Below are 57,422 nucleotides of genomic sequence, written 5' to 3' on the forward strand. Positions count from 1 at the left end.
AACTTCCGCATTCCTCCCGACACTGACCCTACGGGTACAGTGCGGGGCTCCTGCGATTTCTAGCTGACGACGCGAACGGGATCCCCAGCGCCCGCAGCTGCTCAACCAGTCGCTCCAGCAGCCTCATGGTTCAGCACTTCAGCCCACCGGGGTAGGTACTGGGAAAAATCCTGTTTTTTGACAAACCGAAAAGGCCCGGATAGGGATCCCCAGATCACTTGATCGGTCTCCGGATCCCGACCTTGATCCAAGCTGTGAAAGTAGTCGGCTCCGATCTCAAACTCGCTGTACAAATAGGTGGTTCTGCCTTTGCGTTCAACAATACAGCCTTTGCCGGGCAGGCTGCGGCCCCGATAGCAGGATCCCGTCCATTCCACCTGGGTGACACAGCCGGGCAAGAGTTCCAACTCCGCTGCTGTCAGACCGGCCAATTTCCCCTTCGCGTAAGCGTTGCTTAGCAACAACTCCCGACCGGCGCACCTGTAGGAGTCAGGAGCTGTCAGAGCATAGTTTTGAATCCGGATCCCATCTGGAGTATCGAAGAGGTGGATCACCCGCTGTCGGTAAGGCTGCTCAGGATAAATGTCGTACAGTTGCTCCACGTAAAACCCCACCCCCTGCAACACCGACCAAGGCAAGGGGCATTGGTACACATGAATGTTGGCAAACCAGACGGGCTCTGCAATCGCCTGTTGTAGGTTGTTGAAGTGCCCTGCCATCCAGGTGGCCAGTTGAGCCAGTTGTGGGGAAACAGACATAGGTTCAGATGGATTCAATGGATTGAAATCGAGAAGATTCAGATCGAGCGCTCCTGATCCTGCAGACTTTGTCCAACTGTCAGGGACTCCGTCCCGATGGCGCACTCCATAACACACTCTACAAAACTACACCAGGGAATAGCTTGGTAGCCCTGTACTTGAGTGCGGGGTGGAAAAGCCCTTGGGCAACTTGATTTAAGGGAATTTAAGGGATTTAAGAGAGCATTGTTGCTTACCGTCACCCGCCCTGTCTCTGGCGGAGTTGTTGCCATGGGCAGGGGAACCGCAACCCTGTGGCGACGAGGCCGTTCGCGCCACTCGGACGGAGTTCTTGAAGGGGATTGGGTTGCAGGGACAGGCTAGAGTAGAGGAGCCGGACTCCTGTGCCTCTTGAGATCTCGTCTAAGATGGTATTGATGTCGGCCCTACCCATTCCGCTGCTGGGGCAATCCTTGTCTGCTCTGAAAGACTGGGCGGTTGCCCAAGGACAGCCGGCCTATCGCGGGCAACAACTGCATGCTTGGATCTACCAAAAAGGGATCCGCTCCCTGGAACAGGTGACGGTGTTTCCTAGGGCTTGGCGAGAGGCGGTGCAAAGCTACCCAGTGGGACGCTCGCGCATTGTGCAGCGGACAGAGGCCCGCGATGGTACTGTGAAGTTTCTGCTGGGGTTGGCGGATGGGCAGTTGATCGAAACGGTAGGGATCCCAACGGCCAAGCGTCTGACGGTCTGCGTCTCTTCTCAGGTGGGCTGCCCGATGGCCTGCGATTTCTGTGCCACCGGCAAGATGGGCTACCGGCGCAACCTAGAGCTGCACGAGATTCTGGATCAGGTGTTGACGGTGCAGGAAGATTTTGGCCGTCGCGTCAGCCATGTGGTCTTTATGGGCATGGGGGAACCCCTGCTCAACCGCGATACGGTGGTACAAGCCATCCGCAGCCTGAATCAAGATATCGGCATCGGCCAACGGCATATCACCCTCTCGACGGTGGGGGTACCCCGGCAAATTGCCTGGCTGGCGCAGCAGGATCTGCAAGTTACCCTGGCCGTCAGCTTGCATGCCCCCAATCAAGACCTGCGGCAACGGTTGATCCCTTCGGCAGCCCACTACCCTCTGGACACTCTGATCCAGGATTGCCGCGACTACATGCTGCGCACCGGGCGGCGAGTCAGTTTTGAATATACCCTGCTATCGGGGGTCAACGACCTGCCCATTCATGCCCGCCAACTGGCGCAATTGCTGCAGCAGGCCAGCCGGTCAGGGGTACAACTGCACGTGAACCTGATCCCTTACAACCCCATCTCTGAAGCTGACTATCAACGCCCCCACCCGACACGGGTCAGAGAGTTCGTCCGCCAGCTCGAACAGCACCAAGTGCGGGCCACTGTGCGCCAAACCCGTGGCTTGGATGGCAATGCCGCATGTGGTCAACTGCGGGGATCCTTCCTGCGTTCTTTGCCAGGGGATTTGTAATCGCCGCGCAACGCTTGCGCGAGTACATCAGCTCAGTCCGCAGGCGCGTCGTAACCAGGCGGCATCCTGTTCTGGCAAGGTGGCGTGGTGCATGACGTAAACCTGCCGGTGATACTCGTCCAGCCAGGCTCGCTGCGCCTCGTTTAACAGTTCCCAATCGATCAAGCGTCCATCGAAAGGGATCCAAGTCAGGGAGCGAAAGCCCATCCAGCCCTCCGGCTCGGGAATGGCAATCACCTCGTAGAGGTTCTCCAGGCGGATCCCACCCCATCCCGGCTGGTAGTAGCCCGGCTCGATGCTGTTGATCATGCCCACTTTGAGAGGGGTGTTGGCGCGGCGGTGGATCCCGTTGGGCCCCTCGTGGACATTCAAAAAGGCGCCGACACCGTGGCCGGTGCCATGGCCATAGTCCAGCCCGGCCTGCCAAAGGGTAGAGCGGGCGATCCCATCCAACGAGACTCCATAGGTGTCGGGGGGGAAGATCTGGCGGGCGCATTGAATGTGGGCCTTGAGCACCTCGGTATAGCGCCGCTTGCACAAGGGATCCGCGGGTTGCGGGCCAATCCAAACGGTGCGGGTATCGTCGGTGGTGCCCCCCAAGTAGTGGGATCCGGAGTCCAACAAAAACAGTTCGCCCGGCTGCAGCAGCTTTTGGGGATCCGGAGTGCTGTAGTGGATGATGGAGCTGTTGGCGCCGGCGCCGGCAATGGTGTTAAAGCTCAGACCCACCCACTCCCCTTCCTCCCGGTAGTGGGCCTCCATGATCGCGGCCACGTCGGCTTCGCTGATGGGGATCCCCTGTTGGATTTGCCGGTCGATCCAGGCCAGGGTACGGATCTTGGCCCGGCTGGCTTTGCGGTTGGCCAGGCGCATCTGTTCCAGCTCGGTGGGGTTTTTCACGGCCTTGAGGGCTTCTACTGGGTGCTCCAGCTCGCGGCAGCTCGCATCCTGCAGCAGCTCTTGAGTGCCCTGGGTGGTCTGCTTGGGATCCAAGCCCACCGGCGCGTAGCTCTTGGCCCATTGGGGCAGTTGTTGGCTGTAGGTCTCGTAGGGCCAGAGTTCCACCCCGGCTTCTGCCAGAAATTGCCGAGATCGGGGACTGAGCCGCTCCAGATCTGTGAATAGAGCCGCTCTATCTAGGCTGACCAAAGCATAGGCCCAAAACACTGGGTTGTAGGGGATGTCGGATCCCCGCAGGTTAAACAGCCAGGCCACCTGATCCAATTTGGTCAGGGGCAACAGTCCCACCCGCTTGCGGCGCATCTCCTGCCGGACTTGGGCCAGCTTTTCTGCAGGGGTGGCCCCGCTCAGGTGGGTGGGTACCGAGTCAATGGGCCGGTCAAAGGGAGCGGTAAGTCCCTGGGCCAACTTATCTACCAAGTTTTCCACGACCGGGATCAAAAGCACCCCTCCCGCTTGGGCATGGGCCTGCAACTGGCGATAGGTGGCCACTGCCACCGTAAAGGGATCCACCCCCAGGCGAAAGCCGGATCCCAGCTCTTCCACAATCTCCATCAGGCTGGGCTGATTCGGCAGACCTCCTTTGATCACTGTCAATAGATTGGGATCCACCTCCCGCTCCGCCTGTTCGTGATAGCGGGGATCCACCCACAGCCAAGCCCTGTCCCGGGTGATCAAGGCATCCCCCACCGAGCCGGTAAAGCCTGTGATCCACTGGCGCCGCTTGCGATGTTCCGGCAAATACTCATTGAGATGCTCATCAGCAGAGGGAACCCAAAAGCCATCCAGATCTTGTTCTCGCAGAAGCTGGCGCAACTGCTGCAAACGGGCAGCAACATCCAGGCGGGGTAAGGTTTGGAGCATGGCAGGAGTAGGGCAAAGCTGTTGTCATTCTAGACAAGGTTAGAAGTTTTCCCTTGCCCCTAGCCCTTGTCCCAAGGGGAGAGGGAAGCTTCCAATGCTGCAATCAGAACAAGAGCGCCCCTGGGTTTAGCGCTCCTCAGGAAAACCCGCTTCCCGCCAAGCCCGCATGCCCCCATCCATCGAGATCACCCGACGATAGCCCATTTTCTGTAGGTTATCGGCTGCCAACGCCGAACGAAACCCGCCGCCGCAGTACAGGACGATCTCCGCTTCTTTGTCGGGGATCACCCTCTCGATGTCCCGCTCAATGATCCCTTTGCTCAAATGGATGGCTCCGGCAGCGTGGCCGGCTTGCCACTCCGACTCTTCCCGCACATCCACAAAATAGAAGGGATCCCCTTGCAGTTGTTTTTGCCTGACCTGCTCGACTGTCAGTTCTTGGATGCGGCTTTTGGCCTCGTTGACCAGGGCCAAGAAAGCTGGAGAGTGCTGGGGAGCCATGGAGAACAGGCGCTATGAGCCAAAGCTTATTTCAATCGATCTTATCTGGTCTGGACTTTGGGATCCCAACTGCCCTAAGGCTAGACTGGGATCCAGATTTGCCGGCTGGAGGCCCATGGCTTGAAATCCCGATCTAACTTTCCGCAACTGCTTTGGCCCCTTGCTCTGGCCGTGAGCTGGAGCATCCCCCTTGGATTGACAGCCGGTCACGTCAGCCGGACGGAGTCCTCGGCTTGGGCCCAAGCTGCCCCGATGCCCCTAGAAAGTGGGATCCAGCGGCAAGTTTTCAGCCCACCGCCAGCCGCCCTGGTGGAGTGGCTAAGCCAGCAGGTGGCCGCCGCCAACCGGCGGGATTTGCCAGGGGTGATGGCCGGCTACAGCCCCGACTTCCGCCACCGAGATGGGCTGGACCGGGAAGAGGTGGAAGGTGCCATCCGCAAGCTGTGGAGCTCTCATCCCAAGCTCACCTATTCGGCCCAGATCCTCTCCTGGCGGCAGGTGGGCCCTGAGATTGTTGCGGATATTCTCAGCCAAGTAGAGGGATCCCAATCCTCGGTGCGGGGGGACTTTCAGGTAGAAGCCTCTGCCCTGGTGCGCAATCGCTATCGCCCGGATCCAGCCAATCCCGGACAACTGCTGTTGATTGACCAAGAAGTGCTGCGGGAGGCCAGCACCCTCACCTCTGGATCTGCCCCTCCCACCGTCACCTTGAACCTGCCGGAGGTGGTCAAACCGGGATCCACCTATTCGCTGCAGGCAATTGTGGCAGAGCCTCTCACCCACTCTTTGTTGTTGGGCGCCGTTGCCGAACAACCTGTTGCCGGGGCGGGCTACCCAGAGGTGACTTCGTTTGCTCTCGAACCCCTACAGGCCGGAGGGATCTTCCTACAGGCGGATGCTCCCCAAGAACCCGGTGCTGAGTGGATCTCGGTGATGTTGGTTAACCAAACGGGCATCACACTGGAGAGCCGGCGTCTCACCGTCAGCGATCGCTTGGCTCTGGAGGGATCCCTGGCCATCCCCACCGTCCCTTAGGAAATCTTCAGGATGATGAGGAATGGCTCTGGGGTAATCTGGACAGGCAGTTGAGCTTGTTAAGATGGGAAACTATGCGCCCCTCAGCTTGTTTGCTTTCTGGTGCTGGCCCTATTTTTGAGCGGTTGCGATAGCGGCGACTCCCTTGGTGCTCCGGTGGTGGATCGCCCCACTCCTGCCAGCAATTGACCGAACAATCCCGAGGGGTCTCGAAAGGTTGGGTCGAGGTGTCTTGAAAGGACCCAACCTCAAGAAACATTGGCATCTTCAGACGCCCGTCCATTCCAAGCCCCGCTACAGCTATCTGCAAAACTATCCGCTCTCTCCCACCCCCAAGGCAACAACAGGCGGTCAGGGAAAGAGCGGTCTAGCGGGCCTTCAACTGGAACCTGACTGCCGGGAGGAACTCCAAGCGAGCCAGAACGCGAAGACTCTTCAGCAGACTGAAGGATCTAAGTTCAGACCGTTAGAGAACAGCCCCGGCGCACAGCCGGCTGAACCCAACTTGACGACCCTTACAACTACTACTATCTGGCATCCGCAGGAACCTCCCTTACTAAACGACACCCTGAGACTAGCACAAATCTTTTCTTGTTTTCTCGATCAGGGAGTTCATGCGGTGGTTTGTTGGAGCCGTTTGAGAGCTCCAGGCGCTCTGGGTGACCGTGGGCTTCGGATCCCCTGTCCCACAAGAGGGGTGAGGGATGGACTGCTGAGGATAAGGCAACAGCGTAGGATAGAAGGACGCCCTCTAGTTGGCTCGAGTTGCCGTGGACTACAAAAGTACCCTCAACCTGCCCCAAACTCAGTTTCCCATGCGGGCAGAGGCCGCCAAGAGAGAACCCGCCATTCAAGCCTTTTGGCAGGAAGAGCAAATCTACCAGCGCCTTGCCGACCACAATCCTGGGGATCCCTTTGTCCTGCACGATGGACCGCCCTACGCCAATGGCGATATTCACATGGGCACCACCCTCAACAAGATCCTCAAGGACATTGTGAACAAGTACCACATCCTGCAGGGGCGCAAGGTGCGCTACGTGCCCGGCTGGGATTGCCACGGCCTGCCCATCGAACTGAAAGTGTTGCAAAGCCTCACTCCGCAGGAGCGGGAAAACCTCACCCCTCTGCAGCTGCGACAAAAAGCCAAGGAGTACGCCCTGCACTACGTTGATGTGCAGCGGGCCAGTTTTCAGCGCCTGGGGGTATGGGGATCCTGGGATCGGCCCTACCTGACGCTGTCGCCGGAGTACGAAGCCGCCCAGATCGAGGTGTTTGGACAAATGGCCCTCAAGGGCTACATCTACCGCGGCCTCAAACCCGTCCACTGGAGCCCCAGCTCCCAGACGGCTCTGGCGGAAGCGGAGCTGGAGTACCCCGACAACCACATCTCCCCCAGCATCTACGTGGCCTTTCCGCTACAGAGCCTGAGTCCGGCGGCGCAGCCGGTTTTGGAGCCTTTCATGCCGGGCCTGCGGGCGGCCATCTGGACCACCACCCCTTGGACGATCCCGGCCAACCTGGCCCTCTGCTTTAACCCCAAGCTCACCTATGCAGTGGTGGAGTCTCCCCGCTTCGGCCTGCTGTTGATCGCCGCCGATCTGCGGGAGCGGCTGGAGAAGGTTCTGGAGACGCCTCTGGAGATCAAGGCCACCCTGCCGGGATCTGCCCTGGAATACAGTCAAGGACGGCACCCCCTCTTTGACCGCGCCAGCCTCTGCGTGCTGGGGGACTATGTCACCACCGAGTCCGGCACCGGCATTGTGCACACAGCTCCGGGGCATGGGGAAGATGACTTCAAAACCGGCCAAAAGTATGGTCTGCCCATTCTCAGCCCTGTGGACGATCAGGGGAGATTTACCGCCGAGGCCGGATCCCAGTTCGTCGGGTTGGATGTGCTCTCCAAGAAGCCGGAGACCAGCGGCAATGCTGCTGTCATCCAGGCTCTACAGGCTGCGGGGGCTTTGCTCAAGGAAGAACCCTACAACCACAAATATCCCTACGACTGGCGCACGAAAGAGCCAACGATTTTCCGGGCCACCGAGCAGTGGTTTGCGTCTGTAGCTGGCTTCCGGGAGCTGGCCCTGCAGGCCATTAAAACCGTGAAATGGATCCCGGCCATCGGGGAGAACCGCATCACTGCTATGGTGTCGGAGCGCTCGGATTGGTGTATTTCCCGCCAGCGGGCTTGGGGTGTGCCCATCCCCGTCTTTTACGACGAAGAAACCGGCGAGGTTCTGCTCACCGCCGAGACCCTCGACCACATCAAGGCCATTTTTGCCCAGGAGGGATCCGACGCCTGGTGGCAGCGCCCGGTGGAGGAGTTGCTGCCGGAGCAGTACCGCCACAATGGCCGCACCTACCGCAAAGGGATGGACACCATGGACGTGTGGTTTGACTCCGGCTCTTCCTGGGCGGCAGTGGCCAAGGCCCAAGGGCTGGGCTACCCGGTGGATCTGTATTTGGAGGGCTCCGACCAACACCGGGGCTGGTTCCAATCCAGTTTGCTCACCTCCGTGGCCGTCAACGGCCATGCCCCCTACAAAGCGGTGCTCACCCATGGGTTTGTGCTGGACGAGAAAGGCCAGAAAATGAGCAAGTCCCTGGGGAATGTCATCGATCCGCTGGTGTTAATTAACGGCGGCAAAGATCCCCAGACGGATCCCGCCTACGGGGCGGATGTGCTGCGCCTGTGGGTCTCCAGTGTGGACTACTCCGGGGATGTGCCGCTGGGTAAGACCATTCTTGGGCAAATGGCGGATGTATATCGCAAAATCCGCAACACAGCTCGCTTTTTGCTGAGCAACCTCTACGACTTCAATCCAACTCAGGATGCCGTTCCTTTTGAAGCCTTGACGGAGCTAGACCGCTACATTTTGCACCGCCTGCACGAGGTGGGATCCGAGATCGGCGAATCTTTTGCCAGCTATCAGTTCTACCGCTTTTTCCAGGCGATTCAGAACTTCTGTGTGGTGGATCTCTCCAACTTTTACCTGGATATTGGTAAGGATCGCCTCTACATTAGCCATGCCCAAAGTCTACGGCGGCGCCAATGTCAAACGGTGCTCTCCCTGTTGCTGGAGAACTTGGCCAAGGCCATCGCCCCCGTTCTCTCCCACCTGGCCGAAGAGATTTGGAGCCATCTGCCCTATCCCAAGCCCACCCGTTCGGTGTTTGAGGGGGGGTGGATGAAGCTGCCGGAGCACTGGCGGGATCCCCAGTTGGCGGCCATTTGGGAGCAGCTGCGAGAGGTGCGCCAAGAGGTGAACAAGGCTCTGGAGCAAGCCCGTACCGGTCGCGTTAGCGGGACGGAGTCCTTTAAGCCCATCGGCGCTTCCACCGAGGCCAAGGTAATCCTGAAGGTAGCGGATCCCAGCCTATACGCTCTTTTGCAGGAGCGGGCTGCCGAGTTGCGCTACTTGTTCATCACCTCACAGGTGGAACTGGAGAAAACCTCAGGTCAAGGCTTGGAGGTCTCTGTTTTTCCGGCTGACGGCCAAAAGTGCGTGCGCTGCTGGAACTATTCCACCCGTGTGGGGGAATTTGCCGAACATCCAGAGCTGTGTGAGCGTTGCGTAGCCGCTCTGGCGGGGGAGTTTTGAATTTTTGAATTAAGGACTCTGTCCCACTGAGGCAAGCGGATCTCGGTCTTGATCATTATTTTTTTATTTTGAATTGGCTCTTTCTCCAAGCGGACTCTGTTCGCGCTAGCGGGACGGAGTCCTTAAACATCCGCCGGACAGGTCTTGTCGGCCTTCTTCAGGATCGAGGGGTGGAGCTGCCGGAGGGGATCTCCTCAACATGGGTGTGCAGCACTTTGCCGCACAGGGTTTTCTCCAGCCAGGGAGTCGCTGGCGATCGGGAGTGGAGGGTGGCCGCAGAAACCGTCCAGGGGTGGGTGGGATCAAACAGCACCCAGTCGCTGTGGGGGGTGAGGGTGGGCGGATCTAGGTTTAGGCAGCGGGCCGGGTACAGGCTGAGGGCAGACCACAGTTGCAGCGCCGTCAGGGATCCCGTTTCTACCAAATGGTGCCACAGCAGCGGCAGAGCCAGCTCCAGGCCCATCGCCCCCGGCGGGGCATCGGCAAAGGGCAGGGTTTTCTCTTCATGGGTGTAGGGGTGGTGATCCGTCGCGATCCCCAGGCTGCCGGAACGGATCCCGGCGATCAGAGCCTCTCGGTCGCCAGCGCTGGGAAGAGGGGGCAGAAGGCGAAGGTGGGGATCGTAGCGGTGCTCAAAGACGGCCTCTTCGGACAAGATCAGGTGCATCCAAGTGGCGCTGGCGGTAACCGGCAGTCCTTCGGCTTGGGCCTGTTGGATCAGCTCCAGGCTGCGGGCTTGGCTCAGGCGCATAATATGCACAGGCGGAGGGGAAGGAACGCTCCTGATCACCTCCAAGAGACGGGCCAGAGCGGCAGTTTCGGCACTGGCAGGGATCCCTTTCAGCCCCAGGCGCAGCGCCCAGATCCCTTCGTAAAGGCTGCCTTGCCCGGCCAAGGTGGGATCCCAGGCCCAGAGCAGCAGGGGTTTATTCTCCAGCCGCAAATACTCCAGAGCCCGCCGCGCCAAAGCCAAGGAGCGCAGTGGCTGAACCTCTGCAAAGCCAACTGCTCCCGCTTGCGCCAGTTCTCCCCAGGGGGTTGGAGTTTCTCCTTGGCCACCCACGCTCAGGGCAGCCCAGGGCAGCCAGCGGGGATCCCCCAATTGGCGGGGGTAGCGGTTCAGGTGTTCCGGGCGATCCAGCACCGGAAATAGGCCGGTTCCAGGAAGAGGGGTGGGCAGAAGCCCCACCTGGGTAAAGCCTCCCGCCAAAGCCGCTGCAGCCAAAGAGGTCAGGGTTTCCCGACTGTGGGCCAGAAAGTGCTCCGCACCGCTTACGCGACCGTTGCCAACCCCCTCGCCGCTGTGGGCATACAGATCCAGCAAACCCGGCCCCACTACCCAGCCTGAGCCATCGATGGTGGGGATGTCGGCAGGGATCCCTGCCGGCTCGGTGGCCCGCAGACGACCCTCCTGCAACCACACATCGGTTACTTCATCCCGCTGACGCCAAGGATCCAACAGGCGCACTCCCTGGAGATGCACATTTTGTCCTGTTAGTCGTCCTGTTAGCTCGCGGAGAGGGGATGAGCCCATCTTTACAAAGCTCCAGCGGTGGTGCAGTCCAAGATCTGGCCGGACAGATGGGTGGTGAGGTTCAACACCTTCAAAACCGGGGCACCCTCCTTGCCTTCTGGATAGTCGATCACCGTAATGGCGCCATTCCCCTGCTTGAAGATCCAAAAAGCTTGGGGGGAAAGGTCGAACAACTGACAGATGATCGCCTTGTTGATGGCATCGTGGGCAACAACAACCGCCGTGCCCTGAGGAAACTGGGCTGCGGTGATGGCCAAAAGCTCCTGCCAAGCGGAGCGAGTGCGCTCCCACACCTGGTGAAGGTTTTCCCCATTGGGCATCTGCACACTGGCGGGATCCCGTTGCCAGCGCTCCAGCTCGCCGGGGTATTCGGCTTCGACTTCGCTTTGCAGCTTGCCCTCCCAGTCGCCGTGGCAGATCTCTTGCAAGTCGGGCATTGGGCGCAAAATGAGGTTGCTGTGGTTGCTGCAGATGGCATCGGCTGTGGCCCAAGGGCGCTTCAGGGGGCTGGAGAAGGCCAGTTGCAGAGGTTGAGTGGCCAAAAATTCTGCCACCTTGGCTGCCTGTTCCTCCCCGGTGGCATTGAGGGGGATATCCCGCTGCCCTTGAAAACGGCGCTCTCGGTTCCATTGGGTTTCCCCATGCCGCACCAGCAAGATGCGCATCCCCTGCTTGCGCTTGGGCAGGGCTTGGCCGAGGTGAGCGGTGATGTTCAGAGATTCCAGTTGTGGCGGCCCCTGCAGGCCCTCGGGAAAATTGAGAACGCTGATGGCGCAGTTATCCTGCCCAAGGCGGTGATAGTGGTGTGGCCCCAGGCCGATGGCGGTGCTGACCAGGGCGCGATTGATGCCGCTGTGGCCCACGATGAGGATATTGAGGGTCTGTCTCTGGGAGGGATCCGCTCCATGGTTCCAGGGGCCCGAAGCCGATTGCAGATGGAAAGCCAGCATTTCCCAAAACCCCTGCGCCTGCTGCCAGAGCTCCCGCACCGGAAAGCGGCCCTCCAGCTCCAGGTTGTCGGGATGGTGCCGCCACAGATGGTAATCCTCGGGGTATTTCTCCTGCACCTCGGCAAAGGTCAGCCCTTCCCAGGCCGTCAGGTCGATCTCCCGCAGTTGATCGGTAACGTGCAGAGGGATCCCTTCTCGGTCTTTCAAAATGACGCGAGCGGTATCGAGGGCGCGAGACAGGGGGCTGCAATAGGTGCAATCCAACGGGATCCCGGCCAGGGCCTCGGCTACACGCTGCGCCTGCACTTCTCCAGTGGGGGTGAGCCGGGAGAGATCGGAGCGGCCTTGAATGCGATTTTCCAGGTTAAAGGTGCTCTCACCATGGCGCACGATCAAGATGCGCAGGGCAGGCTGGTCGCGGTAGCGGGACGGAGTCCTTGCCATCGCTTGCATGGACTTACTCATCGCAGTAGCGGGACGGAGTCCTTAGAACACCTTCTAGAGTACCGCCACTGGGCGGCGCTCGCCTTCGTCAATTCACCGGTTGGGCTGCCGACTGAGGCGTATTTGGGCTGGTCGCCGCTTGTGATGGGGGCATCTTTGGAGAATGGCCGCGCTGCGTTTCCGCTGGCAGAGGTTTTGGTTGAATGGACGTTGGCGAAGGGGGCCGGCTTGGTGCTCCTTGCCCTTGTTGTGGTGCTGTTGGCGCAGTTTTTCCCTCCACTGCTCCCTCAGGAGAGCCCCCTGCCACCGATAGAATCCGAGAAGACAAAGTGTAGGATCCCTGAAGGCGGATCCCTCTTGCCTGGACAAGCGCTGCCATGGTTTCTCCACAATTGGCTTGGGATCCCGGATCCCTGACCGAAAGCCCCAACCCGGCTACAGCCGAGATCGACCGTCTCAGCACCTTGGAACTGGTGAAACGGATCAACGCCGAGGATCGGCAGGTGCCGGAAGCGGTGGCTGCTCAGGCGGAGCCGATTGCCCAAGCCATCGATGCCATTGCCCAGCGGATGCGTCACGGCGGGCGGCTGATCTATATCGGGGCAGGAACCTCAGGTCGGCTGGGGGTACTGGATGCGGCTGAGTGCCCACCCACTTTTGGCACTTCCCCCGCACAGGTGGTGGCTTTGATCGCCGGGGGGGAAAAAGCCCTGACCCAGGCGGTAGAGGGTGCAGAGGACGACGCGGAAGCGGCTGCCCGCGCGCTGGAGGGTCTTCACCTCCAAGCTCAAGATAGTGTTGTGGGAATTGCCGCCAGCGGTCGTACCCCCTATGTGCTGGGTGGGATCCAAGCCGCTAGGAGCATGGGGGCGCTCACGATTGGCCTGGCCTGTAACCACCCTTCCCCGCTAACCGAGCAGGTGGACATTGCCATTGCCCCTTTGGTGGGGCCGGAGGTGATCCTCGGATCCACCCGCATGAAAGCCGGCACAGCCCAAAAGCTGGTGTTGAACACGATCTCCACTGGAGTGATGATCCGCTTGGGCAAGACCTATGGCAACCTAATGGTGGATCTCCAGGCCAGCAATGCCAAGCTCAAGCAGCGGGCGGAGCGAATGGTGGCCCTAGCCTGCGATCTGGATCCCGCCGCGGCTGCCCAATTGCTGCAGGCTTGTGATGGAGAGGTCAAAACCGCCATCCTTGTGGCCTTGCTGGGGTGCTCTGCTCAAGAGGCCCGTCAGCACTTGCAACAGGCCCAGGGCAGAATTCGCCAGGTGCTTGATGCTGCTCTGGCGCAGCGGCGGTGACAATAGTTGAATGGCTTGTCCATGAGCGTTTGCGGCTACCTCTACACGCCTTCCCATGCTCCTTTGCCGGAACAGGAGTTGGCCTGGCTCCAGGGGCGAGGGGCCGATCCCATCCTGCACGATTGGGGATCCCGAACTCATTTGGAGGAGCTGTTCCGACGCATCACAGCCGGCTGGGTGCAGGAAGTGCTGCTCTTGCGCCTGGCGGATCTGGGGGATCGGGCGGATGAAATCCACGAGCGGCTGCTGCAAATCCAACACTCCGGGATCCGCCTCAGCTTGGTCACCGAATCCGGCCTGCAAACCCCCACCAAGGCTGCCGATTGGATCCCCCTGCTGGCCGAGATCCCCCATCAGTTGCAAAGCCGCCGCCTCTGCTGCAGCCAAGCCCAAAACCGCCTGGCGGGCAAACCCCCCCCTGGCCCTGCCCCCTTTGGCTACCGCCGCGAAGGGGAACGCTACGTGCTGGATCGCCGGCAGGCCAGCATCGTTCAGGATTTTTTCCAGCACTTTCTCCTCTACGGATCCCTGCGGCAGGCGGTGCGCTTCTTGGAGGAAAAACACCACAAGCGGATTTCTGTGGCTACCGGACGCAACTGGCTGCTCAACCCGGTATACCGCGGGGATCTGGCCTATGCCGACGGCACCACCCTGCGGGACACTCACCCGGCCCTTCTCAGCCGCACGGAAGCCGCCCAGATCGATCGCTGGCTCAAACGCAACCAAGGGATCCCTCGCCGCAGCGCCAGTGCTCCCCGCGCTTTGGCCGGCCTGGTTCATTGCTGCGCTTGTGGCAGCCTTCTGCGCATTGTGCAAACCACCCCTCGCAAGGGGAAAAAGAACAGATCCCCCTACCTCTATCTGCGCTGCCAAACCTGTCGCTACAGCCTCCCCTACACCGAAGTCCTGCAGGAGGTGATCCGGCAGGTGTGCGAACAACTGCCCCAACGCGCCCAGACGCTGGATCGACAAGCCCTCACCCAAGTCCGCCAAGAGCTGCAAGCCCAAATCCAGGCCAACGCCGAGCGGCTGCGGCAATTGGAAGAGCTACAGCAATCTGGACTGATGGACGAGGCCTCCCTGGCCCAGCGTCGCTACCAGTTGCGAGCAGAGACGGCCCGCTTGGCCCAAAAGCTGGAGCAACTCCCCCCCGCCAACCTCACCCAGACCATCCAAACCCTCTCCATCCCGCCCTTCTGGCAAGACCTCAGCGAGACCGAACGGCGTGCCTACCTGCGGGAATTCCTGCGCCGTATCGAGGTGGATTCTGCAGGAGCGGTGCGAGTTACGTTTGCCTTCGATCCCTGAGAGCGAAGGGTTCCCCCCACCTTCCCCCCAGAATTGAGACCATTCTTGATTCTTTCTCAGCCCAGACCTGCCTCAGCGCCAAGCCAAGAGGACGGGATCAGCGCCATGGCATAGCTGAATCCTTCCCGATTTGGGTGAATTGTCATCTGGAATTGTTTTCTTTTGATCACTGATGAAAGTATATCTAAAACTAAAATCGGGAAAAACATCAAAAATCGACTTGAGAAGCCCTGGGAACTTTCTTAGGACGATTTGCAAGATCTGGGAACTTCTAGCTTTTTGAGGGATCCACCTTTATCCTTCGCAACAGTTCTCAGGGGGCGGGTTGGCTGCCGATAATGTCCCTTGTCTGCCCCATGGAGGAACGCGCTGTGAAATTGGCGGTTTACGGAAAAGGTGGGATCGGCAAATCCACCACCAGTTGCAACATCTCGGTGGCCTTGGCCAGGCGGGGCAAAAAGGTCTTGCAGATTGGCTGTGATCCCAAGCACGACAGCACCTTCACCCTGACCGGCTTTCTCATCCCCACCATCATCGACACCCTGGAAGCCAAGGGCTATCACCACGAAGACATCTACCCAGAAGATGTGATCTACCGCGGCTACGGCGGCGTGGACTGCGTGGAAGCGGGTGGGCCCCCGGCAGGGGCCGGCTGTGGCGGCTATGTGGTGGGGGAAACCGTCAAACTCCTGAAGGAGCTGAACGCCTTCGATGAGTACGATGTCATCCTCTTCGATGTGCTGGGGGATGTGGTGTGCGGCGGTTTTGCGGCTCCCCTCAACTACGCCGACTACTGCCTGATCGTAACCGACAACGGCTTTGATGCCCTGTTTGCCGCCAATCGGATTGCTGCCTCGGTGCGAGAAAAGGCCAAAACCCGCAAGCTGCGGTTGGCCGGGCTGATCGGCAATCGCACCAGTAAGCGGGATCTAATCGACAAATACGTCTCGGCAGTTCCCATGCCGGTTATCGAGGTGCTTCCCCTCATTGAAGATATTCGCGTCTCGCGGGTCAAGGGCAAAACCCTCTTCGAGATGGCGGAAACCGATCCCAGCCTGGAGCCTGTCTGCCAGTACTACCTGAACATCGCCGATGAGCTGCTGGCCCGTCCGGAAGGGATCGTGCCCCAACCTGCCGAAGATCGGGAGCTGTTTGCTTTGCTCTCCGACTTTTACAACACTCCAGCCCGTCAACTGGCCCTGGTGTGACGGATCCCCTGCCAGCGGGGGCAGTGTGTCCAAAAATGAAGCCACTGTTTCGGAAGACTGTCGCAAACCTTATCAATTTGTTGTCCGATCCGCTTTCCCCCCCAAGATGGATCCTGTAGGGATCTCGCTTTGGGAAGGAAATGGCACAGGAGTTGGATATGCAAGGACAAGAGCAACCCACCGTCGTGATTACCGGAGCTTCCTCGGGTGTTGGCCTGTACTCAGCTTTGGCCTTGGCCAAGCGCGGCTGGCACGTGGTGATGGCCTGTCGGGATCTGGACAAAGCCTACCGGGCGGCCCAGCAAGTGGGGATCCCCCAGGGCAGCTATACCCTGATGCAGATCGATCTGGCCAGCTTGGCCAGCGTGCGGCGGTTTGTCGAGCAGTTCCGCAACTGGGGCCGTTCCTTGGACGCCTTGGTCTGCAATGCCGCCATCTACATGCCCTTGCTCAAGCAGCCCTTGCGCAGCCCGGAAGGATATGAGCTGACCATGGCCACCAACCATCTGGGGCATTTCTTGCTCTGCCACTTGATGCTGGAGGATCTGAAACGCTCCACCTATCCGGATCGGCGGCTGGTGATCTTGGGCACGGTTACCCACAATCCCAAAGAGCTGGGGGGTAAGATCCCACCCCAACCCCACCTGGGGGATCTGCGGGGATTTGCCCAGGGCTTTAAGGATCCCATCAGCATGGCCGATGGCGGCAAATTCGATCCGGTGAAAGCCTACAAAGACAGCAAAGTCTGCAATATCCTCACCATGCGCGAGCTGCACCGCCGCTTCCACGAAAGCACTGGCATCACCTTCCTCTCCCTCTATCCGGGGTGTGTAGCCACCACGGCTCTGTTCCGCCATCACTATCCCCTGTTTCAAAAACTTTTCCCCTGGTTTCAAAAAAACATCACGGGCGGATTTGTTTCTCAGGAATTGGCCGGAGAGCGGGTGGCCCAAGTGGTGGCCGATCCCGAGTTTCGTCGGTCGGGGTTCTACTGGAGCTGGGGCAACCGGCAACGCAAGAATGCCAAGCCCTTTAACCAAGAAGTCTCTGACGAGGCGGCGGACGATGCCAAGGCCAAATTGCTTTGGGATCTCAGCGAAAAATTGGTGGGTGTGCCCCAGTTGGTAGCCCTCTAGTTGGCAACGTTCCCTTCTTTTATGTTTTTAGGAGACGAGCATGAATGCTGCTTTGGATAGTGCCAATGCCCTTAACTTTCAGTGCGAAACCGGCAACTACCATACCTTTTGCCCGATTAGTTGTGTAGCTTGGCTTTATCAAAAAATTGAAGACAGCTTCTTTTTGGTCATCGGCACCAAAACCTGTGGCTACTTTCTGCAAAACGCCATGGGGGTGATGATCTTTGCCGAGCCCCGCTATGCCATGGCCGAGCTGGAAGAGGGAGATATCAGCGCCAAGCTGAATGACTACGAGGAGCTGAAGCGGCTGTGCCTGCAAATTCAACGAGATCGCAATCCCAGCGTGATTGTTTGGATCGGCACCTGCACCACCGAGATCATCAAAATGGATCTGGAGGGCCTAGCCCAGAAGCTGGAAGGGGAGATCGGGATCCCGATTGTGGTGGCACGGGCCAATGGCCTCGACTACGCTTTTACCCAAGGGGAAGACACGGTTTTGGCCTCGATGGCTCAACGCTGCCCAGAGCAGGTGCGGGCAGAGGAGCAGGAAACCCGCGGGGGTCTCCAGGCGCTTTTTTACGGGCTCCGCTCCGGAAAAAAGAAAGAGGAGGAAGGCTTCCACAAGCATCCCCCCTTGGTGATCTTCGGCTCGGTGCCCGATCCGGTGGTGACCCAACTCACCCTGGAGCTGAAGAAACACGGGATCCGCGTCTCCGGCTGGTTGCCGGCCAAACGCTATGGAGAGCTGCCGGCCATCGAGCCAGGCACCTATGTGGTGGGGGTGAATCCTTTCCTCAGCCGCACGGCCGCCACGCTGGTACGCCGCAAAAAGGCCAAGCTCATCACCGCTCCTTTTCCCATCGGGCCAGATGGCACCCGCGCCTGGATAGAAGCCATTGCCCGCGAGCTGGGGATCCCAACTCAAGGCTTGGCAGAGCGGGAAGCGGAAGTGTGGAACCATCCCCAAGTTCGGGATTATCGGGAGCTGGTGCGGGGCAAGAGCGTTTTCTTCATGGGCGATAACCTGCTGGAGATCTCGCTGGCCCGTTTCCTGGTGCGCTGTGGCATGACGGTGCAGGAAATTGGGATCCCTTACATGGACAAACGCTACCAAGCGGCTGAGCTGGCCCTCTTGGAGCGCACCTGCGAAGAGATGGGGGTACCCAAGCCCACCATCGTAGAAAAGCCGGATAACTACAACCAAATCCAGCGCATCAAGGCCCTGCAGCCGGATCTGGTGATCACAGGTATGGCCCACGCCAACCCCCTAGAGGCACGGGGGATAACCACCAAGTGGTCGGTGGAGTTCACCTTCGCCCAGATCCACGGCTTCGGCAACACCCAGGCTCTGCTGGAGCTGGTGACCCGACCGCTGCGGCGCAATGCTGCCCTCAAAGGCTTGGGTTGGGAGCGGCTGGTGCGAGAAGAAGCCCCTATCTAACCTTCCGGCTCCTCATTGTCAAACAGTAGACCGTCTAGGTGATCTGGCAGTTGCTGCCGGTCGATCCAGACCATGCCCGCCAGAATAGCTTCGGCCTCGTTTTGAAAGTAGCCGTAGGCTTTGGTGCCAATCTCCGGCTCGCAAGAGCCATCTTGCTGGAGCAGCCGGCAGCGAAAGATAAACCCCTTCTCTGTAGCTTGGGTGGTGATGCTCCAGTTGCGATGGATATGCTCGGCCATAGCATGGATCCCGGCTCGCGAGGGGGTAATTGTCAACTCAGAGGGTGCTCAACACCTCTCGCGCGGCGGCTAGAGTTTTCTCCACATCGGCCTCTGTGTGGGCCAGGGAGGTGAAGCCGGCCTCAAATTGCGAGGGCGCCAGATAGACTCCCCGCTCCAACATGCCGCGATGGAAGCGGGCAAATTTCTGCAGATCGGAAGTCTTGGCCTCTTCGTAGTTGCGCACTGGGCCGGCAGTAAAAAAGAAGCCAAACATGCCGGGCAGATAGCCCCCGCACATCTCATGCCCCGTTTCCCGCGCGATCTGCAATAGCCCCGTCGCCAACTTCTCGGTAATCCGCTCCAGATACTCGTAGGTGCCCGGGCGGCGCAAAATGTCCAGTGTCTGGATCCCTGCCGTCATGGCCAGGGGGTTGCCGGAAAGGGTGCCCGCCTGATACATCGGCCCCGCTGGAGCCACCATTTCCATAATTTCTCGCCGACCGCCGTAGGCCCCCACCGGCAGGCCGCCGCCGATGACCTTGCCCAGGGTCGTTAAATCGGGGATGACCCCAAACTTGGCCTGTACACCGCCATAGCTGATGCGAAAGCCGGTCATCACCTCGTCAAATACCAGCAGGGCCCCGTACTTTTGGGTGAGATCTCGCAAGCCTTCCAAGAAGCCCGGCTGGGGGGGAATAAAGCCGGCATTGCCCACCACCGGCTCTAGGATGACTCCGGCAATGGAGTCGGGGTGCTGTTCAAACAGGGCCTTGACTGCCTCCAGGTCGTTGTAGGGAGCCGTCAGCGTAGCGCTGGTAGCTGCCTTGGGCACCCCCGGCGAGTCTGGCAAGCCCAGCGTGGCCACCCCCGAACCGGCTTTCACCAGAAACATGTCCGCATGGCCGTGGTAGCAGCCCTCGAACTTGATCACCTTTTCCCGACCGGTATAGGCCCGCATCAAGCGCAGCACCGCCATGCAAGCTTCGGTGCCGGAATTGACAAAGCGCACCATCTCCACACTGGGCACCGCCTCAATGACCCGCTCCGCCAGCTCATTTTCCAGAACGCAAGGGGCGCCGAAGCTGGTGCCTTTCTCCAAAGCTCGGCGCAGAGCCTCAATGACCTCGGGGTGAGCGTGGCCGACAATGGCAGGCCCCCAACTGCCGATGTAGTCGATGTATTGGTTGCCGTCCACATCCCAGGCGTAGGCCCCTGAGACGCGGTCGAACACGACGGGATCCCCGCCCACCGACTTGAAGGCCCGTACCGGAGAACTAACCCCCCCCGGCATGAGGCTTTGTGCCCGGGCAAAAACCTGCTTGGAGCGGGTGGTGTTAAACGAGGTGGAGTGGAGAGTGCTGGTCATAGAGCATAAGGAGCTTTCAACGCATTACCAAGGCTAGCAAGCAAGGGAGCTTTCTGGTGAGCCCTTTTACCGACCATGAAACTACAAACCCATTCCCGCCAGCGTGTCGATCACCTGCTCCAGGATCAGGGTGAGGTTGGGATGGGAGGTCTCGAACAGGCCCAGCGCCTCTCCAATGCGATCTCTATGCCCTTGGCTCTGTTTGCTCTCGGTTCGGGATCCCAGATCGGCCAGCACCGCCTCCACTTCCTGGCGAATGGCGGCAATTTGCTGTCGCTGCTTTTCATCCAAGCCAGGGGTTTTTTGCAGCTCAACATCCAGATCGTGCAGCAGTTGTCGCAGTTTCGATTCGGCCATTCTGTAAAGAGACCTTAACGACTTGAGAACCGATTGAGTTTTGACCACCCTGCCTCAATCATACGGCCTGATGGGTTGAAGCAGGGATCCCTCTATCTAGGGTCTAAGAGCGGGTAAGCGGCGAAGGTTAACTTTTGCAGCCGGGGATCCCAGCATTGGAGCAACCTTTGTAGGATGGGCAGTAGAGTCTATCCCCATGTCTGAGCTGGCATTGGCCCTAGTAGGGGCGGCGGTTGCTGCTGCCCTTATCGTCTGGGAACAAAGACGCAGCCAAGAGCTGCTGCAGCGGTGGGCGGCAAAGCATGGCTACTCCATTTTGAGCCAGGAGGCGCGGTATTGGCGGCTGGGGCCTTTTTCCGGGAGCACTTCCAAGTATCAACGGGTATTCCGTGTGCGGATACGGGATCCATGGGGGCAAGAACGCACCGGCTGGGTGAGGTTAGGGAACTGGTGGCTGGGGCTTTTGTCGGATCAGGCTGAGGAGCGGTGGGAGTAGGCTGGGATTGAACCACAGAAGGGGAAAGCAATGAACGGGATCAGGGGTTGGAAAGGGCTGAAGGGGGTGGCGTGGCTGGGCCTGGTACTGGCGGTGGCCCTGTTGGGTTGGAACGCAATCGCCGGAGGCGGAGCGATGGCCAGTCCCGCTGAGGGATCCCGAATGTTGACGGTTACAGGACAGGGATCGGTCTCCGTAGAGAACTCCATTGCCCTCATTCGCTTGGGGGTGGTGATCCAGGGGGAGACGGCGCAATCGGTACAACAACAGGTGGCAGAACGCTCAGAGCGGCTGGTCAATCGCCTCAAGGAGCTGCAAGTAGGCGCTCTACAAACCACCGGCATTTCCCTCTACCCGCAATACGACTATCGGGATGGCCAACCTCGCCTAACGGGTGTACAGGGGCAAAACAGTCTGCAATTCGAGGTGCCTGTGGCCAGAGCTGGGCAAGTGCTGGACGAAGCTGTGGCCGCCGGAGCCACCCAGGTGGAATCGGTCAGTTTCCGGGCCGATGAAGCCACCCTGTTGGAGGCGCGCAGCCGCGCCCTAACCCAAGCCGTGAAAGATGCCCAACGCCAAGCCCAGGATGTGCTGGGGGTCTTGAACCTGAGCATCCGTTCCGTCGAGCGCATCCAGATTCAGAGCGATGGCTACATGATCCCGCCGCCGATCCCCTTTGCCCGCGCCGACTATGCCCGTCTAGAAACAGCATCCACACCGGTGGAGGGGGGACAGCAAACCGTGCGCGCCCAAGTCACCCTCGAGCTCCGTTACTGAGCCTCTGCTCTGTTGCCTGGAATGATTCACAAATGTTCACCGCATGGATTTCAGCTCTCCCGCCAAAGGGCTTCTGGTCAGAGCAAGCCTTGGGCAGCAACAGACAGCGGCTCTGGACGAGCGAAGTCTCAGTGATTCAAGAGTGATTCAATCCATCTAACCAACTCGGCAAAGTGGAAGCGGCTGCTGTTCGCTACCGCATCAGAATAACGATGGAGATACCACATTCATTAGAATAGCGATGGAAAGTTGCGGGTAGTTTGCTTTCCCGCGCCACCCTGCCTCGGTTTATCTATGGATCCCAGACCGGAGAGCGCTAGTGCAGCTCCTGCGCCTGAGAAGGCGAAACTCGTCTCTGGCAGAAGTCAAGACGGCAGTCTGCAAGCCCGTGTACTGATTGTGGATGATAGCTACATGGTGGCAGAGATGCTGTCCAACTTTTTGGGCAAGCAGGGCTGCAGTATTTCTTATGCTTTGGATGGCCTCTCCGCGCTGGAGCAAATTCGCCGCCAACCCCCAGATCTGATCATTGCCGATTGGGTCATGCCCTCCCTGAACGGCCTAGACCTGTGCCGTCAACTGCGGCAACTGCCGGAATATGCTTGGGTGTACTACATCATTATGACTGCCCGCGAGGGCAACGATAGCATGGAGCGGGCTTTGGAGGCAGGCGCCGATGAGTTTCTTTCCAAACCCTTTCAGGCTGCAGAGCTGCTGACGCGGGTGCGGGCAGGGCTGCGCATTGTAGAAAGTCGCCGCCAGCAATATCTGCTCAAAACCGGGCAAAAATCTCCTCCCTCTCCCCCCAAGTCGATTGGTTTGGAGGTGGGTAACCGTCAGGATTTGGTGGCTCGTTTGCCGCTGCGGGTGGCCCAGGCCCGTGCCCAATCGGAACCCCTCAGCTTGTTTGTGCTGCGCTTGGCCAACCTCGGTTCTCTGGCACAAGGGCTGGATGCTGACGGTCGGGCTGATCTGCTCAAACTGTTTAGGGAGCGTTTGGCCAATAACCTGCGCGATGGAGACGACCTGTTTTGCTACGACGAGGGGCAGTTTATCATTCTGCTGCCGGGGAGCACCTTGGCTGCTGCGCAAATTGCTGCCGAACGCTGCTGCCAGCGAATGATTCAGGATCCCTTTGTGGTGAATGGGCGGGCGCTGCCGGTGCAGCTCCAGTTTGGAGCGGCCAGCCTCATGGACAGCGATGATCCCAAGGGGGTGGCTCTGTTGCGTCGGGCTGCCCAGGCTATGCGAGATAGCAGGAATGTGCACAGCTCGGTGGTGACTGCTCCCCATCCCATCCCAGTTTCCGACCGCGTCAGCGGAACGGAGTCCTCAGAGCTGCTGAAACGCCTGCAGCGTCTGGAAAAAGAAAACGCCGAACTGCGCCGAGAGCTGGAGACTCGCCTCAGGCAGATTGAGGATCTCCGCCAACACCATCAAGAGCTGAGTCGAAAGATGCAGGCTCCTGCACCGGAGTCAACCACAGCGGGATCCCTGGCCCGCAGACCCTTGCGCTTGCGGCGGCGAAAACTCCGGCAGCTTTGTCTGAAGCGTCAACTGAGCCGTAGAAGACCGCGCCTGGCCTTGGGGCGGCTGAGCAGGTAGTGATGGGCTGAGCGAACGGGAGAGACGGAAGGGAGGTGCAAAAGGCTATGATGGGCATTCTTCAGGGTCAAGTGGCCGGATCTGGGATCTGGAGACCGGCAGGAAGATGGTTCCTAAACAACATTGAGCTCATCTTGACGGCGGTAGGAATAGGGGTGATTCTGCTAAGTGGTTTTGTGGCCAGCCGCAGCGCTTTTAAGGACTCGGTCCCGCTGACGCGAACGGTGGAGATGGCAACGGCGGTCAGCGCCACTTTGGTGGGGGTTATCCACGGGATCCTCTTTTGGCTGTTGCGACGGCGACAAAGATGGGTAAGGCAGGAGGCAATCCGACAGATTCGGGAAATGCTGGAAGATTTGGGCAAAAACCGCCTGCAAACCATCAAGATGAGCTTGTACATGGTGCAGGCGCGTCAACCGGAACAGGAAGAGCGAACCCGACAAAGCTTTGACCGCGTTTATCAGATCCTGGCGGAGATGAGCACCTTGATCGACCACATTTCGGAAGAATCGTTGGCCGGCTGGCGCCATCGCTACCGCCAGACTCTGCAGCGGGTTGAGTCGGAGTCTCAGTAGTTTTTAAATCGTCTTTAAATCTTGAGTGGCTTAAGGGATCCCTTGAGGAGTTGGCTGAGCTGGTGGACGGTCGGATTTCGGGAAGCACCCAATTGCTCGGTCTAATCGGGGATCCGGTGGCCCACAGCTTATCCCCAGCCATGCACAATGCTGCTTTGGCAGCTATGGGGGAAAACTATTGCTATGTGCCGTTTCCGGTGGCTCCAAAACACTTGGCGGCGGCGGTGGCAGGGCTGGCGGCCATTGGGGTGCGGGGGTTTAATGTGACGATTCCTCACAAACAGGCCATTCTCCCTTTGCTCGATCAGATTGAATCGCGGGCAGCAGCGGTGGGGGCGGTGAATACGGTTTACCCCTTGCCAGAGGGCGGGTGGGCGGGCACCAATACCGATATCGATGGCTTTGTGCAGCCTTTGCTGGGTCTGGAAAAAGGGATCCCTACTCTCATTCTGGGATCCGGGGGGGCAGCGCGGGCGGCCATCCAAGGCTGTTTGGAGTTGGGGCTGGGGCCGGTGCGGGTGGCGGGGCGATCCCCCAACTCATTGCTGGCCTTGCGACAGACTTGGCCGCAGGTGGAGACGGTGAACTGGGCGGAGTTGAATTGCTACCTGTCTCAGACGCGGCTTTTGGTCAACACCACCCCCGTGGGCATGCACAAGCCGGGATCCCCTGGCGGTCAAGGGCTTTCCCCCCTGAGCCGAGAGCAACTGGGCCTGCTGTCTCCAGGTGCCATCGTCTACGACCTGATCTATGTGCCGGATCCCACTCCTCTGCTGCGGATGGCCGCCGAGTTGGGCTATACCCCCATCAGTGGGCTGGAGATGCTGGTTCACCAGGGGGCCAAGGCTCTATCGCTTTGGCTGGGAGGCAAGCCTGTGCCAGTAGAGGTGATGCGGCAGGCAGCTCAGCACCAGTTGGCCCAGGTTTAGGGTCACTCCAGGCCAGTTGGAAGCCCTCTCTCAAGGTGTAATGAGATAACAACAACTACCGGGCTAGCAATCCAAGGTTGTTTCCCGCTCCCAGGGCGTGATCTGACGGTTGTATTCCTGCCACTGTTGGCGTTTGAGCTTGAGGTAGGCATTCACAAAGGGATCCCCCAGCCTGCTACGGAACAGGGTACTTTGGTCTAAGTGGTTGAGGGCTTCGACCAAAGAGCCGGGCAACGTTGGGGCATTGGGGAGGGGATCCGTGTAGGTGTTGTTGTCGCAGCGGGGGCCAGGATCCCGTTGGTGTTGGATCCCGTCCAGGCCGGCGGCAATGAGACCGGCAGCCAAAAGGTAGGGATTGGCGGCAGCATCGGCCAAACGCAGTTCAAACCGCCCGGCATCCGGGATCCGAATGGCGTGGGTGCGATTATTGCCGCTGTAGCTGATCGTATTGGGAGACCAGGTGGCCCCAGAGAGCGTGACGGGGGCATTGAGGCGGCGATAAGAATTGACCGTCGGGTTGGTGAGGGCACACAAAGCAGGTGCATGGTGTAGCACCCCGCCGATGAAGTGATAGGCCAGTTGAGAAAGCCCCAATTCCCCTTGGGGATCGGCGAATAGGTTTTGCTCCCCCTGCCAAAGAGAAATATGGGTGTGGCAGCCGTTGCCCGTCAGATGGGCAAAGGGTTTGGGCATGAAGGTGGCCCGGTAGCCATGCTTTTCGGCAATGCTTTTCACCATGTATTTGAAAAAGGCGTGGCGATCAGCCGTAACTAGGGCATCGTCAAACCGCCAGTTCATCTCAAACTGGCCGTTGGCATCCTCGTGATCGTTTTGATAGGGATCCCAGCCCAGCTTCTGCATGCCATCGCAGATGTCTCGGATCACCGAAAAACGCCGCATCAAACTTTGCTGGTCATAGCAGGGCTTGGCCTGCTGGTCGCGCTCATCGGAAATGGCCCACTCTTCGGGCGACAGAAGCATGAACTCGCATTCGATCCCCGTCTTGACTTGAAAGCCCATGGCTTCTGCTTGGGACAACACCTTCTTCAATACCCAGCGGGGGGTTTGTGGCAAGGGATCCCCGTTGACCTGAATTAGATCGGCAGGCATCCAGGCCACTTCCGGCTGCCAGGGCAGTTGAAACAAGCGCTCGCGCTCCGGCTGGGCAAACACATCGGGATCCGCTGGAGTCAAGTCCAACCAGGCAGCAAACCCGGCAAATCCAGCCTGACCCTCTGCCATGAAGTCGATAACTGAGGCAGGCACCAGCTTGGCCCGTTGGATCCCAAGCAGGTCGGTAAAAGAGAGCAGAAAGTAGTTGATCCCTTGGGCGCGGGCAATTTCAGAAAGCGGCTGTGTCATGTACCCAAGCTAGGTCTTGGCCTCAGGTAGAGGTGTGTCTTTCCGCACAAAAATAGATCTTTATCAAAAGAAACGGCCAGGAAGACAAACACCGCCATTTGTATTCGCCCAGGGTTGCGCAGCAATGGGAAAATTCTCCCCTGGCCAACAATTACCCGTTGATGTTCCTTCCCGCTTTTGAGTCAGCCCAGATGGTTGCCAAGGCGGGGTGGAAGTTGAATGCCAAGAGGGCCAGCAAGCCATCGTTTCGAGCAGTACCTCTGGGCATGAAGGCCGGGGCGTCTGCGCCGTGGCTCCCTCAGTGAATTAGGATGGGAGAGCGTGGTTTTCCGCTTGTTCTTCTCTTGGGTAGATCTGGAGCAGCGTAGATGGCAGTTTACGAGGGCAATTTTGTTCAGACGGAGGATCTGCGTCTAGCCATCGTCATCAGTCGGTTTAACGACCTGATCACCGGCAAATTGTTAGAAGGGTGCCAGGACGCGCTGAAGCGGCATGGTGTGGATGTCGGCCCGGAGAGCAAGCAAGTGGACTACTACTGGGTGCCCGGCAGTTTTGAGGTGCCTTTGCTGGCTCACCAACTGGCCCAATCTCGCCGTTATGATGCCATCATCTGTCTGGGGGCAGTGATTCGCGGGCAAACTCCCCACTTCGACTATGTGGCAGCGGAGGTCTCCAAGGGCATTGCGGCGGCAGGATTTCGTACCGGCGTGCCGGTTATTTTCGGGATCCTCACCGCCGATACCCTGCAGCAGGCTCTGGAGCGGGCCGGGGTCAAGAGCAACAAAGGTTGGGAATACGCCATGAGTGCCCTGGAGATGGCGACGCTGATGCGCCAAGTTGCCCCCGTGCTCCAAGGCAGCTACGGCCACAGCGGCAACGGGGCCGGATCCCGTCCGTCTCTGCCCGGTGGAGCGGAAGCCCTGCAGTCTACCCTGGACAGCGCTGCTTATTGACGGCGGGTGAGGCGAGTCAGCACTTCGTTGGAACGCTGCACAAAGGCCCGCACGGCTGCCGGGTCAAAGCTTTTCTGGGTAATCAAAGCCAGATCGTAGATGTGATTGCAGATGAGGTGAACCAAGTCGGGATCCCGACCCTGATCGGCAAGAGACTGCAGGTTTTGGATAAGGGGATGGGCCGTGTTCAGAACCAGCGTGTGCTCTTCCAGAAACTCCAGCGGCTTCTGCTGGATGACGGCGTTGAGCTCCTGCAGGCGCCGCAGCGTCTCCGGCAGCAAGATCATGGCCGGAACCGACTCCGATTTAAGGGCTTCTGCTTGGATCTGCAACTTGTCTTTGCCCAGGGCTTGTCGGAAGAGATCGATCAACTTTTGGCTGCGGGTTTTTTGCGTTACCGGGTCAACAATTTCGGCGGCTTTGTCTTTATCCACCAGCGTTTCATCCAGCTCAGAGTCCACCCGCTTAAATTGGATCCCTTCTTCTTTGTATTCCCGCTCCAAAAAGCTGCTGAAGTGGCTGTCGATCCAGCTATCCAGCATGATCACTTCCAGTCCTTGAGAGCGGTGGAGATCGATGTAGGCACTCTGGGCAGCCTCATCGGTGGCGTAGTAAACTCGCTTGTTTTGCTTGTCGCGGGTGCGCTCCAGGTACGCTTTCAGGGTCACATATTCGGGTTTGTCAGCAGGGGATCCGGCCACTCGGAAAATGAGAATATCCTTAATCTGGGCAAAGAACTTGTCGTTGTTCATCGCCCCAAACTTCATAAAGAGGCTGATGTCGGGCCAGACCTTGACGTATTTTTCGTAATCTTCCCTGTACAGTTCATTGAGACGATCCGCCACCTTTTTGGCAACGTGATCCCCAATGCGTCTTACGGTGCGGTCATTTTGCAAGAAGCTGCGAGAGACGTTGAGGGGAATATCCGGACTGTCGATGGCCCCCCGCAGAGGTAGGAGGAACTTGGGGATAACTTCCTCACAGTTATCTTGGACAAAGACTTGGTTGCAGAACAGCTTGACTTGACCCTTGGTGGGATCAATATCCGGGCGCAACTTGGGAAAATAGAGGATCCCTTGCACGATGAAGGGATAGTCGGTGTTGATGTGCACCCAGAAATGGGGATCCTCTTGAAAGGGATAGAGGTAGCGATAAAACTCTAGGTAATCCTCATCTTTGAGTTCGGAAGGTGAGGTTCTCCACAGGGGCTTTTGCTTGTTGATCACTTCCCCGTTTAACTTGATGGGAACGGGGATGAAATCGCAGTATTTACGAACCAATTCCCGAATGCGGCTTGGCTCCAGGTATTCTTCGTTTTCGGGGGTGATGTAAAGGGTAACGGTGGTGCCGATGCTGGAGCGCTCAGAATCGGAGAGGGTAAAAGTAGTGGTGCCGTCACAAGCCCACTTCACCGGCGTGCTGCCGGGCCGATAGGAGAGGGTGTCGATCTCCACCCGCTGCGACACCATAAAAGAGGAGTAGAATCCTAGACCAAAGTGGCCAATGATTGCTTGCTCTGCGTCTTTGCCCTTGTACTTTTGAATGAACTCTTCAGCGCTGGAAAAAGCCACCTGGTTGATGTATTTTTTCACTTCCTCGGCAGTCATGCCAATGCCGTTATCGGCCACTGCTAAGGTCTTGGCCTCCTTGTTGAGGGCAATCGTAATCTCCGGCTCTGGGAGATCTGCCACTTCGCCGGCAAGGCTGGCCATCTTCAGCTTGGTGATGGCATCAGCAGCATTGGAGATCAGCTCCCGCAAGAAGATCTCTCGATCCGAGTAGAGAGACTGCTTGATGATGGGAAAGATGTTCTCGGTGTGGATGGTGATGGATCCCTGTTCCAGCACGGTCATAGGTGGCTCAGCACTCAAACAAGCTCAGTGCTAATCTACAGAGACCGAAAAGTCCCCGACAAGCAGGCTCTTTTTCGGAAATCCGCACTCGCAACCGAACCGGCTCTCTAGAGCTGAGCTGCTCCGGGCGGAGCTTGGGTTTGGCCGTTGGCGTCAGCGGCGCGGAGTGCTTCATCCAAAGCCAACTGTTGAGCCCAATCTTGGCCGACTCGAATGGTGACATCGGAGTTGAGAACGCCAGTAGATTCTACCCGCACTTCTCCCAGGCCAATGGCGGCGCGGATCTGTTTAGCCCCCTCCCGATCCCCGCTCTGGGCGAGGATCTCCGTTTGCTGCAGCACCTGAGTGCTGTCTTCCACGGCAAAAGCATGGGCGTATCCTTGCCTCACCAATTCTTGCACCATACGGCGGGCCATCCCCGGCTCTCCGGTTGCGTTTTGCACGGCTATGCGCAGGCGGTGTGGAGGAATGCGGGCTACCTCTGCCTCCAGGCCAAAGTGGGAGACGGCCACCCGTCGGATCCCGGCTGGATCCGGCAGCCAGTAGCTGGTGGAGAATTCTCCCGGCTGACTGAAGCGGCCCGGCAGCAGCACCAGGTCGATGCGATCGCCCCCAGAGGTGAGGACAAACTTGGCCAAGCTCAGAACCTCTTCCCAGGTGAGGTTGGTATCGAGGTTGGTGCGGATAACCTGCAAAATCTTTGGGATCCGCGGCCAGACGGCAGGAGAGAGCAGTTCCCGGCTCAGGGCCCGCAGCAATTCCTGTTGCCGTTGCACCCGACCGATATCCCCCAATCCCAGGTGATCGCGGCGAAAGCGGGCAAAGTGGTGGGCTTGTTCTCCATTGAGGCGTTGCCAGCCGGGCTCCAGGTGGATGAACAACTGCTGGGTGTGATCTGCGTACTGCATCGGTTCCGGCACGTAGATTTCCACGCCGCCCACCGCATCGATCAGCTCTTCCAGAGCATCGGTATTGAGGCGAATGTAGCGGTCAATCGGGATCCCACCCATCAAGTGGCTGACCACCTGAGCCGTCAGCGCCGGGCCCCCTGCCAAGTTGGCAGCATTGATCTTGGCCACACCAAAGCCAGGCAAGCGCACACGAGTGTCGCGGGGGATGGACAAAACGGTAATCCGCCGCGCCTGGGGATCAAAGCGGGCCAAGAGAATGGTGTCGCTGCGGGTGTGGAAGCGATCTCGCTCTGTGGGCAAGGGCAGGGTGGGATCCGGGTTGTCCGTGCCGAGAATGAGGATATGCAACGAGCGATCCAGAGCCGCAGCCCGTAAGGCATCAGGACGGAAGGCTTCTTGTTCTGCAGGAGTGAGGGAAGTTGGGATCACCTGACGGGGCAACATCACGGCCAAGAGGGCACCGGCAGAACCCGCCAACACAGCCGTGAGCCCCAACAACAGCCAGAGGATCCCCTGACGAATAGCCTGCTGACGAGCTGCGCGGACACGGTCAGGACGGGGGGGATAGTGGAAGGAGGGCATCAGGTCAGACCAGGTCTCGCGAGCGCGTACAGGAAAGGGTGTACTGTCTGGGTGGTGTTGCCAACTCCACCAATTCAAGGCCATGTTACCCTATCCTCAGTTTTCAGAGTTGTCTGGATCCAACTTCAGCGAGGTAGCAGTCGCCACAGGGGGATCCCTGCAGCCGTTGTCGGGAAAGTCAGAGGTGCATCTTTGGCTGCAGACAGTCCCCCCGTTGGAGAAGTTGCTCCCCCAGCTCGGCCTTCTTTCCCCTGAAGAATGTCGGCGGGCAGAGCGTTTACAACTGCCGGCAGATCGGCGCCGCTTTCTGGCCGGTCGTCTTGGGTTGCGGAGCTTGCTCAGCCGCTACAGCGGCATTCCACCCCAGGGGATCCCCCTCGACCACAGTTCTACCGGCAAACCCTACTGGCGGGATCCACCCCTACCGCTGCAGTTCAACCTCAGCCACTCCCACGAGCGCGTCCTGATCGGCCTGAGGTTGCAATACCGCATTGGAGTGGATCTGGAATGGGTTCGACCTGTGCCCCGCTGGCAGCGCATCGCCCAGCGCTACTTTTCGGCTGCCGAGCAAGTCCGTTTGGCCAACTGTCCAGCTCCAGAGCGGGATGCCCTTTTCTTTCAAATGTGGACACAAAAGGAGGCGCTCCTGAAGGGAACAGGCAGGGGTCTGGCCGGCTCCAGAGCTTTGGACGGGGACTCTTGCTGGGTAACCCTACCCCTTCGGGTTGCCGGTGGCTACGCCGCTGCGGTAGCCCTTGAAATGAGGGGCGAAATACCCGAAGACGGAGGGGAAGCCCTAACTGTGCGGCTCTACACGGATGTAGAGGGCTAGACAGCCGCAGCGGCAAAATCTCTCCACCCACCGCTCGAGCTGCTATCTTGAGTTTCCAAGCTACTCCCCTCAGCGGGAGAGAGTTTTTGATTCCATGGTGTTGCCATGTTAAGCAGGTTCTGTCGTTTCCTGGTGTTGGGAATTTGGCTATCGGTTCTCATGATTGGGATCCCGCATCCGGTATGGGCGCGGGATCTCTCCAGACAAACGCCGCAGGAGAAGGTTATTGAGTTGGGTACTGCCGACAATCAGTTGGTGTTTGTGCCCAAGGAACTGTCTTTTCGCAACGGCAGCCTCTACCGTCTCCGCCTGAGCAACCCCAGCCAACTGAAGCACTATTTCAGCGCCAAGGATTTTGCCGATGCCGTCTGGACCCGCAAGCTGGACGTGGCCGGCGTGGAAATTAAGGGCCAGATCCGAGAATTGGAACTGAAGCCAGGCGCTTCGGTGGAGTGGCAATTTATTCCTCTGAAATCTGGGGTCTATTCTCTGGTTTGCACCATCCCCGGCCATGCAGAAGCAGGTATGGTGGGGCAGATTACCATCGGCGATTGAGATCCTCTTCCTGGGCTACCCGGCCAAAAGGGGATAGAAAAGAGAAAGACGCTGCCAGGCCAATCCATGAAAAACCCGCTCACGCCCAAAGCCCTTCGCGCTGCCGACGCGAACGCGGAACACTGGACTCGGGGATGCCAGGCAGCCCCCCCTCGAAAGAGCAGGCTCTCCCTTTCGGAACGGGTTGCTGGCTATGCCATAGCGCTTCTCTCCCTCACTGCTGTCCACGGGATCCGCTACTACAACGAACCACAACTGACCGTCGGCAGCCGCTCCCCGCAGACGTTTCTCGCCCCTGCTGCGGCGGAGATCGAAGATGTGGAGGCTACCCAGGCCCGACAAGCTGAGGCGCGGCGGCGGGTGGCGCAGGCCCTTAAAATCAACAGCACCGCCAACGACAGCATGCGGCAAAATCTGGAGGCTCTCCTGGCTGAGGTGGAGGCCATCCGCCAAGAGGCAGGTTCTCTGCCCTATGTTTCTGTCCAGTTGCTGTCTCTGCCAACGCAGATCTATCTGCGCCAGCTTTCCCCAGAGGAGTGGGAACTCCTTCAGGCTCGCGCCCGACAAGAGGCCATCCGCGGAGCCACCCCATCTCCTTCAGAAGAGCCTTCTTCGGGGCGACCGGAGCAGCTTCCTCCGGAGCAGCGGGCCAAGCAAGAGCTTGTCGAGGTTTGGCAGCGGGTCTGGTTGGACGGATCGGCCACCCAGATGGCGGCGACGGATCCCTATACCCAGTTGATTGCCCAGGTGGAAGCGGCGCAGCAGCGCTATCGGGCAGCTTTGCCGGCTCTGGAGCAGCTCACCCCCCCTGTTCCGGCCACAGTTCTCAACTTGGCAGATGCGGATTGGCAGCATTTGCAAACCTTGAGCCGGCGGGTCTTGGAGCGCCTGCAGAAGATAGGGATCGTGGATGGCCTGCCCCGCGAAGTTCGCGCCGAAGGGATCCAAGCCCAACTGGACGATTTGATGTTTCCGGGCAATGCTGCCCAACGACAGGAGCTGCAGGCCCTGGTCTATCAGTGGCTGCAGCAGGTGCTCATTCCCAATGTGGAGGTGGATCCCCAGCGCACCGAGCAGCGCATCCGCGCCGAGCTGGAAAAAGTCGAGCCGGTTCTGATCTCGGTTGCCGAGAACCAGGTGATCGTGCGAGCAGATCAGCTCATCACTCCCGAAATTTTTCTCATCTTGGACCACTTTGGGCTCACCCAGCGCGGGATCAACGTCTGGGGCTTGGTGGGGGTGGCCGGCGTGATGGGCCTGGGCCTGGCTGTCTTTGTGCCTCTGCAGCAACGCTTGCGGCCAGGGTTGCGCCGCCGGGATCGGGTGTTGATCCTCATAGTTTCCCTGACCGCTCCCCTTTTGGCGGCCTTGTTCAAGCTGGAGTTCAGCTCCCTGCCGGCGGTGGGGCTGTTGCTGGGCAGTTTTTACGGGGCAGGGCTGGGCCTGGTGGTGGTGGTGGGCCAGGCGTTGTTTTTGCCCTTGGTCTCCTCTGCCAACCTGCTCACCCTTGTACCCTTGTTGTCCGGCAGTGTGGTGGCCTCTGCCCTGGCCGGGCGTTCCCGTTCCCGCGAAGAGCTGGCCTTGTTGGGAGGAGGAGCGGCAGCGGTGCAGATGCTGGCCTACGGGGCGGTTAGCTTGGCCACCACCGGTGGCATCGACCTGTTGGCCATGGCTTTGGCAGGGGGAACCAGCTTGGGATGGAGCATTGTTGCCCTGGGAGCCAGCCCCTACCTGGAGCGCCTATTTGACTTAGCCACCCCCATTCGTCTGATCGAGTTGAGCAATCCCAATCGCACGCTGCTGCGGCGGCTGGCTGCAGAGGCCCCCGGCACCTTCCAGCACACTCTGCTTGTGGCCACTTTGGCAGAACGGGCTGCCCAGAAGCTGAACCTCAACGTGGAGCTGGTGCGCACCGGCACTCTTTACCACGACATCGGCAAGATGCTGCAGGCCCGCTACTTCATCGAGAACCAGATGGGCAGCCTCAACCCCCACACCCAACTGGACGATCCCTATCGCAGTGCTCAGATTATCAAGGCCCACGTCAGCGATGGCTTGCGCCTGGCCAAGCAATATAATCTGCCTACCGCCGTCCAGGCGTTTATCCCTGAGCACCAGGGGACGATCCTGATTGCCTATTTCTACCATCAAGCCCAGATGAAAGCCGGGGGTCAGCCCGTACCCGAAGAGCCGTTCCGCTACGATGGCCCGATCCCCCAGAGCAAGGAGACGGGGGTGGTGATGATGGCCGATGCCTGTGAAGCCGCCCTGCGCAGCATGACTCTGAGCGATGGCTTCGGCCCCGATGTGGTCGAGCGGGCAAAAGCTGTTGTCCGCAAAATTGCCCAGGCCCGTTGGCAAGATGGCCAGTTGGTTGACAGTGGGCTGACGCTGGAGGATTTGGAGGTGGTGGCAGACGCTTTCGTGGAGGTCTGGCGGGAATCCAACCACGAGCGCATCCCCTACCCCAGTTTCACCCCTGCCCCCTCGCTGCCTGAGACTGCCTCTGCTCAGGCCCAGATCCCGGTGTTGATGAGCCCCTCTACGGGATCCCCTTAGCCAGGTGACCTCTCCCGTTCGCGTCAGTGAGACGGAGTCCTCAGAAGCTAAGTAGGTGGAGAAAGGTCTAGCCCTGCGGCTCATCGATCAGTACGATAGGGGATCGTTCTGTGGACCCAGTATGAACCAAGGCAGTCCTAGGATTTGCAGCCCTAGGCGGAGGATTTTTGTTTTATTGTTTTTGGATGGCCTGCTGAATGTTTCATGGAGCTCCTACTTCCTCTGCCGATCCCAAAGCTTCTGCAGCTCCTTTTCAGATTCCACCTCTGTCTCAGTCCAGCCCTGTCCAACTGTCGCTGGTCATTCCCACCTACAACGAAGCCTCCAGTATCTGCAGCCTGATCCGGCAGTTGTGTGCCCACCTAGACACGATTCTGCCTGGAAGCTATGAGTTGATTGTGGTGGATGACAATAGCCCCGATTACACTGCCAAAGTGGCCCAAGGATTGCAAAAAGAATTCCCTCAACTGCAAGTCATTTGTCGCCACCACGAACGAGGCCTGGCCACTGCCGTGCTGCGGGGATGGCAAGCTGCCCGCGGCGAGGTGTTGGGGGTTATGGATGGGGATTTGCAGCATCCGCCGGAGATCATCCTCAAATTGTGGCTGCTCATCCAGAAGGGGGCAGATCTGGCGGTGGGCAGCCGCTATGCGGAGTCGGGGGGGGTGAGCCACTGGAGCCTGGGCCGACGCATCGTCTCCCGTGGGGCCCAATGGATCGGGTTGGCTCTGCTGCCAGGGATCTTCAGCCGTGTTTCCGATCCGTTGAGCGGACTGTTCCTGGTCAGACGCCAAGCCATTGCCGGGATCCCGCTCAACCCCAAGGGTTACAAGCTGCTGATCGAGGTGCTGGCGCGGGGCCGGGTGAAAACCATTGCCGAGGTCGGCTACATCTTTCAGGAGCGCCAAAACGGGGAGAGCAAAATCCAACTGCAAACTTGTCTCCAATATCTCCACCACCTGATGGTGCTGCGCTTTTCGCTAGGGCAGGTGGGATCCTTTTTGCGCTTCAGCACGGTTGGCCTATCCGGCACCTTGGTGGACATGGCTTTGCTCTATGTTTTGCACGATCCCACCAACTTAGGATGGGATCTCATAACCAGTAAGCTGGTTGCTTCGGAGGTGGCCATTCTCAATAACTTCCTCTGGAACGACCTGTGGACTTTTCGCCATGTGACCCGCTTGCAGCCGGGGCCCTGGAATCGCCTGAAGCGGTTGGCGAAGTTTAACGTTATCTGCTTAATTGGCTTGGTTCTCAACACTTCACTGGTGACCTTGCTGAGCGAGCGCTTGGGCATTCATTATTTGTTGGCCAACTTAATTGCCATCGGTATTGTTGTATTCTGGAACTTCTACCTCAACTCCAAGCTGAGCTGGAGGAGTGCAGAGGTTAAGTCGGACTCTGTGGGTGGCCAGTCTTGAGTATGGCTTTTTCCAGGAAGAGCCAATCCGGAGGTATGGGCATTTCGCTCATTTCCTCACGGTCTGGGCCCCCTTTGGCATCCACCTTCGCCCCTTGTTCCTATGGCTGCGCTAAGTAGAGTTAGGGCGGATCCCCTCTAGGGCGATGATCTCCTGGATCACCGAGCGAACAACGGGAGCAGCCGTCGTCGAGCCGAAGGCATCTTCCCCCTGGGGCTCGTCGATCACCGCCAAGATCACGTAATTGGGGCGAATGGCCGGGAAATAGCCCACAAAACTGGTGATGCGCTTGCCGGGCAAATAGCCCCCCCGTGGCCCGGCTTTCTGGGCAGTGCCGGTTTTGCCGCCGATCTCATACCCCTCGATCTTGGCCGATTGCCCCGTGCCAAAGTCCACCACATCCCGCATTTGGATACGCACTGCCAGCGTGGCTTGCTCGGATAGTACCCGCACCGGCTGCGGCTGCGGGGATCCCCAAACCAAAGTATCCGTATCCTTTTCCACCAAGCCTCGCACCACATGGGGCTGCACTTTCAGTCCGCCGTTGGCAATGATGCAGTGCATGGCAGCCAACTGTAGAGGAGTGAGGGCCAGCCCCTGGCCGAAAGCGACAGTGGCCCGCTCCACCGGCACCGTAACAAACTGTCGCAGCGGTTTCAAACGGCTGGCCGGCTCAAAGGGCAAATCCACGCCACTGCGCTCGTTGAACCCCAGCCGCACCAAGGCATTGTAGTACTGGCGGGGATCCAGCTTGCGCATCAGGTGTACCATGCCCACATTGCTGGATTGCCGCAGGATATCCGTGACGCTCATCCAGCCATGGGCCCCTCGTTGGTGGTAGTCGTAATTTTGAATGGGCCACTGACCGATGAGAATCCGACCCTCGTCATAGACCCGTTCATCTGCTGTAAAGGCTCCAGCATCCAACCCAATGGCAATGTTGATGGGCTTGAAGGTGGATCCCGGCTCATACAAATCCGTTACGGCCCAGTTGCGAAAAAGACCGGGGTCATACTCAAAGTAGCGGTTGGGGTCATAGGTGGGCTCGCTCACCAGCGCCAGAATTTCCCCTGTCTGGGGCTGGAGGACAATCACCGTGCCCCGCAGGGCTCGAAACCGCTCCAGTTGCACTTTCAGGGCAGCGCGGGCAGCTCTTTGCAGGCGCATATCTAGGGTAAGTTGCAGCACCGTCTCGCCAGATTGCAGCAGCCCTTCCGGCACCTCGGCAGCCAACAGTCGTCCGTAGCCATCGCGAGGAATAGTAACAGGCTGAACAGTACGCTCCAGCAGCTCTTGCCGGGAATATTCCACTCCCGCTTGGCCCTGATGATCCAGATCCACATAGCCCACCACCTCGGCGGCCATCTCTTTTTGGGGGTAAACGCGTTGCCGCTCGCTCACCAGCTCCAGGCCATCCAGATGCAGAGCCTGAATTTGATCTGCCACCTCCTGGGATACCCAGCGCTCCACCCGCACTGCCTGATTGGCCGATAGCCGCTGCGCCAGTTGCTCTACTGGACGCCGCAACAGGGGAGCAAGAGCGGTGGCAATTTCCTCTGGAGTGCGTTTGCCAAAGAGGCGGGGATGGGCCCAGAGAGTATAGACGGGGCGATCTACGGCCAGCAATTCTGCCTGCTGCTTGGCAATAGAATGACGATCCACAATTGAGCGACGAGGAATGAAAGGTCTTAGCTGGGCTCGCTGCTGGGCTTCGGCTCGCTGCTGCAATAGGGGTGCCTGTTGATGTTGCAAATAAACCAGACGTGCTCCTGTTACAAATAGGGCGATGATCAAAGCCAGTCCGGTCATGCCGGCGCGAAAGTCAAGCTGGCGGGCCGTCGGGATCCGCTCCCCCAAGAGCCATCCCAGCGTTGTTCCCCACTGCCTAGAGCTTCGCGGTGAAGGGATCCAAGAACCTCTGCGTCGGCGCCGTTGAGCAAGTTGCCGGCCATTTTGCCTTGTCTCCAGAGATTTCGGCACAGGCCGCCCTACCCTAGCCCTAGGTCTGCTTTCCATTGCAATCCTCACATGAGCACCACCGCTAGTTTGGCGCTCATCCCACTGTTATGCCACCCCACAGCTTCTTCCCGGCGCCTCGTGCAGTCAGCCACTCAATTTCCGCTCCTGGTTGGAGAGAGGGGAAGTTGAATACAGCACAGCGAAAACCGGAGGACTTACTGCTTTTCATAATTTTTTAAACGCTTCGTATGCTCGGAAACAGACGACCGGCAGACTAGCAAGCCATAATCTAAACAAATCCAGCTTTCTCGGAGTTAAGTCTATGAAATGCGTGAAGGAGAGCTACAACAAGCGCGTGTACCAAGAGCCTCCCAAGGATTTAAAGGATTTATCTTCTGGGCTACTTCTTGCCTTCATTCCTCTATCTTTCTTGACTGTACTTTGGTTGCACCAAGGCGATCGCCGCTTCACCTGCTTTCGAGTTGACCAGTCTGCGGTTAACTGCGAAGTGTTTTTCCAGCCGCTTCTGCCTTTGCCAAGTACGACTGAACTCTACAAGGACGTGAGAGGGGCTGGAACCAAAACCGAAATCAAAACAGTAAGAGACCAAACTAAACGAACAACCCACTACAAAAAAAATACTACTATTATGTCACGCTGAAAACTCCTGCAGGAGAAAGGAAAGCCTGGTCAGCTTCCAGTGAGAGGGAGGCTCAGGAACTGGCAAGGCGCGTTCAGTCTTTTGTGAACGGCACAGAGAGTCAGCTCTTAGTAGATAGCGATAAGTTCGACTTAGGAGATTTAGTGATTGCGATCTTGTTTTCCCTCATCTCATTGCTATTTCTTTTGATAGGGGTTTCTGTGCTGATATCGGCTTTGTGGCGCCGCCGCGTGACTTTGGACAGCTCCCTGTACCAAATCCAGGAGGAGTACCTCACTCCTTTTGGATCGCGAGGGCAGAAAACTTATTCCTTCCGAGATGTGCAGCAGGTCATGGTTCGGGCCAGGACAGATTCTGATGGCGATACTAGCTTTTCGGTAGAGGTGACATTGCAATCACAGAAGCCTTTGCTATCCATCTCCAGTGGCGGTGAATCAGAGGCGCGGGCAGAGGCCAAGAAGCTAGGTCAACTTTTGGGGCGTCCGGTCATTTTTTTGCGGGAAACAAAGTCATCGGGAAAGTCATCGGGCATTTTTTTTCGGAAAACAAAGTCATAGTGCTAGAGGGACGTAGCCCCGAGAGGTATTCAAGGTAAGTTAGATCTGTCCATCTGCCCATAGGGATCCCCTCCATTGCCTAGAGCGGTTTGGCTAATCCTGGGGTTGGGCTTGTTCATGCGGGGACTGGTGGCTGCCCTTTTGCCGCCGGGCTTTGACGAAGCCTACTACTACCTCTACACCCGCCATCTGGATTGGAGCTATTTTGACCATCCGCCGCTGGTGGCCTGGACAACGGGCTTGGGGCCTGCCTTGACCGGCCAGGTGTCGGCTTTTTCTATTCGACTGGGATCCCTGCTGCTCTATTCTGGCTCTTCCCTATTCCTCTACTACACCGGAGCGCGCCTTTTCTCTGTTCGGGCGGGACTGATCAGCTTGGCGGCCATCAGCATCGCACCCATCCTTTGGATTGGGTTTGGGGTGCTGACCCTGCCGGATAGTCCGCTGGTCTTTTTTACGGCAGCAACCCTATGGGTGGCCAGCCAGGAGTTTTTCCCGGTGCCTTTGGGGCAGGGGAAATTGGCTGTCTATGGGGCGGCTCGCTATCGGCCAGGGCCTAGGCTAGCGCTCATAGGTCTCTTGGTGGGGCTGGCCTGCTTGGGGAAATACCACGGCTTGGCTTTGGGGTTTGGCCTGGTACTCTTTTGTCTGCTCAGCCCAGTTCATCGCTGCGCCTTGAGGTCAGGATGGACGGTGCTGGCCGTGCTGGGCTTTGTGCTGGCCTTTAGCCCGGTGCTGCTCTGGAACGCCCAGCAGGATTGGGTCTCCTTTCGCTTTCAGGCGGGGCGGGCGGTGCCGGAGGCAGGGTATCAACTGCAAGCGCTGGGGCTGACGATCCTTTCTGAAATCTTTTACCTGTTCCCCAGCTTGGGGATCCCTTTGGGGTGGGCGAGTTTGGCAGGGACGGGTCGGGTGGCCCTGCAGATTCTCCGCGGGATGCGGCTGACGGATGAAGAGCTCAAGCACCTTTTGATCCTGGCCTGTGGATTACCGCTGGTGTTGGCCTTTACCTTGATGGGAGGCTACCGGCCCATCTTGCCCACCTGGCCCATGCCGGGGTTTTGGGTGCTGACGCTGCTGCTGGGATCCTTCTGGGAACGGTGGCCGGGAGCGAAGCGAACCTTGGTGGGGACGGCAGTGATGGTCAGCTTGGTGGTGGGGGTGGGGCTGGCCCATGTGCGCTATGGCCTGCTGCAAGAGCCGGGAGGGATGGGCCTGTGGCCCGTGGAGCAGGATCCCTCTACTCAGCTCATTGAAATTGAGCAGTTGCGGCAGCGGTTTCGGACAGATCCCCGCCTGGCTCAAGCCCTTGAGGAGGCAGAGTTCGTTTTTACCAATGTCTATTTTTTGGGCGGTCAGATCGCCATGGCCCTGGCTCCGCTAACGGACAAGCCTCTGACCTGCCTGGATGCGGATTTGCGGGGCTTTGCCTTTTGGTCGCAGCCGCAGGACTGGCTGGGGCAGGATGGGCTGCTCATCACTTCCAAGCTGTTCCAGCCGAGGGCAGGGATCCCGGCCACCTATGGCGACTACTTTGCCCAAATCGAGCCTGTGGCCGAGGTTCCCCTGGTGCGGGCAGGGGCGGTGGCGCAAACCTTTCAGGTGTACCTGGCTCGACAGATGCGCAAGCCCTATCCCCGCCCTTATTCCCGCCTGCAATAACAGCAGAGGACATCCTGGGCAAAGCTAGAGGGGGCGATGTCTGTCGAACCAGCGCATCAGCATTGCAGCCAAGCGTTCGGGGTTGTGGCGCACCAAGCCGGTCTCTGGATCCTCTTGCATGACGTTAGCCAAAACGGCACGGCAGCCCAGGTAAGCCAGTTTGTCGGGATCCAGCACCACAAACTCAGAACCGCTGCGGCGGTAATGCTCCAAAGCGCGCGGGGAGGGTGGCTCCCGCTGCACCAGCACGCCGTCAAATAGGCGCACTCCTGCCACCCGATCCAAAGCCATGACGTGATCCCCAACGGTATAGCCGTCGGTTTCCCCCGGCTCGGTCATGATGTTGCAGACGTAGATGTGGGGGGCCATATTTTTGGCCAGAGCTTCCACAATTTCCGGTACCAACAGGTTAGGGATGATGCTGGTGTAGAGGCTACCCGGCCCCAGCACCACAAACTCTGCCGCCTCAATAGCCTCGATGACTTCCGGTAGGGCGGGAGGGTTGGGGGGGTCACAGCCGATTCGGCAAATGCGTCCTCCGGCTTTGGCAATGTTGGACTCTCCCACCACGCGGCGGCCATCGCTCAGCTCCGCCCAGAGGGTAACATCCGCCAGGGTGGCCGGCAGCACCCGCCCCTGAATGGCCAAGACTTGCGAGGTGGCAGTGATGGCCCGAATCAAGTCGCCGCCGGTTACCGCGGTGAGGGCAGTGATGAACAAATTGCCGAAGCTGTGGCCGCTTAGCCCTTCCCCCGACTGGAAGCGATATTGAAACAGCTCGGTGAGCAGCTTTTCTTCGTTGGCCAGAGCAGTGAGGCAGTTGCGGATATCGCCGGGGGGCAAAACGCCGATCTCCCGCCGCAGACGCCCTGAGGATCCCCCGTCATCGGCCACCGTGACAATGGCTGTGATGTTGGAGCTGTAGCGCTTCAGACCCCGCAGCAGGTTGGAGAGGCCGGTGCCGCCCCCCAGTACCACAATGCGGGGACCACGGCTGAGACGCCGCCGCGACAACAGCTTATCCACCAGCGCTTCATCTCCCTCGGGGATCAGCACATCCTCGATGGAGCGCATGGCGCTGCGAAACCCCAGCACCACCATCACCAGCCCGATCCCGGTCACCAGGGGGCCACTGATGTTGTTCGGGATCCAAGTGGTAATCAAGCGCAGGGTGATGTCGATCAGCCGCTTCAGGCGAAAGATGGGGGTCAACTCCGTCCAGATGGCAATGCCCAGCACCATCAGCAGCACGCCCCCAACCGCCAGGCTCAGCCAGCGTTTAACGGCTAAACCGGGAAAGAGCCATTTCCAGCCACTTCCCGGCCAAGCAGCCTTGCGGCGGCGAATGCCCCAAGCGGCGGACTTGTTGCTGGGCACAGGCTTAGGCATGGGAAGGTGCAGGAACGCCGGCCAAAGGGATCCTAACCTGTTGCTGGGCAACGCCGGCTTCGCCGGGCGCCGGGCCAAAGCGGGCTTCCAGCTCCCGCTGAGAGTCGAGCAGATGGCGATGCTGAACCTGAACATTCAGGTCGGGAAGAACGTGGTTGCCGGCAGGGACAGTCCAAGGCTGCAAATCCTGGGCCAGGCGCTCCACCAGGGCCACCGAGCGGTGCTGACCGCCGGTACAGCCGATAGCCAAAGTCAGGTGGGGGCGACGTTCTGCGCGGTAGTGGGGCCAAAACGCTTTGATCAGGGACAAGATGTGCTGGTAGGTGGATTGTGTGATGGGATCCGCAAACAAGAACTCCTGCAGCAGGGGATCCTGCCCAGTGAGGCGACGCAGATGGGGCTGAAAGAAGGGGTTGGGCAAAAAACGCACATCGAACAGCAAGTTGGCATCGGGGGGAACGCCGTATTTGAAACCGAAGCTGACCAGCCTTAGGTTGAGGGGCTGGGGGATCCCTTGCACCAAAGCTTGCAATTGCTGCCGCAGTTGCTGGGCATTGAGGTCGGAGGTATCCAACCAGTGGGTGCAGCGTTCCCGCACCGGGGCCAGAGCCAGCCGCTCTTGCTCAATGGCCTCCAACAAACCGGCAGCTTCCCCGTAGGGATGGGGACGGCGGTGGGCGCTGAGACGGTTGAGCAACACTGGGGAGCGGGCCTCCAAGAATAGGAAAGGGATCCCTTGCGATTGCACCCAAGCAGCCAGGGTGGGAACTTGATCCCGGTACTCCTGGGCGTGGAGATTCAAGCTGATGGCCAAAGCAGCGTGATGGGTCCGCATCGCCTCAACCAAGGGGATCACCTGGGCAGGCGGGATCCCTTCTAGGCTGGTGTACCCCAGTTGTTCCAACTGCTGGATGGCCAAAGTTTTCCCGGATCCCGTCAGGCCGGCAATGACCAGAACGGGGGGCGCGACTGACATGGGTTTATCCTGCATGGAGCTTATTCTAGGGCGAGAGGCGGCCAAAACAAGCGCCGGAAGAATGGGGGGCTCAGCCACGCGGGGCGTCTAGAAACCATCATCTCAGGCCGGCGAGGCTTTTGTAGCTTTTTTATCCGTTTTCTCGGCCGGTGCAGCCGATCCCAGAAGAGGAGCGCTGGGGCAGAGATCCGCCAAAAAACATTGCTGGCACAGAGGCCTGCGGGCAGTGCAGATGGCCCGCCCGTGGTCGATCAGACGGATAGACCAGTTCTCCCAATCCGCCTGCGGCAACAACTGCATCAGATCCTTTTCGACGCGCACGGGATCCTCGTGCTCAGTGAGGCCGAGGCGGCGGCTGAGGCGCTTAACATGGGTATCGACGGTAACCCCGGCATTGATGCCAAAAGCATGAGCCAACACCACATTGGCCGTCTTGCGGGCTACGCCGGGTAGGGTGAGCAGCTCCGGCATGGTGCGGGGCACTTGACCACCGAAATCGCTCAAGATCTTGCGGCAGGCTTCCTGAATGTGTTTGGCCTTGTTGCGATAGAAGCCGGTGGAATGGATGAGAGCCTCGATCTCCTCTCGCGGCGCTGTCGCCAGGGCCTGGGCATCCGGGAAGCGACGAAATAGCTCCGGCGTTACCTGATTCACCCGCTCATCCGTACACTGAGCGGAGAGGATGGTTGCCACCAAAAGTTGCAGCGGCGTCCGGTAGTGGAGGGCACAGGTGGAGTTGGGGTAGTGGCGCTTCAGCCGAAGCAGGATCTCCAAAGCTCGCTGGCGCAGGGCCCGTTTGCTGGCCATCTTCCCCTAGCCTGACCCGGTGACAATGGCGAGGGTGTCTTTGAAGATCAGCACCACCCCCAATCCCAGTAACAACACCAAGCCCGTCTGCATCACCCGCTCCTCCAGATGCTTGGGCAGCCGTTTGCCGCGAATCGCCTCCAGGATCAAAAAGGCAATGTGTCCCCCGTCCAAGGCGGGCAGGGGCAACAGGTTGAGAAAGGCCAGGTTAATGCTAATCAAAGCGGTGAAATTAAACAGGCTGGCGGCGTCATCGCGGGCCAGATCCGCCCCGATCTTGACGATCCCCACCGGGCCGGAGACCTGAGCAGCCGTGCTTTGGAAATTCTGCAGCAACTGCCGCAAGCCGTTCAGATTGAGCATCACCACCCGCTGGTAGGCATTTCCCGCCTCCGTGAGGATCTCAGCCACGTTCTGGGCGGGGCGCAAGGTCACCTCTTGATTGGGGGCCAAGGTCACCCCAATGGCCACCGTCTCTCCCCGCGCCGCCGGGATCACCGTCAACTGCAGGGGATCCCCTTCCCCACGCTGCACCTCCAGGGGAATGGGCCGGTTCTCGCTGCTGCGGATCAGCACCTGAAAATCGTTCAGAGCTGCCAAGGCCGCCGTCTCGTCGGCAATCCCCCTGTAATCGCGATCGGCTGCCTGCAACACCACATCCCCTGCCTTCAGGCCGGCCCGCTCCGCCGGGCTATCGGGCATCACCTGAGGGATGAGAATGCCGGGATGGAGGCGCGTTACCGAGGGGATCCCCACCGAGGCGAACATCAACACCAGCACCAGATAGGCGAAGATCAGGTTGGCCATCACCCCTGCACTCATCACCACCAGGCGATCCAGCACGGGGCGGTTTTTCAGCAGATCCGGGTCGTCGGGGGGGTAGGGAGAATGTTCATCCTCGTCAGGAAAGCCCACGTAGCCCCCCAGCGGCAGGGCGCGAATGGCATACTCTGTCTCCCTGCCCTGGTATCGCCACAGCACCGGCCCAAACCCCAGCGAGAAGCGGTTGACATGGATCCCTTGGAGTTTGGCTGCCGCAAAGTGCCCTGCCTCATGCACCAGGATCAGCAGGGCGAGAGTGGCGATGGAGAGGAGAACAGACATGCGCTAGCTCTGAAAAGGCACAGAAGTGGGGAGCAGAGAGCCACCAGAGGCTACCCAGAGACCATGGGACTGTTGATCAAGTTGATCAAGGCACCCAATCCAACACTTGAGAAGAATCCTAAAGAAATCTCACAAAAACCCAAAGCGGAAGAAGGGCCTCTCAGAATACCTGCTCCACTTCTAAAATGTCGGGGATGCTTTCCCGCAACTTGCGCTCAATGCCCATCTTCAAAGTCATGGTTGAGCTGGGGCAGGCTCCACAGGCCCCCTGCAAGCGCAGCTTGACCACCGGGCCATCGATTTCCACCAGTTCCACATTGCCCCCATCGGCCATCAAGTAAGGACGCAGCTCGTTCAGGACTTTCTCGACGTTCTCGGTATTGAGTTCCAGTGCTTGTGCCATGGTTGCTTTTAGCCTCGTTGAGATTTGGATTGTAGCGGTTTCTCCACAGATCCCTCAAGCTGGCAAGGGATCGCTATGATTTCAGCATAGTCTGAATCCTTCTGGAGGAGGGCTGGCTTGGTTGTCCGGATCCCTCCAACACCAGACGACTAGAATGAGTAGGAAGCAGATTTGCCTATTCCCAGCAGCATCACCCACTCAGCAGGGCCGTCTTTTTTCTTATGCTAGACGCTTTACTGGTCATGATCTTCATGTTGGCGGGAGCTGGCCTCGGGTTTTATGGCCTGGATCTGCTCCCTCCTGCCGCCATTCAGGGGGCCAATGTGGAAGGAGCCCGTGTCGTCACCAGCGGCTTTGGCGTGCTGGCAGGACTGGCTTTGGGATCCCTGGTGCGCTGGAGCTACCGTCGCTTCGAGGCCAATGTGCGCTCCCTGCCGCCGGACGTGTTGATCAGCCGCTCGGTGGGGTTGGTGATCGGCTTGGTGATCGCCAATCTGGCCATGGCTCCTGTGTACTTGCTGCCCTTGCCTCCCCAACTCAACAGGTTCCTCGAGCCACTGGCTTCGGTCTTTTTCAGCTTGGCCTTTGCCTATCTGGGGGTCAGCCTGGCCGATACCCACGGCCCCTCGCTGCTGCGGCTGTTTAACCCCAACTATGCTTTGCAGGCAGCCCTCTGGGCGGAGGGCAATGTGGTGGCTGCCACGGCCAAGGTTTTGGACACCAGCTCCATCATCGATGGCCGAGTGGCTCAGTTAATCGAGACAGGTTTTTTGGAAGGAACCCTGGTGGTTCCTCGCTTTGTGCTGACGGAATTGCAGACCATTGCCGACAAAGCCGATGCCCAAAAACGAGAGCGGGGCCGCAAAGGCTTGGATACCCTGCAGTCTTTGCGAGAGGCCTACCCCGATCGTTTCGTTATTCACGAAGCCAACTATCCAGATCTGACCACTGTCGATGAAAAGCTGGTGCGCCTCACCCAAACCGTGGGGGGAACGCTGCTCACCACCGATTACAACCTGAAGAAGGTGGCGGCTCTGCAGGGGGTCAAGGTGCTGAATGTGAATGAGTTGGCCGAGGCGCTGCGGCCCATCTATGTTGCCGGCGATAGCTTTGATATCAAGATCACCCGCGAAGGAAAAGAGCCAGGTCAAGGGGTGGGCTACTTGGAAGACGGCACCATGGTGGTGGTGGAAGAAGGACAGCGCTCTGTGGGCAAAACCCGCTCTGTGGTTGTGACCAGCGCCATTCAAACCTCAGCAGGCCGCATGATCTTCGCCCGCCTCAACAAGGATCCTGCCCCACTAACCCGCCCGGCCTCTGATCCGGCCAGCCCGGCTTCCTCTGGAAAAACCTGAGTTTTGGCCTGTGTTCCCCTAACGCAATGGTGGTCTCCTCCCCCATGGGTGTGCTCCGACCCACTCCGATGTTCTACACGCAGGATCGCCAGAGGCGCTTCTGGAGTTTTTACTGGGAAGATGCCGAGAAATATGGCATCCACCCTCAGCACATCGTGAGCGGACAGCAAGTTTGGGAGGTGACCAACGCCGGGGAGTATGAGGCTAAGCTCAACCAGGTGTTTGCAAGCGGGGATCCCCTCTCCTACGAATGTCAGGTGCTCTCGCCCCGCTACAAGTTGCATCTCCATCTTTCGCTCAACCCTGTACGGGACATGGAAGGGGAGGTGGTGGCGGTTGCGGCAGTGGGCAAGTTGCTGGGGGCTACGCCTTTTGCGTTGGCCGGAGGAACCAGCAGCCCCAACAGCCAGCCCCATGCTCTCCCGGCCGATCCGGTACAGGGGATCACGACGCAGTTGGTGCGCAACATCCGGCATTCCCTGGATATCCGGCAACTGTGCCAGCAGACCGTGGAGCAGTTGGGGCAACTGTTTGAGGTAGATCGCTGCCTGATGGCCCTCTACGAGGTGGGGCAAGACTCCCTCACGGTCAATGCCGAGTACCGCCGCCATCCTGGGGATCCCTCCCTGCTCCACCAGACCCTGAAGCTGGCAGATTACCCCCATTTGTTGCAGGCCCTCAGACAGGAAGAACCGGTGGAGGCGGGGCGACATCTGGCCATTGCCATGTCTTACCAGGGCTACGCCAACAGCCTGCTCTGGCTGGAAATGCTGGATCCGAACAGGGTTCCTGTTTGGCAGCCAAGCCACATTCAGGTACTCCAGAGCATTGCCACCTACCTGGGCGCAGCCATTGCCCACGCCATTTTGCTGGATCAAAGTCGCCAACTGGCAACCCGCTTGCAGTTAGCCAACCAAACTCTGCGTCAGAAAAATAAGGAGCTGGAGCAGGCCCGTGCCCAAGCGGAATCGGCCAACCAACTGAAAAGCCAATTCCTGGCCAACACCTCCCACGAGCTGCGCACCCCTCTCAACGGGATCATCGGCTTTATCAAGCTGGTGCTGGACGGGATGGCCGAAAACCGCGAAGAGGAGCTGGACTTTTTGCAAGAGGCCTATCGCTCTGCCCTGCACCTGCTGGCCCTAATCAACGATGTGCTGGATATCGCCAAGATCGAGGCGGGCAAAATGCAGTTGGAGTTCCAGCCCTGCGACCTGCGAGCTTTGTTTAAGGATGTGGAGGCCAAGACCAGCTTGCAGGCCAGCCAAAAGGGCCTACAACTGAGCTTCCACCTGCCCAACACCTCGGATCAGATTTTGCTCTTGGGCGATTACCAACGCCTGTTGCAGGTCATGCTCAATTTGGTGGGGAATGCCATCAAGTTTACCCCCAAGGGCTCGGTAACCGTGCGAGCGGATATCCTGCCCGGCAACCCGGGTTTGGCCCGCATCCGCGTCATCGACACCGGGATCGGGGTATCGCTGGAAAAGCAGCAGAAGCTGTTTCAGGCTTTCACGCAGGTGGATGGTTCCACCACCCGCCAATATGGAGGAACCGGCTTGGGCCTGGCCATCAGCCAACGCCTGGTGGAGGCGATGGGAGGGGAAATCAATTTCTACAGCTTGGGCGAAGGGCTGGGATCCACCGTCACCTTTACGGTGCCCCTCTACCGCAAGCCGCTCCTGAGCGGGGATCCGAACCCAGAGGCAATCCCTGTCAAGCCAGAGAAACCTGAGGATGCGGATCCCACCTTGATTTCTGTTCCCAACTCAGTCCAGCGATGACCCACCCGGCAATTGCTCCTGCAACCCCTCTGGGTACCGCTCGGTTGCCCTATCCTCGTAAACGGTTTGGTCAGCATTGGCTCAAGGATCCCGCTGTTCACGAGGCGATTGTGCGGGCTGCCCAGTTGAATGATCTAGAGGGAGACGCGGATCCCACTTGGGTGCTGGAGATCGGCCCCGGCACCGGCCAACTGACGCGGCGATTGCTGGCCCAGGGTGTCCAGGTGGTGGCGGTGGAGATCGACCGGGATCTGTGCCGACTGCTGCAAAAACGGTTCGCCGGCCAACCCCGTTTTCACCTGCTGGAGGGAGATTTTCTCCGCCTGCCGCTGCCTCCTCAACCCCGCCTGCTGGTGGCCAATATCCCCTACAACCTGACCGGCCCCATTTTGGAAAAGGTGCTCGGATCCCCGGCCCAGCCGGTTCGGCAGTTCGAGCGCATTGTCCTTCTGGTGCAAAAAGAGCTGGCCGAGCGCTTGCAGGCCGGCCCCGGCAGCAAAGCCTATGGTGCTCTGAGCCTGCGGACGCAGTATTTGGCCGATTGCGAGCTGATCTGCAGGGTGCCCCCCACCGCTTTCAAGCCCGCCCCCAAGGTGGAATCTGCTGTGATTCGCCTCACCCCCCGCCCCGCCCCCACCCCCGTCCGGGATCCCTGCTGGTTTAACCACCTCCTTCGACAGGGGTTCTCCACCCGCCGCAAGAAGCTCGTCAATGCCCTGGGAAGCTTGGTGGAGCGAGAGGTGGTCGCAGCAGCTTTGGCTCAGCTCCGCCTCAACCCCGATGCCCGCGCCGAAGAGCTGGCCCTGCCCCACTGGCTCGCCTTGAGCGACCTGCTGCTGGAGAAAGCGCCCAAAAGGGCTGTTGTTCTTCAAGAGGGGCAGGAACCGGGGTAGGGTGAGAGAGGGAAGCTCAGTTGGATGGATCTCAAAATCCTCTGAGTTTTTTTGCACTCCCCTCCCAATTTGTTTTGGATCCCTTTCGTCAATGCAGGTGCATCCATGCAGGGCAACCAAGGCAAGCAAATCCTCTTGACCGGTGGCACAGGCGGGCTGGGTTTGGGGGTGGTTCCCGTGGTGCTGGCCAGCGGCGCAGAGCTGACCTTGACCTATCGACAAGAAAAAGATCTCACCATTTTGCGGGAGCGCCTGCCGGCCAATGCTCTGGATCGGGTTCGCTTTGTGCAAGTGGATTTAACAGATGAGGCGGCGGTTGCCCGCGTCATTGCCGACCTACCCCGCGTGGATGGGCTGATCCACCTGGTGGGGGGCTTTGCCATGGGCCCCACCCACGAGTACAGCTTGGCGGACTGGTATCGCGACTTCGACCTCAACCTCACCACCACTTTTCTGACCTGCAAGCACAGCCTGCGCAGAATGTGGCAACAGGGCTATGGGCGGATTGTAACGGTGGGATCCCGCGGAGCGGTGGAGCCGGGCCCGCAATTGGCTGCCTACTGCGCTTCCAAAGCAGGGGTGGTGGCCCTGACCCGTACCATTGCCGCCGAAACCAAAGGCACAGACATCACAGCCAACGTCATCCTGCCCAGCCTCATCGACACGCCCGCCAACCGAGCTGCCATGGGATCCGAGCAAGCCGAGCTGTGGGTCAAGCCAGAGTCCATCGGGCAGGTGATCGCCTTTTTGGTCTCAGAAGCAGCGCGGGATCTGCGGGGGGTGGTGCTCCCGGTGTATGGCAACATCTAGGCAACTGGTTGACCGGGCCACAAGCCGCCATTCATGATACAGAATATGCACTTAATCTCTATCCAGTTTTTTTCCATGCTGAAGCGGTTATTCTTGGGTGGCTTGCGCCGGCAAATCGGCCGCATTGAGGTGGCAGGGGCTATTGATGGCAAAACTCGCGAGCGGGTTCTCAAGGCCCTGAAAGAGGCGGAAGAAAACCAGATCCCTGCTGTGGTGCTGCGCATCGATAGTCCAGGTGGGACGGTGGCCGACTCCCAAGAAATCTACAATGCCCTCTTGCGTTTGCGAGAGAAAAAGGGCACCCGTATTGTCGCCAGCTTTGGCAACATTGCCGCCTCTGGGGGGGTTTATATTGCCATGGGAGCCGAAAAAATTGTCGCCAACCCAGGAACGATCACCGGTAGCATTGGCGTGATCATTCGAGGCAATAATATCGAACGCCTCCTGGATAAGGTGGGGATTTCATTTAAGGTAATTAAGTCTGGCCCCTACAAAGATATTCTCTCGTTTGATCGCGAGCTGACCCCAGAAGAGCGAAACATCCTGCAAGAGTTGATCGACATCACCTACGGCCAGTTTGTGCAGACGGTTGCTGCTGCCCGCAAGTTGAGTTTGAATGTGGTCAAAACTTTTGCCGATGGCCGCATTTTCAGCGGAGAGCAGGCCCTCCACTTGGGTGTGGTGGATCGCTTGGGCACAGAGGAAGATGCCCGCCTTTGGGCGGCAGAGCTGGCGGGTTTGCCGACGGATGCGAAGTTCTACGACCTGCTCCCGCGGCGCAGAGGTTGGTCTCGGTTTTTGCCGGCAGCAGAAGCCTTGGCCCGTCTGCAGTTTGAAGTGATCACCTCGGGCTTGCCCCTGTGGCTTTACACAGGTTCTTGAGGCAGTTCGCGAACAGCTATTCCGGGAAGTTTAGCGTTCTGTACCGCACAGCCCCCACCCCCGGCCCCTCTTCCAGAGGGAGAGGGAGTTTAACTAAAGTAGCCCAACTCCAATTGCCGGGCCAGATCCAGCAGCCGGTGGGCCAGGGTTGGCTTGGTTGCCAATGGGATCCGCTCTGGACTTCCCTGCTGGGGGATCCAATAGCCTTGGTTGTGGCTGCTGCCAAAGCCGCTATCCGGTTGGTCGATGGGGTTGGCCACAATAGCATCCAGGCCCTTCTGGCGGAGCTTCTCTCTGGCCGGTGGCAAGGGATCCCCACTTTGGGCGGCAAAGCCGATGAGGCGTTGGCCAGGGCGTTTGTGGCGGGCCAGGGCTGCCACCAGGTCAGGGATCGGCTCCAACGGCAACATCTGGGGCAGTTCGGCTTTAGGCAGCTTCCCCGGATAAACCTGGGAGGGGCGCACATCCCCCACAGCAGCAGCCATCCACAAGAGATCCACCTGGGGAAATTCCGCCTGCAAAGCCGCCTCCAGTTGGGCTGCCGTCTCCACCGGAATGGCCCGAATGGCGAAGGGCGCTGGATCAAAGGGGATCCCCAACGGCCCATGGACCAGCGTCACTGTCGCCCCCCGGCAGGCTGCCGCCACCGCCAGCGCCACTCCCATCCGACCACTGGCCGGGTTGCCGATAAAACGCACCGCGTCGATGGGCTCCCGTGTACCCCCCGCCGTCACCAACACCCGCTTGCCCTGCCAATCTTTTTTCCCCCCTGTCCAGAGCAAAGCCCGCACATACTCCTGCAGCGCCTCCGGCTCCAACATGCGCCCTTCCCCCACCGCATCACAGGCCAGGCGGCCACTGGCCGTCGGCAAGGCCCAAAAACGGGGATCCTGGTGTAGCCGCTGCCAATTCTCGGCCACCTTCTCCGCCTTCCACATCTGCGTATTCATAGCCGGTGCCACCGCCACCGGACACCGGGAAGCCAAAACCACATTGGTGAGCAAGTTATCCGCCAGCCCATGAGCCAACTTGCCCAAGGTGTTGGCCGACAAGGGTGCAATGAGGAGAGCCTCCGCCCATTCCCCCAACTCGATGTGCAGCGGTCGTCCTCGTGTTGCTTGCCAAAAGGCGGCATCCGTAAAAGCCGGCTGGCGGGACAAGGTGGCAAAAGTCAAAGGAGAAATAAAATGTTCCGCAGCTTTTGTCAAAACCACCTTGAGCTCTGCTCCCTGCTGCACCAGAGCAGACACCAAAGCTGCCGTTTTGTAGGCAGCAATCCCCCCACTCACCCCAATGAGGAGACGCCGCCCTGACCAAAAGGGATCCATATCGAGTGACACGCAAACAGCCTTGTTTCCAGTTTCGCTGGTTTTGCTCAATTCCGGCGGCGAAGCGGGGATCCCTCGCCCAAAGATACTTTTGACCCTGTCGAGAATAGGGCCTGAGAGCCTATCATTCCCCATTTCAGCCAAAGTCTCCCCCACAGGTTCTGGCCTTTAGAGGGAATTCCCCACTGCTGTTTTGCGCAACCAGCCCTCAGATCCCATTGCAGTCGCTCACTCATTCCCTCTAATTAAGAAGAGTTGGATCAAACTCTATTGCAATCCCTGTTTGTTTCTGGCTACACTAACAGTTGTCCCTAAAACCATCTCGATATGGCTACAACCAGTAAACCAAAACCACTCACTGGCCAAGAGCTCCTCGACAAGGTAACTTCAATGGGAAATGCGGATCGCAAGGAAAAAGCTCGCGCCTGTGGTTATGTCACCTACACCAAGAATGGTCAGGAGCGAGTGAATCTGATGCAGTTTAACAACGCCCTGTTGAAGGCCGTTGGCGTGGATCTCGGCGCTAGTGACGAAAATGGATCCCGTGGCCGCGCTCCTACCTTCCGGGTTTCGGTTCATAAGAATGGCAATCTCCTGATCGGAGCTGCCTACACCAAGAAGATGGGCCTCAAGCCCGGAGATGAGTTTGAGATCAAGCTGGGCCACCACAACATCAAGCTGGAGCGGGTCAACTGATTTGCTGCCTCCCTGTGCCGCTTTTCCCTGCTGGTGATCTCATCTCAGCCAGGGTAAAGCCCTCGGTATTCTTTTTAGCCCTCAGGGGCTTGGGAGCAGCGACCTCTTCCTTTCGCTCCGGTGTTTATTGTTTCTCTACTTTTCAGAACAAGGGATCCTCATGATCCGCTGGGGATCCCTGGCACTTTGTATCCCATCGGTGGCTGAAGTGTGGGCAAGTTCGCTATTCTGACAACAGTTGAATTGGGTCTGCAACAATGAACACTCCGACCGTGCCAAATGTCTTTCGCCATTGGCGGCGGTGGCGAACTTGGGCGGGGCTGTTGTTGTTGGCAGCAGCGTTCTTTGTCATCGAGTCTCATCGGCAAGTTTGGCCTCAGTCGAATGCTTCTCAAAGTCAGGCATTTTTGGAGTGGGTGTCTTCCCAGCCTACCCCCGAACAGCAGGATGTTTTTGTGGATGGAGTCATTCGGCTGCAATTCAATCGGCCACTGGATCCCAATCTACAACGTCTGGCGGTTCAGTTGGATCCGCCGGCAGCGGTTATTTTTGATGTGCAGGGAGACGAGTTGTTGCTTAAGCCTCGGGATCCCTTGCGCTTTAGCACCCGTTACACCCTCACGCTTTCTCCCCAAGAGGGGCTGCCCCTCGAGCAGGCCATTCAGCTGAGTTTTCGCACCGAACCGCAATTTACCTACGAACGGGATGTCAAACCGCTGCTAGAAGCCAGTTGTGTGGGTTGCCATCAGCCGGCAGGACGGCAGCGCACCCAGTTGCTGGACAGTTATGAGGCCACGATGGCCTATGTCAGGCCCGGGGATCCCAATAGCGAGTTGATCAATCCCCGGTGGACGAGCCGCCACGCCTACATCCTCAACGCCATTAACCCCAACCGCCCCCAAGCTCGCGGCGGATCCCCTGAGATTGCTTACATTCAGGCCCGCGGGCTGCCCCTGTCCCGTCTGGGCTTTTGGACGCCGGAGGAAGTGGAGATCGTCCGCACCTGGATTGTGCAGGATGGCGCCCCCCGCACCAGCGCCCGCTTACAGATGGGCAACTGAATAAGGCATCTGGAACCCAACCCCCACTGCCATGACCCCTCCTCAACCTTTGGCCACCGTGATTCAGGGATCCCTGAGTCGAGGGCTGGAAGCTCGCCTCAATCCCGGTGTCTCGGTAGAAGACTTGCGGGTGGGCAAATTCGTGGTGATCCAGGGGCAGCGCAACCGCTTCTTTGGCCTGCTTACTGACGTTACCCTAGAAACCAGCAACCCCCAAATTCTGGTCAATCCCCCCCGCCCGGAAGAGACCTTGCTGCAGGAGGTGCTGGCCGGTACCGGCACCTACGGCATTATTGCCCTCACCCCGATGCTGATGTTGGTGCCGCGGCAGACGGAAGGGGAAAGGCTGTATCCCCTGGTCAATCCCGAACGGCCAGAAGCGTTGGCAGCTCCCCTCGGCCAAGAACCCCCTTCCTCTGGCGCCATGGAGCTGCTGCCCGTGAAAACAGTGCCCGCCCATTTTTCGCAAGTGTATGAGGCACGGGAACTGGACTTTCGCACCGTCTTCGGCTGGGAAGACGACCCGGAGCGGCGCAACTTTGCTATCGGCCAGCCCCTCGACATGGCTGTGCCCATCTGTTTGGACTTGGATCGCTGGGTGGAGCGCAGCAACGGCATTTTCGGCAAATCGGGCACCGGCAAGTCCTTTCTAGCCCGCCTGATCCTGGCCGGCATCATCCGCAAACGGGCAGCGGTGAACTTGATCTTTGACATGCACTCCGAGTACGGCTGGGAGGCGGCCAGCGAAGACAAACACGCCAGCACCGTCAAGGGCTTGCGGCAGCTCTTTCCCGGTCAGGTACAGATCTATACCCTGGATCCTGATTCCACCCGGCGGCGAGGGGTGCGGGATGCGCAGGAGCTCTTCATCGCCTACAACCAGATCGAGGTGGAGGATCTGGCCCTGTTGGCAGAGGAGCTGAACCTATCGGAAGCCAGCCTGGAAAACGCCATTATCCTGCGCAACGAGTTTGGCCGCGACTGGATCAGCCGCCTCTTGAGCCTTTCCAACACCGAGATTCAAGAGTTTTGCGAACAGAAAATGGGCAACAAAGCCTCGATGATGGCCCTGCAGCGCAAGCTCACCCGCCTTGACAACCTCAAGTACATCCGCAGCACCCTGCCCCACAACTACATCGGCCAGATTTTGGATGCCCTCAGCCGCGGCATTCACGTGGTTATCGAGTTTGGATCCCAGTCCAACCTGCTCTCCTACATGTTGGCGGCCAACGTCATCACCCGCCGCATTCACCAGGCCTACGTACATCAGACGGAGCGGTACTTGCAATCCAAAAATCCCCTCGACAAGCCCCGTCAACTATGCATCACCATTGAGGAGGCCCATCGCTTTTTGAATCCGCGGGCAGCCAAGCAGACCATTTTCGGCACCATTGCCCGCGAGATGCGCAAGTACTTTGTCACGCTGCTGGTGGTGGATCAACGCCCTTCCCGCATCGATAGCGAAGTGATGTCGCAGTTGGGCACTCGCATTACGGCACTCCTCAACGACGACCAAGATATCGAGGCGGTATTCACAGGGGTGGCGGGCAGCCAGAACCTGAAAACGGTGTTGGCCAAGCTGGATTCCAAGCAACAGGCCCTCCTTCTCGGCCACGCTGTGCCTATGCCGGTGGTGGTGCAAACCCGCTCCTACGACCAGCGGTTCTACGCCGAAATTGCCGATCCTGACTGGTCTCAGGCTGAGGATGCGGAGGTGCTCCTGGCCGCCCAACAGGCTAAGTCCGAGCTGGGGCTGTGAGCACAAGCTGCCCGCACCGCTCGGAACATGCCAAAGCGACACAGCCCTGTGCCGAAAGCCAGCCGCATCAGCAAAAAGGTGGGTACCTCCCGCAAGGACTTCACCAAGCCGACCAAGCCAAACCTGAGAAAGCCCTCAGGGCGGACAACACCCTGCCAGATGGAATCCAGCCAAGAGGGAAGGGTCTCCTGAGTCCAGTCGGCGGTTTCTACCCGTCCCGCCACCACGCCAGTAGCCTCCAACTGCTCGGCAAAGCCTTCGATGCTGGAGAAGGAAGGGTGTGACCATTGATCCAACAGTTGCCGCATCACCAGCCGCTCCCAAAAGTTCAGGGGCTTTTGCCGGTCGTCCCGCTGGTTCCAGTCCGCCACCACCAGGATTCCCCCTGGCTTCAACACCCGCAGCATCTCTTGGGCATAGCGGGCCTTGTCCGGCATGTGGGGCCCTGCCTCAATGGACCACACCACATCGAAGCTGGCATCGGGGAAGGGCAGATCAAGGGCGTCGGCCACCCGAAATTCAACTTTGAGATCGGGGGGGGTCAGCTCCTGTGCCCGCTTCACCTGCTGAGGACTGATGGTGATACCGGTTACAACAAAGCCGTAGTCGCGGGCCAAGATGCGGCAGCTCCCACCAATGCCGCAGCCCACATCCAACACGGTTGTCCCTGCAGGCAGTCGATCCAACCCGCCCCAGCGCACCATCTCGTGGACAAAGTCGTGCTTGGCCTGCAGAAAATTTTTTCGTTGGGGAGGAGAGCCGTAGTGGCCTAGGTGAATGTGTTCGCCCCAGTAAAACTCTAGGATCCCATCCCGAGTCCACTCGTCGTAAGACTTGGCCACAGAGGCGGGAGACTCGTATTTGCGAGCAGTCAACAGATAGGCTGCCAAGCCCACGGCCAGCAGCACAGCTATGCCCAAAGCCCAAAAGATTGGATTCATCGGATCAACCATGAAGTTTCTATGAAGTCCCTCTGCGTGGTGGCGATCATTGTCAGTTGGATGGCGGAGCCACAGGCAGAGTGCTTTCCGGTGTGGGGTCTGCCAATCCAGCCCAGCAAAGGCGCAATCCCATCTTGCCCCATCTGCTGGCTCAAGATGGAGTCCGGGGCAAAGGACGGCTGGGCGAGATTTTCGAGCACGATTCCAGCATCCGTTGGGGTCGCTGCCATCACCTGCTGGATGGGGTGTTCCAGGGGCGGCAACCTCAGTAGCAGCGGCTGCTCCCTACCAAAGGTTGGCGGCGTAGCGAGCAGCTCCCCTCAGCCCCACCTGCGCATTCACCACCACCTGCACCGACAGTTGCTCCAGAAGAGGACGCATCCGCCCCTTATCCAAAAACGAGGACAAAAACTCCCCTCGATGCAGTAGGCGCAAGAGCTTGGGCGCGATCCCCCCAGCGATGAACAGGCCCCCGCGCGGCAATAGGTGTAGGGCAAAGTTCCCGACTGCAGCCCCGTACA

Annotated in this window: 49 protein-coding genes (1 of these 49 running past the window's edge); 29 read left to right on the plus strand and 20 right to left on the minus strand. The window is 59.0% G+C overall.

Going from position 1 to position 57,422, the window contains the following annotated elements; all coding sequences use genetic code 11:
• Positions 1 to 101 precede the first annotated feature (101 nt).
• Positions 102 to 758 carry a chromophore lyase CpcT/CpeT gene (locus NW839_RS07515; protein ID WP_414344792.1) on the minus strand — a complete coding sequence of 219 codons (657 nt, stop codon included), beginning with the start codon at positions 756 to 758 and terminating at the stop codon, positions 102 to 104.
• Between the two features lie 416 nt (positions 759 to 1,174).
• Here NW839_RS07515 and rlmN point away from each other — a divergent pair, with 416 nt between their 5' ends.
• Positions 1,175 to 2,233: a 23S rRNA (adenine(2503)-C(2))-methyltransferase RlmN gene (gene rlmN / locus NW839_RS07520; protein WP_414349738.1), complete on the plus strand. Its 1,059-nt coding sequence runs from the start codon at positions 1,175 to 1,177 to the stop codon at positions 2,231 to 2,233.
• Positions 2,234 to 2,260: 27 nt separating this feature from the next.
• Here the strand turns inward: rlmN and NW839_RS07525 are convergent, their stop codons facing one another.
• Both NW839_RS07525 and NW839_RS07530 read right to left on the minus strand, forming a co-directional pair.
• Complete coding sequence (locus NW839_RS07525; protein WP_414349739.1) at positions 2,261 to 4,057, minus strand: aminopeptidase P family protein; 1,797 nt, start codon at positions 4,055 to 4,057, stop codon at positions 2,261 to 2,263.
• Between the two features lie 126 nt (positions 4,058 to 4,183).
• Entirely contained in the window at positions 4,184 to 4,558 is a 375-nt protein-coding gene (locus NW839_RS07530; protein WP_011432658.1) for a rhodanese-like domain-containing protein, read from the minus strand.
• Between the two features lie 120 nt (positions 4,559 to 4,678).
• On the opposite strand from NW839_RS07530, the gene NW839_RS07535 reads away from it, so the two are divergent.
• Positions 4,679 to 5,593, plus strand: coding sequence for a hypothetical protein (locus NW839_RS07535; protein WP_414349740.1), 915 nt, complete (start codon positions 4,679 to 4,681; stop codon positions 5,591 to 5,593).
• A 755-nt stretch (positions 5,594 to 6,348) separates the two neighbouring features.
• A complete protein-coding gene (gene ileS / locus NW839_RS07540; protein ID WP_414349741.1) occupies positions 6,349 to 9,192 on the plus strand; it encodes an isoleucine--tRNA ligase in 2,844 nt (947 codons plus the stop codon).
• Positions 9,193 to 9,349: 157 nt separating this feature from the next.
• On the opposite strand, the gene NW839_RS07545 is transcribed toward ileS, so the two are convergent.
• The gene (locus NW839_RS07545) at positions 9,350 to 10,726 is read right to left on the minus strand and encodes a dihydroorotase (protein ID WP_414349742.1); all 1,377 of its coding nucleotides are present in this window, start codon (positions 10,724 to 10,726) and stop codon (positions 9,350 to 9,352) included.
• A 2-nt stretch (positions 10,727 to 10,728) separates the two neighbouring features.
• Positions 10,729 to 12,129 carry a histidine phosphatase family protein gene (locus NW839_RS07550; protein ID WP_414380560.1) on the minus strand — a complete coding sequence of 467 codons (1,401 nt, stop codon included), beginning with the start codon at positions 12,127 to 12,129 and terminating at the stop codon, positions 10,729 to 10,731.
• 368 nt (positions 12,130 to 12,497) lie between these two features.
• On the opposite strand from NW839_RS07550, the gene murQ reads away from it, so the two are divergent.
• The 5 genes from murQ (at position 12,498) to NW839_RS07575 (ending at position 18,520) form a co-directional block, all read left to right on the plus strand.
• Positions 12,498 to 13,427 (plus strand): N-acetylmuramic acid 6-phosphate etherase, encoded by a 930-nt coding sequence (gene murQ / locus NW839_RS07555; RefSeq protein ID WP_414349744.1) that lies wholly within the window; start codon positions 12,498 to 12,500, stop codon positions 13,425 to 13,427.
• 21 nt (positions 13,428 to 13,448) lie between these two features.
• The gene (locus NW839_RS07560; protein ID WP_414349745.1) at positions 13,449 to 14,735 is read left to right on the plus strand and encodes a recombinase family protein; all 1,287 of its coding nucleotides are present in this window, start codon (positions 13,449 to 13,451) and stop codon (positions 14,733 to 14,735) included.
• 371 nt (positions 14,736 to 15,106) lie between these two features.
• Entirely contained in the window at positions 15,107 to 15,943 is an 837-nt protein-coding gene (gene bchL, locus NW839_RS07565; protein ID WP_041437180.1) for a ferredoxin:protochlorophyllide reductase (ATP-dependent) iron-sulfur ATP-binding protein, read from the plus strand.
• Positions 15,944 to 16,101: 158 nt separating this feature from the next.
• The gene (locus NW839_RS07570) at positions 16,102 to 17,079 is read left to right on the plus strand and encodes a protochlorophyllide reductase (protein ID WP_414349746.1); all 978 of its coding nucleotides are present in this window, start codon (positions 16,102 to 16,104) and stop codon (positions 17,077 to 17,079) included.
• 40 nt (positions 17,080 to 17,119) lie between these two features.
• The gene (locus NW839_RS07575) at positions 17,120 to 18,520 is read left to right on the plus strand and encodes a ferredoxin:protochlorophyllide reductase (ATP-dependent) subunit N (protein ID WP_414349747.1); all 1,401 of its coding nucleotides are present in this window, start codon (positions 17,120 to 17,122) and stop codon (positions 18,518 to 18,520) included.
• On the opposite strand, the gene NW839_RS07580 is transcribed toward NW839_RS07575, so the two are convergent.
• The 3 genes from NW839_RS07580 to NW839_RS07590 all read right to left on the minus strand — a co-directional run bounded on the left by NW839_RS07580 (position 18,517) and on the right by NW839_RS07590 (position 20,464).
• A complete protein-coding gene (locus tag NW839_RS07580) occupies positions 18,517 to 18,759 on the minus strand; it encodes a hypothetical protein (protein WP_414349748.1) in 243 nt (80 codons plus the stop codon). The two genes, NW839_RS07575 and NW839_RS07580, sit on opposite strands and share 4 nt — an antisense overlap.
• A gap of 37 nt (positions 18,760 to 18,796) precedes the next feature.
• Entirely contained in the window at positions 18,797 to 20,107 is a 1,311-nt protein-coding gene (hemL, locus tag NW839_RS07585; RefSeq protein WP_011432645.1) for a glutamate-1-semialdehyde 2,1-aminomutase, read from the minus strand.
• Positions 20,108 to 20,188: 81 nt separating this feature from the next.
• Positions 20,189 to 20,464 carry a DUF4404 family protein gene (locus tag NW839_RS07590; protein ID WP_414349749.1) on the minus strand — a complete coding sequence of 92 codons (276 nt, stop codon included), beginning with the start codon at positions 20,462 to 20,464 and terminating at the stop codon, positions 20,189 to 20,191.
• Between the two features lie 196 nt (positions 20,465 to 20,660).
• Here NW839_RS07590 and NW839_RS07595 point away from each other — a divergent pair, with 196 nt between their 5' ends.
• The 5 genes from NW839_RS07595 to NW839_RS07615 all read left to right on the plus strand — a co-directional run bounded on the left by NW839_RS07595 (position 20,661) and on the right by NW839_RS07615 (position 24,846).
• Positions 20,661 to 20,960 (plus strand): hypothetical protein, encoded by a 300-nt coding sequence (locus NW839_RS07595; RefSeq protein ID WP_414349750.1) that lies wholly within the window; start codon positions 20,661 to 20,663, stop codon positions 20,958 to 20,960.
• A 30-nt stretch (positions 20,961 to 20,990) separates the two neighbouring features.
• Positions 20,991 to 21,737, plus strand: coding sequence for an SIMPL domain-containing protein (locus NW839_RS07600; protein ID WP_414349751.1), 747 nt, complete (start codon positions 20,991 to 20,993; stop codon positions 21,735 to 21,737).
• Positions 21,738 to 22,031: 294 nt separating this feature from the next.
• Entirely contained in the window at positions 22,032 to 23,342 is a 1,311-nt protein-coding gene (locus tag NW839_RS07605; RefSeq protein WP_414331135.1) for a response regulator, read from the plus strand.
• A 47-nt stretch (positions 23,343 to 23,389) separates the two neighbouring features.
• Positions 23,390 to 23,917: a hypothetical protein gene (locus NW839_RS07610; protein ID WP_414349752.1), complete on the plus strand. Its 528-nt coding sequence runs from the start codon at positions 23,390 to 23,392 to the stop codon at positions 23,915 to 23,917.
• A 62-nt stretch (positions 23,918 to 23,979) separates the two neighbouring features.
• Positions 23,980 to 24,846, plus strand: a complete 867-nt coding sequence (locus tag NW839_RS07615; protein WP_414349780.1) for a shikimate dehydrogenase — start codon at positions 23,980 to 23,982, stop codon at positions 24,844 to 24,846.
• 63 nt (positions 24,847 to 24,909) lie between these two features.
• Here NW839_RS07615 and glnT read toward each other — a convergent pair whose 3' ends face one another.
• On the minus strand, positions 24,910 to 26,208 hold the full coding sequence (gene glnT, locus NW839_RS07620) for a type III glutamate--ammonia ligase (protein WP_414349753.1): 1,299 nt from the start codon (positions 26,206 to 26,208) through the stop codon (positions 24,910 to 24,912).
• Positions 26,209 to 26,576: 368 nt separating this feature from the next.
• Here glnT and ribH point away from each other — a divergent pair, with 368 nt between their 5' ends.
• Positions 26,577 to 27,161, plus strand: coding sequence for a 6,7-dimethyl-8-ribityllumazine synthase (ribH, locus tag NW839_RS07625; protein ID WP_414349754.1), 585 nt, complete (start codon positions 26,577 to 26,579; stop codon positions 27,159 to 27,161).
• Here ribH and htpG read toward each other — a convergent pair.
• Positions 27,155 to 29,014, minus strand: a complete 1,860-nt coding sequence (htpG, locus tag NW839_RS07630; protein ID WP_414349755.1) for a molecular chaperone HtpG — start codon at positions 29,012 to 29,014, stop codon at positions 27,155 to 27,157. The two genes, ribH and htpG, sit on opposite strands and share 7 nt — an antisense overlap.
• Before the next feature lie 107 nt (positions 29,015 to 29,121).
• Positions 29,122 to 30,591: an LCP family protein gene (locus NW839_RS07635; protein ID WP_414349756.1), complete on the minus strand. Its 1,470-nt coding sequence runs from the start codon at positions 30,589 to 30,591 to the stop codon at positions 29,122 to 29,124.
• Between NW839_RS07635 and NW839_RS07640 the strand changes: the two genes are divergently transcribed.
• The 4 genes from NW839_RS07640 to NW839_RS07655 all read left to right on the plus strand — a co-directional run bounded on the left by NW839_RS07640 (position 30,590) and on the right by NW839_RS07655 (position 35,874).
• Entirely contained in the window at positions 30,590 to 31,339 is a 750-nt protein-coding gene (locus tag NW839_RS07640; protein WP_414349757.1) for a 4'-phosphopantetheinyl transferase family protein, read from the plus strand. The two genes, NW839_RS07635 and NW839_RS07640, sit on opposite strands and share 2 nt — an antisense overlap.
• A gap of 105 nt (positions 31,340 to 31,444) precedes the next feature.
• Positions 31,445 to 31,894 (plus strand): plastocyanin/azurin family copper-binding protein, encoded by a 450-nt coding sequence (locus tag NW839_RS07645; protein ID WP_414349758.1) that lies wholly within the window; start codon positions 31,445 to 31,447, stop codon positions 31,892 to 31,894.
• Between the two features lie 66 nt (positions 31,895 to 31,960).
• On the plus strand, positions 31,961 to 34,453 hold the full coding sequence (locus NW839_RS07650) for an HD family phosphohydrolase (protein ID WP_414349759.1): 2,493 nt from the start codon (positions 31,961 to 31,963) through the stop codon (positions 34,451 to 34,453).
• Positions 34,454 to 34,650: 197 nt separating this feature from the next.
• Positions 34,651 to 35,874: a glycosyltransferase gene (locus NW839_RS07655; protein ID WP_414349760.1), complete on the plus strand. Its 1,224-nt coding sequence runs from the start codon at positions 34,651 to 34,653 to the stop codon at positions 35,872 to 35,874.
• 111 nt (positions 35,875 to 35,985) lie between these two features.
• Here the strand turns inward: NW839_RS07655 and NW839_RS07660 are convergent, their stop codons facing one another.
• A complete protein-coding gene (locus NW839_RS07660) occupies positions 35,986 to 37,731 on the minus strand; it encodes a peptidoglycan D,D-transpeptidase FtsI family protein (RefSeq protein ID WP_414349761.1) in 1,746 nt (581 codons plus the stop codon).
• Between the two features lie 846 nt (positions 37,732 to 38,577).
• Here NW839_RS07660 and NW839_RS07665 point away from each other — a divergent pair.
• A complete protein-coding gene (locus NW839_RS07665) occupies positions 38,578 to 39,051 on the plus strand; it encodes a hypothetical protein (protein WP_414349762.1) in 474 nt (157 codons plus the stop codon).
• A gap of 75 nt (positions 39,052 to 39,126) precedes the next feature.
• Entirely contained in the window at positions 39,127 to 40,713 is a 1,587-nt protein-coding gene (locus NW839_RS07670; protein WP_414349763.1) for an ArnT family glycosyltransferase, read from the plus strand.
• Between the two features lie 24 nt (positions 40,714 to 40,737).
• Here NW839_RS07670 and NW839_RS07675 read toward each other — a convergent pair whose 3' ends face one another.
• The 5 genes from NW839_RS07675 to NW839_RS07695 form a co-directional block, all read right to left on the minus strand.
• On the minus strand, positions 40,738 to 42,102 hold the full coding sequence (locus NW839_RS07675; RefSeq protein WP_011432626.1) for a gluconeogenesis factor YvcK family protein: 1,365 nt from the start codon (positions 42,100 to 42,102) through the stop codon (positions 40,738 to 40,740).
• Positions 42,095 to 43,078 (minus strand): RNase adapter RapZ, encoded by a 984-nt coding sequence (rapZ, locus tag NW839_RS07680; RefSeq protein ID WP_414349764.1) that lies wholly within the window; start codon positions 43,076 to 43,078, stop codon positions 42,095 to 42,097. Before rapZ ends, NW839_RS07675 begins: the two co-directional genes overlap by 8 nt.
• A gap of 102 nt (positions 43,079 to 43,180) precedes the next feature.
• On the minus strand, positions 43,181 to 43,885 hold the full coding sequence (nth, locus tag NW839_RS07685) for an endonuclease III (protein WP_414349765.1): 705 nt from the start codon (positions 43,883 to 43,885) through the stop codon (positions 43,181 to 43,183).
• Positions 43,886 to 43,891: 6 nt separating this feature from the next.
• Positions 43,892 to 44,989, minus strand: coding sequence for an RIP metalloprotease RseP (gene rseP, locus NW839_RS07690; protein WP_414349766.1), 1,098 nt, complete (start codon positions 44,987 to 44,989; stop codon positions 43,892 to 43,894).
• Positions 44,990 to 45,149: 160 nt separating this feature from the next.
• Entirely contained in the window at positions 45,150 to 45,392 is a 243-nt protein-coding gene (locus NW839_RS07695) for a NifU family protein (protein WP_011432622.1), read from the minus strand.
• Between the two features lie 221 nt (positions 45,393 to 45,613).
• Here NW839_RS07695 and NW839_RS07700 point away from each other — a divergent pair, with 221 nt between their 5' ends.
• The 5 genes from NW839_RS07700 to sppA all read left to right on the plus strand — a co-directional run bounded on the left by NW839_RS07700 (position 45,614) and on the right by sppA (position 51,116).
• The gene (locus tag NW839_RS07700; RefSeq protein WP_414349767.1) at positions 45,614 to 46,747 is read left to right on the plus strand and encodes a PIN/TRAM domain-containing protein; all 1,134 of its coding nucleotides are present in this window, start codon (positions 45,614 to 45,616) and stop codon (positions 46,745 to 46,747) included.
• 44 nt (positions 46,748 to 46,791) lie between these two features.
• Positions 46,792 to 48,531, plus strand: a complete 1,740-nt coding sequence (locus NW839_RS07705) for a sensor histidine kinase (RefSeq protein ID WP_414380562.1) — start codon at positions 46,792 to 46,794, stop codon at positions 48,529 to 48,531.
• Entirely contained in the window at positions 48,528 to 49,424 is an 897-nt protein-coding gene (gene rsmA / locus NW839_RS07710; RefSeq protein WP_414349769.1) for a 16S rRNA (adenine(1518)-N(6)/adenine(1519)-N(6))-dimethyltransferase RsmA, read from the plus strand. The genes NW839_RS07705 and rsmA overlap by 4 nt, the downstream gene beginning before the upstream one ends.
• Positions 49,425 to 49,529: 105 nt before the next feature.
• A complete protein-coding gene (gene fabG / locus NW839_RS07715) occupies positions 49,530 to 50,234 on the plus strand; it encodes a 3-oxoacyl-ACP reductase FabG (RefSeq protein ID WP_414349770.1) in 705 nt (234 codons plus the stop codon).
• A 75-nt stretch (positions 50,235 to 50,309) separates the two neighbouring features.
• Positions 50,310 to 51,116: a signal peptide peptidase SppA gene (gene sppA, locus NW839_RS07720; protein ID WP_414349771.1), complete on the plus strand. Its 807-nt coding sequence runs from the start codon at positions 50,310 to 50,312 to the stop codon at positions 51,114 to 51,116.
• Between the two features lie 89 nt (positions 51,117 to 51,205).
• On the opposite strand, the gene coaBC is transcribed toward sppA, so the two are convergent.
• On the minus strand, positions 51,206 to 52,444 hold the full coding sequence (coaBC, locus tag NW839_RS07725; protein ID WP_414349781.1) for a bifunctional phosphopantothenoylcysteine decarboxylase/phosphopantothenate--cysteine ligase CoaBC: 1,239 nt from the start codon (positions 52,442 to 52,444) through the stop codon (positions 51,206 to 51,208).
• Positions 52,445 to 52,771: 327 nt separating this feature from the next.
• On the opposite strand from coaBC, the gene NW839_RS07730 reads away from it, so the two are divergent.
• The 3 genes from NW839_RS07730 to NW839_RS07740 all read left to right on the plus strand — a co-directional run bounded on the left by NW839_RS07730 (position 52,772) and on the right by NW839_RS07740 (position 55,960).
• Positions 52,772 to 53,140, plus strand: a complete 369-nt coding sequence (locus NW839_RS07730; RefSeq protein WP_011432615.1) for an AbrB family transcriptional regulator — start codon at positions 52,772 to 52,774, stop codon at positions 53,138 to 53,140.
• 257 nt (positions 53,141 to 53,397) lie between these two features.
• Positions 53,398 to 54,201 (plus strand): Ig-like domain-containing protein, encoded by an 804-nt coding sequence (locus tag NW839_RS07735; protein ID WP_414349772.1) that lies wholly within the window; start codon positions 53,398 to 53,400, stop codon positions 54,199 to 54,201.
• Between the two features lie 31 nt (positions 54,202 to 54,232).
• On the plus strand, positions 54,233 to 55,960 hold the full coding sequence (locus NW839_RS07740) for a helicase HerA domain-containing protein (protein ID WP_414349773.1): 1,728 nt from the start codon (positions 54,233 to 54,235) through the stop codon (positions 55,958 to 55,960).
• Here NW839_RS07740 and NW839_RS07745 read toward each other — a convergent pair.
• Positions 55,897 to 56,901, minus strand: coding sequence for a methyltransferase domain-containing protein (locus NW839_RS07745; protein WP_414349774.1), 1,005 nt, complete (start codon positions 56,899 to 56,901; stop codon positions 55,897 to 55,899). The genes NW839_RS07740 and NW839_RS07745 overlap by 64 nt on opposite strands.
• Before the next feature lie 92 nt (positions 56,902 to 56,993).
• Between NW839_RS07745 and NW839_RS07750 the strand changes: the two genes are divergently transcribed.
• Complete coding sequence (locus NW839_RS07750; RefSeq protein WP_414349775.1) at positions 56,994 to 57,173, plus strand: hypothetical protein; 180 nt, start codon at positions 56,994 to 56,996, stop codon at positions 57,171 to 57,173.
• 13 nt (positions 57,174 to 57,186) lie between these two features.
• Here the strand turns inward: NW839_RS07750 and NW839_RS07755 are convergent, their stop codons facing one another.
• Positions 57,187 to 57,422: the 3' portion of a glucokinase gene (locus NW839_RS07755; RefSeq protein ID WP_414349776.1), read on the minus strand. The gene runs 808 nt beyond the window's last position; 236 of the gene's 1,044 nt are visible here — the last part of the coding sequence; the start codon falls outside the window, past its right edge — the gene reads right to left on this strand; its stop codon occupies positions 57,187 to 57,189.

The sequence above is a fragment of the Synechococcus sp. R5-15 genome, assembly GCF_047462035.1.
Taxonomy (GTDB): Bacteria; Cyanobacteriota; Cyanobacteriia; order Thermostichales; family Thermostichaceae; genus Thermostichus.

Excerpts from the sequence above, each read along its gene's own strand:
- NW839_RS07530 (WP_011432658.1), bottom strand. The coding sequence starts at position 4,558 with ATGGCTCCCCAGCACTCTCCAGCTTTCTTGGCCCTGGTCAACGAGGCC.
- NW839_RS07735 (WP_414349772.1), top strand. The coding sequence starts at position 53,398 with ATGAACACTCCGACCGTGCCAAATGTCTTTCGCCATTGGCGGCGGTGG.
- nth (WP_414349765.1), bottom strand. The coding sequence starts at position 43,885 with ATGGCCAGCAAACGGGCCCTGCGCCAGCGAGCTTTGGAGATCCTGCTT.
- NW839_RS07605 (WP_414331135.1), top strand. The coding sequence starts at position 22,032 with ATGGATCCCAGACCGGAGAGCGCTAGTGCAGCTCCTGCGCCTGAGAAG.
- NW839_RS07740 (WP_414349773.1), top strand. The coding sequence starts at position 54,233 with ATGACCCCTCCTCAACCTTTGGCCACCGTGATTCAGGGATCCCTGAGT.
- NW839_RS07550 (WP_414380560.1), bottom strand. The coding sequence starts at position 12,129 with ATGCAAGCGATGGCAAGGACTCCGTCCCGCTACCGCGACCAGCCTGCC.
- NW839_RS07695 (WP_011432622.1), bottom strand. The coding sequence starts at position 45,392 with ATGGCACAAGCACTGGAACTCAATACCGAGAACGTCGAGAAAGTCCTG.
- NW839_RS07650 (WP_414349759.1), top strand. The coding sequence starts at position 31,961 with ATGAAAAACCCGCTCACGCCCAAAGCCCTTCGCGCTGCCGACGCGAAC.
- NW839_RS07705 (WP_414380562.1), top strand. The coding sequence starts at position 46,792 with ATGGGTGTGCTCCGACCCACTCCGATGTTCTACACGCAGGATCGCCAG.
- rsmA (WP_414349769.1), top strand. The coding sequence starts at position 48,528 with ATGACCCACCCGGCAATTGCTCCTGCAACCCCTCTGGGTACCGCTCGG.
- coaBC (WP_414349781.1), bottom strand. The coding sequence starts at position 52,444 with ATGGATCCCTTTTGGTCAGGGCGGCGTCTCCTCATTGGGGTGAGTGGG.
- NW839_RS07575 (WP_414349747.1), top strand. The coding sequence starts at position 17,120 with ATGAATGCTGCTTTGGATAGTGCCAATGCCCTTAACTTTCAGTGCGAA.
- glnT (WP_414349753.1), bottom strand. The coding sequence starts at position 26,208 with ATGACACAGCCGCTTTCTGAAATTGCCCGCGCCCAAGGGATCAACTAC.
- NW839_RS07645 (WP_414349758.1), top strand. The coding sequence starts at position 31,445 with ATGTTAAGCAGGTTCTGTCGTTTCCTGGTGTTGGGAATTTGGCTATCG.
- NW839_RS07600 (WP_414349751.1), top strand. The coding sequence starts at position 20,991 with ATGAACGGGATCAGGGGTTGGAAAGGGCTGAAGGGGGTGGCGTGGCTG.
- NW839_RS07635 (WP_414349756.1), bottom strand. The coding sequence starts at position 30,591 with ATGGCCTTGAATTGGTGGAGTTGGCAACACCACCCAGACAGTACACCC.
- NW839_RS07730 (WP_011432615.1), top strand. The coding sequence starts at position 52,772 with ATGGCTACAACCAGTAAACCAAAACCACTCACTGGCCAAGAGCTCCTC.
- rseP (WP_414349766.1), bottom strand. The coding sequence starts at position 44,989 with ATGTCTGTTCTCCTCTCCATCGCCACTCTCGCCCTGCTGATCCTGGTG.
- NW839_RS07610 (WP_414349752.1), top strand. The coding sequence starts at position 23,390 with ATGATGGGCATTCTTCAGGGTCAAGTGGCCGGATCTGGGATCTGGAGA.
- NW839_RS07700 (WP_414349767.1), top strand. The coding sequence starts at position 45,614 with ATGCTAGACGCTTTACTGGTCATGATCTTCATGTTGGCGGGAGCTGGC.
- htpG (WP_414349755.1), bottom strand. The coding sequence starts at position 29,014 with ATGACCGTGCTGGAACAGGGATCCATCACCATCCACACCGAGAACATC.
- NW839_RS07590 (WP_414349749.1), bottom strand. The coding sequence starts at position 20,464 with ATGGCCGAATCGAAACTGCGACAACTGCTGCACGATCTGGATGTTGAG.
- NW839_RS07655 (WP_414349760.1), top strand. The coding sequence starts at position 34,651 with ATGTTTCATGGAGCTCCTACTTCCTCTGCCGATCCCAAAGCTTCTGCA.
- fabG (WP_414349770.1), top strand. The coding sequence starts at position 49,530 with ATGCAGGGCAACCAAGGCAAGCAAATCCTCTTGACCGGTGGCACAGGC.
- NW839_RS07640 (WP_414349757.1), top strand. The coding sequence starts at position 30,590 with ATGTTACCCTATCCTCAGTTTTCAGAGTTGTCTGGATCCAACTTCAGC.
- rlmN (WP_414349738.1), top strand. The coding sequence starts at position 1,175 with ATGTCGGCCCTACCCATTCCGCTGCTGGGGCAATCCTTGTCTGCTCTG.
- ribH (WP_414349754.1), top strand. The coding sequence starts at position 26,577 with ATGGCAGTTTACGAGGGCAATTTTGTTCAGACGGAGGATCTGCGTCTA.
- NW839_RS07580 (WP_414349748.1), bottom strand. The coding sequence starts at position 18,759 with ATGGCCGAGCATATCCATCGCAACTGGAGCATCACCACCCAAGCTACA.
- rapZ (WP_414349764.1), bottom strand. The coding sequence starts at position 43,078 with ATGTCAGTCGCGCCCCCCGTTCTGGTCATTGCCGGCCTGACGGGATCC.
- NW839_RS07745 (WP_414349774.1), bottom strand. The coding sequence starts at position 56,901 with ATGAATCCAATCTTTTGGGCTTTGGGCATAGCTGTGCTGCTGGCCGTG.
- NW839_RS07525 (WP_414349739.1), bottom strand. The coding sequence starts at position 4,057 with ATGCTCCAAACCTTACCCCGCCTGGATGTTGCTGCCCGTTTGCAGCAG.
- NW839_RS07515 (WP_414344792.1), bottom strand. The coding sequence starts at position 758 with ATGTCTGTTTCCCCACAACTGGCTCAACTGGCCACCTGGATGGCAGGG.
- NW839_RS07570 (WP_414349746.1), top strand. The coding sequence starts at position 16,102 with ATGCAAGGACAAGAGCAACCCACCGTCGTGATTACCGGAGCTTCCTCG.
- sppA (WP_414349771.1), top strand. The coding sequence starts at position 50,310 with ATGCTGAAGCGGTTATTCTTGGGTGGCTTGCGCCGGCAAATCGGCCGC.
- murQ (WP_414349744.1), top strand. The coding sequence starts at position 12,498 with ATGGTTTCTCCACAATTGGCTTGGGATCCCGGATCCCTGACCGAAAGC.
- hemL (WP_011432645.1), bottom strand. The coding sequence starts at position 20,107 with ATGACCAGCACTCTCCACTCCACCTCGTTTAACACCACCCGCTCCAAG.
- NW839_RS07560 (WP_414349745.1), top strand. The coding sequence starts at position 13,449 with ATGAGCGTTTGCGGCTACCTCTACACGCCTTCCCATGCTCCTTTGCCG.
- NW839_RS07545 (WP_414349742.1), bottom strand. The coding sequence starts at position 10,726 with ATGGGCTCATCCCCTCTCCGCGAGCTAACAGGACGACTAACAGGACAA.
- NW839_RS07675 (WP_011432626.1), bottom strand. The coding sequence starts at position 42,102 with ATGCCTAAGCCTGTGCCCAGCAACAAGTCCGCCGCTTGGGGCATTCGC.
- NW839_RS07595 (WP_414349750.1), top strand. The coding sequence starts at position 20,661 with ATGTCTGAGCTGGCATTGGCCCTAGTAGGGGCGGCGGTTGCTGCTGCC.